A 55824-nucleotide genomic window follows, 5' to 3' on the forward strand; every position below is an offset into this window, starting at 1 on the left:
GGCCCAGCGCACCATACCATTGGTTGCGCGAACCTGCGATCCGCACCACCGGCGAATCGGCGGCATCGTCCAGCATGCGACGATAGCCGACGCCGCCCACCATCGAGAGGCCGTGGAGGAGATCGCCGGTCAGCGATACGTTGCCCAGCGCGCCCAACGTCCAATCCTTCCAGCCCTTGCGCGCGGTGAAGGCCGGCAGTCCGCTTGCCGCGCTGCCCGCCGGCGTGACGCCGAAATAGGTGCGCGCATAGCCGTCGCCCATGTAATTGGCCGAGAGGTTGAGTGCGACGAAAGCCTTGCGGCTGAGCGGGGTGCTATACGTAACCGACGGCGAGACCAGATAGCTTTTGTGCACGGTGCCGACATCGTTGGTGTAGGAAACGCCGACGCTCAGCTTGTCATAGTCGCTGGTAATCAGGCCCTGCTTGCCAATGCCGATGAAACCGCCCGCTTCGATCGCGGGATCGATCTTGCCGAGCTGGCGGACCTGCCGATCCTGAATGCGCGCCGTGCGGTTGAGGTTGAGATTGACCACCGGGCCCGCCTGAAAGTCCCATCCTGGCCCAGCGCCGTCGGCGATCAGATCGGCCCAGGCGCGACCGCCCAGCACCGAAAAGTTGATGCCGGAAATAGTGCCGCGCGCCGCTGGCGCGACCGTCACCACGGACTGATCGGAACCGTCATAGCTGGGGACGATGGCGAGGCCGGCCCCCACCGTTACGCTATCTCCGCTCAGATCAGGTGCGGGTTCGGACGATTGCTGGGCCAGGGCGGGCATCGCGATCGACAGGCAGAGCAGCGTGCAGGTGCTGTGGTACGCGGTACGAACAGAAAACATGAAAGGCTCCGGGGACGGATGTTGCACCAGCGCAACGCAGGTCGCTGATCGCAGTTCCTGTCGCGGTTATAGCAGATAGCGCATGCGCACTTCCTGGCGATCGCTGCCGCCGGTCAGCGGGAACTGCGCGGCGGTGAATCGGGGCGGGCCGAACCCGATGGCCGGATTGCGCGAAAAGCCGAAGCCCTCGCGCGGGATACCCATCATCGTATCCAGCTTGCCGTTGCCATTCGCGTCGTGGATCACCGCGACCGCATAGTCGCCAGGCGCCAGGCCCGTGACGCGCAGCTGACCCGCGCTCGCCGGAATCGAGCGCTTGATCGCGCCGCCGCCGTCACGGCAATCAGGAAACACGGAGGGCGCAGGCGCGATGCACACCTGCAGCAGCCCGCGACTCGAACGCAGTTTGACGAAATCAATCTCCAGCGTCGCCAGTGGCGATCCGCCGCCCAGTATCGGGAACAGAGCCAGCGCGGCGAGCGCGCGGCGTGCCCTGGAACTGCCCCAACCCCTGGTCCGTCCCGCACAGCCGGTCCCAGAACCGGAAATAAAGCCCATAGTTGCACCCATATCGTTCATGGTGGCGCTGATGATGGCTCGCGGTGATCACCCACGCCCCGACTGGCCCCCGCCACAACCACGCTGGGAAGATCTCCCAACCCATATGATTAGTCACCCCCATAACCGTCATGATCGTCAGCACCAAGCCGAGCGCGGCGACATGAATGGGAATCACGAAGACCAGCAGCGGTATCACGATTGCGCCCGACAGCGCCTCGCCCCAATGGAAACTCATCGCCGCCCAGGCGGTGGGCGGACGGCTGGCGTGGTGGACGGCATGGTAGCGACGAAAAAGCGCCGGCATGTGCATCGCCCGGTGCGTCCAGTAGAACCAGCTGTCGTGCAGGAACAGGTACAGGAACGCCGACACCGGCAGATACCAGAGCGGCCAGGCATGGACATCGTCATAGATGCGCGTCCAGCCCTGCGCCTTCCAGCCCCACGCGACGATGCCGGCGGGGATGCCGTAGATCGCGGTAGAGGCGAGGCTCCAGCCGATTTCTTTGCGAATCTGCCGATCCAGCCCGGCATAGAGGCCGGGATGCCGCAGCCGCGTGGCGAGCGCGAATCCAGCGGACGCCGCGAGATAGCGCACCCCGACGATCACCGTCATGACGACCGCGGAGGTCAGCAAGGCAAGGGCGATGTCCATGGCAGAGCCTGCTACGCCTTCGCGGCGCGGGCGGCAATGCGATTGACGCCGATCCAGCGCCACTTAGCGACGCGAAACACCGTCGGTTGCGCCCAGTGCGCGGCAGATGACACCGGTAAACCGTTGTGATGAAGCAACAGTCGTAGTTTTACGCAGAAGCGCACAACAAGATTGTAAACCTGATCAGGTGCACCCTCCCACCCCTTAAACAACAGCAAGTACGGGTCGGGAGTGGTCGTCGTGAAATTGCGGTATCTTTTGCTCGCGTTCTGCTCGAACGCCATAGTCGCCCCTGCGCTGGCGCAATCCGCCGGCGACAGCGAGAAGCCTTCGGAGACCGCGCAAGTCCCCGAGAAGGAAGTTTTTTCAACCGGCGTCGCCAAGGGACGCGACCGCCTGGACAGCGCAACGTCGACCAGCGCGTTCCGCGCCGCCGAGTTCGAAAAGCTGGGGCCGCGCCCGCTTGCCGATTTGTTGCGCACCATGCCGGGATTACGCGTCGCCAACAATATCGGTGAAGGCAACGCCAACTATACGGTACGCGGCCTGCCACTGGCGGCCGGCGGCTCCAAATACATGCAGTTCCAGGAAGACGGGCTGCCCGTCCTCGAGTTCGGCGACTTCTTCAACATCGCCGCAGACGTGTACATGCGGGCGGACTTCAATGTCGCCGCGATCGAATCCATCCGTGGTGGTTCCGGCTCGACCTTCTCGTCCAACGCCCCCGGCGGCGTGATCAACCTGATTTCGAAGACGGGCGAAGTCGCCGGCGGTGCGATTCGGCTGTCGACCGGCGTGGATTATGGCGAGAAGCGCGTCGACTTCGACTATGGTAGCCCGCTCGGCGGCGGCTGGCGCTTCCACATCGGCGGCTATTATCGCTCGGGCGAAGGGCCGCGCGACATCGGCTTCACCGGCTTCAAGGGCGGCCAGATCCGCGTCAACGTGACCAAGCAGTTCGCCAACGGCTATGTTCGCGTGCACGGCAAATGGCTGGACGATCGTTCGCCCACTTTCGCGCCTTATGCCGTCCGCATCACGGGGACGAACGACAATCCGGTGATCAGCGATGTGCCGGGCTTCGACATCCGCCGCGACTCGACACTGTCTCCCTATATCGGGCCGGTGATCACGCTCGACGGCGAGAACAAGCTGCAGCGATTCCCGGTCGCCAACGGGATGCATCCCACCTCCAAGTCGATCGGCCTGGAAGCGCAGTTCGACGTCGCCGGTTTCACCATTTCGAACCGCATGCGCTATTCGAAGAATGGCGGCGACTACAATCGCGCCTTCCCGTCGAGCATTACCACCGTGGCCGCGCTTGCGGCGTCTCAGGGAGGCGCCGGCGCCACGGCGCGCTATGCCACCGGCCCCAATGCCGGCCAGTTGATCTCCACGACGACGCCGGTCAACGGCAACGGCCTCTTGATGTTTTCCTACATCTCGCAGACCCGCGCCCGTTCGCTTGACAATTTCACCAATGATTTCCGCGCTACCCGCGTCTGGAAGATGGGCCGCGGCGATCTGACGGTGACCGGCGGGCTCTATAAGGCGAACCAGCAGCTCAACACCCAGTGGCTGCACACCGCGATCAACACCGATGTCGTCGGCAACGGCCAGACCGCAATGGTGGACATCTTCAACGCGCAGGGCGTGGCCCAGACGCAGGGCGGCTATTATGCGTTCAGCCGAAACGGCAGCAATTTCCGCCGCATCTTCGACGTATCCTACGACATTCTGGCCCCCTATGGTTCGGCCAACTACCATATCGGCAAGATCTCGATCGGCGGCAGCGTCCGCTATGATCGCGGGCGGGTGCGCGGCCAGCTGTTCGGAGCGGACCTGGGCGGGGGCCGGGTGGGCGTAACCCGATTCGACGTCAATGGCGACGGCATGATCTCGCCGGCCGAAACACGCGTCGCGACCCTGCCGCTCGATGCACCGGCGCCGGTGAACTACAATTACGGCTATTGGAGCTATTCGAGCGGCATCAACTACCGCGTCGCCGAGCCCTTCTCGCTCTTCGCCCGCTATAGCCGGGGCGCGCGCGCCAATGCCGACAAGATCCTGTTCACGCCAGCGGTGAGCGCGACCACAGGCGGCGTGGCCGATCCCAGCGACAAATATGACGAGGTCCGCCAGCTGGAGGGCGGCTTCAAGTTCCGCAAGTCCAACGCGACGCTGAACGTCACCGCCTTCCGCGCGACGGCGGACGACCACAACGTCCTCAACGGCGCCGCCACGCGCACGTTCCGCACCTATCGTGCGACCGGCGTCGAGATGGAAGGCAGCTACCGCTACGGCATTTTCAGCATTACCGCCGGGGCGACCTACACCAAAGCGAAGATCACTGAAGACAAGCTCGACGCCACGCTCACCGGCAAGGAGCCGCGCCACCAGCCGACCTGGACGCTGGAGGCGACGCCGCAGATCGAGCTGCGCTATGCTACGCTAGGTGCCAATGTAGTGACGATCACCAGCAGCTATGCGCAGGACAGCAATTTGCTGCGGATGCCCGGCTTCACCGTCGTCAACGCCTTCGCGGTGGTGCGGCCGGTGCCGAAGGTCGAGCTGATGCTCAATGCGACTAACCTGCTCGACCAGCGCGGCTTCTTCGAGATCAATCAGAGCACCGTGCCGGCGAACGGCATCGGCTGGGCCCGGTCGATCAACGGCCGGACGATCTCGGTCTCAGCAAAGTACAGCTTCTGAATCGGTAAAGGCAGGCTCCGGTGCGATCGGAGCCAGCCAGCCACTCAGCCGATCGAAGCGGCACAAGGTCACGGCTTCCTCCGCATCGATATGGACCAGCCGGCCGGAATAGGGTTCGGCACGACCGGAGGCGATGTTGCGATCGATCGTCCGGACCGCCTGTTCGATATCGGTGAAGTCCGCATCGTCGAGGGCACTCAGGCCGTAGTTCCACCATTGCAGTCGCATCAGCTCGGCAATGATGTCGGGTGGGAAACGCGTTTTGATGGGCTTGGCGGGTATGCCGCCGACGATCGTATAGGGCCGCACATCCTTCACCACCACCGCGCGAGACGCGATCACCGCGCCATCGCCGATCGTCACGCCGCGCCGAATGAAGGCGCCCTCGCCGATCCAGACATCGTTGCCGACGACGATCTTGTCAGCCCGGCCCTGCACCCGCGTGCCCGCAAGTGCCGCGGCCTTTGCGATCGCCGGCGCGTTTCGCGCGCGGAATTCGCTTAGCTGTGGCCAATCGAACTCACCTTCGAACAGCGGATGGGCCGAAAGATAATCGGTCGGGTGCTCAACCTGCCCCATGACGACGTTGTTGGCGATCGAACAGAAGCGGCCGATGCTCGCGACATGCCGGAAGATGGATGCGCCGCCGCCAAGATAGGTGAAGCCGCCGATGAAATCGGCGAGGTACCTGCCTGACTGCAAGTTGGCGGGCCCCTCGATCAGCGTTTCGCCTTTCGCCCCAGCTCAGCCGAAGCAAACGTCCTGAGCGATGCCGCCGCCGATCTTCCGGCAGATTTGCCGTGCCTCTTCAGCAAGCTGGTTCTCGTTCTTCGGCGACATGAAACCTCCTGCCTTCCTTATAGCAAGAGATCAGGTGCGGCAGTCGGCATGTACGCGCCCCGCTTCGGCGCGCGGGTCCTACGCGCGGGGTTCCCACACCCCCGGGGTTGAGCTAGGCGACGGACATGCCTTCAACCATCAGTTGCGACGTCGCCATTGTCGGCGGCGGCCTTGCGGGCGGGCTTATCGCGCTCGCAATCCGGAAGAAGAAACCACATTGCTCCGTCCGGCTCATCGAAGGCTCGGCGCGGATCGGCGGCAATCATCTCTGGTCGTTCTTCGCGGACGACGTGGCGCCCGAGCATCGCTGGCTCGCTGCGCCGCTGATCAGCCATGGCTGGTCGAACTATGATGTCGCATTCCCCGGTCACAGCCGGACGCTGCCGGCGCGCTACTATTCGGTGGAATCGGAGCATTTCGATCGCGTCGTGCGCGAGGCGCTGGGGCCCAAGGGCCTGCTGCTCGGCCGCGAGGCGGCGGACATCACGCCCAACGCCGTCGCGCTTGCCGATGGCGATCTGGTCGAAGCGGATGGCGTGATCGATTGTCGCGGCGTGGGCGACACCAGCGCGCTGCAGCTCGGCTGGCAAAAATTCCACGGAGCCGAGCTCGCGCTCGCCGCGCTCAACACGGTGCAACGGCCGCTGATCATGGACGCAACGGTGCCGCAGATCGACGGTTATCGCTTCGTCTACTGCCTGCCGTTCAGCCCGACGCGGATGTTCGTCGAAGATACCTATTACAGCGACACGCCATCGATCGACCTGCTTGCCACCGGCGCGCGGATCGAAGCCTATGCCGATGCGGCAGGCTGGCAGGTGGAGCGCGTGCTGCGCGAAGAAGTGGGCAGCCTTCCGGTGGCGATGGGCGGCGACCATGCCGCCTATTGGGCCGCCGGCGGTCGCGGCATCGCCAAGGCGGGCATGAAAGCCGGGCTGTTCCACCCGATGACCGGCTATTCCTTCCCCGACGCAGTGCGGACCGCCGCGCTGATCGCCGAGGAAAAGGATTATTCCGGCGAGGCGCTGCACCAAATGCTGTATGGCTATTCGCGCGGGCTATGGCGCAAGCGCGGCTTCTATCGCATGCTCGCCGCGATGCTGTTCAAGGCGGCCGAACCCGAGGAGCGCTATCGCGTGCTGGAACGTTTTTACCGTCTGGATGCAGGTCTGATCCAGCGCTTCTATGCCGGGCAGTCGACCTGGGGTGATCGCGTGCGCGTGCTTTCGGGCAAGCCGCCGGTGCCGATCGGCCGCGCCCTTTCTGCGATCTGGAACCGCTGATGCGCCGCGCAGCCGTGATCGGCGCCGGATTCGGCGGCCTCGCCCTTGCCATCCGACTGCAGTCCGCCGGCGTGGACACCACGCTGATCGAGGCGCGCGACAAGCCCGGCGGCCGCGCCTATTATTGGGACCGCGACGGCTTCATCTTCGACGGCGGCCCGACGGTGATCACCGATCCGGACGCGCTGAAGGAGCTGTGGCGCCTTTCGGGCCACGATATCTCGGAAGACGTTACGCTGAAGCCGGTCACGCCCTTCTATCGCCTGTCCTGGCCGGACGGCACGACCTTCGACTACACCAACGACGACGCCGTGCTCGCGGGCGAGATCGCGAAGCTCGATGCCAGCGACATCGCCGGCTATCGCAAGTTCCTGGAATATTCCGAACGGGTCTATCAGGAAGGCTATGTGAAGCTGGGCGCGAAGGCGTTCCTGGACTTCAAGTCGATGCTGAAGGCCGCACCCGCGTTGATGCAGAACCAGGCCTGGCGCTCGGTCTATTCGATCGTCTCCAGTTTCGTGAAGAACGAGAAACTGCGCGAGGCGCTGTCGTTCCACACCCTGCTCGTCGGCGGCAATCCGATGGCGACCAGCAGCATCTATGCACTGATCCACAAGCTGGAGCGCGACGGCGGCGTGTGGTGGGCCGAAGGCGGCACCAACCGGCTGGTCGCCGGCATGATCCGCCATTTCGAGCGGCTGGGCGGCGCGGTGCGGATCGGCGACCCGGTCGACGAGATCCTGACGCTGGGCGATCGGGTGACCGGCTTGCGCACCAAGAGCGGCTTCGAACTGGAAGTCGATGCGGTGGCGAGCAATGCGGACATCGTCCACAGCTATCGCGACCTGCTGCGCAATTCGCGGAGCGCGCGGCGAACGGCAGGGCGGCTCGTCAACAAGCGCTTTTCGCCGTCGCTGTTCGTGGTGCATTTCGGACTGCGCGGCACCTTCCCCGACATTCCGCACCATATGATCCTGTTCGGCCCGCGCTATAAGGGTCTGCTCGACGACATCTACACGCATGGCGTGATCAGCGAGGACTTCTCGCTGTATCTCCACCATCCGTCGGCTTCGGACGCCAGCATGGCGCCGGAGGGACATTCGACCTTTTACGTGCTCGCGCCGGTGCCGCATCTCGGCAAATTCCCGGCAGACTGGAGCGAAGTGGGTCCAATTCTAGAGCAGCGCATCCTTGCCGAGGTGCAGCGTCGGCTGATCCCGGATCTGGCGGATCGAATCGTCACCAAGTTCCACTATGCGCCCACCGACTTCCGCGACGATCTTGCCGCGCATCACGGATCGGGATTCAGCCTGGAGCCGATCCTGACGCAGAGCGCGTGGTTCCGCGTGCACAATCGCGATGACGCGATTTCGAACCTGTATTTCGTCGGCGCGGGAACGCATCCGGGCGCGGGTATTCCGGGCGTGGTGGGGAGCGCCAAGGCAACTGCCGAGCTGATGCTGGGCGAAATGGTCTGAAGCATCTCAAGCCCCTCCTCCTTGGAGGAGGGGTTGGGGTGAAGGGTTTCCGGAACGAAAGTAGGTCTCGGTGAGACACCGCGCCATCCCATTCCCCTGAAGGTGCGGCGCTAAGTACCCCCTCTTCCTCCCCGCGAAAACACGCTATCAGCCCCGCCACAGGAGCACATAATGAAGCGTATCGCCGTCTATTGCGGTTCGGCCAGCCCGGCCAATCCGGTCTATATCGAAGCCGCCCGCACCTTGGGCCGCACGCTTGCCGAGCGCGGCATCGGTGTCGTCTATGGCGGCGGTCGGCTCGGCCTGATGGGCGCGGTCGCCGATGCAGCGCTGGAGGCTGGCGGCGAGGTGATCGGGGTAATCCCCACCCTGCTCGTCAACGCCGAGGTCGCGCATCGCGGCCTCACCTCCCTCGAGGTGTGCGAGACGATGCACGAGCGCAAGGCGCGCTTCACCGAGCTGGCCGACGGCTTCGTCAACCTGCCCGGCGGCACCGGTACGATGGACGAACTTTGGGAAGCAATGAGCTGGGCGCAGCTCGGCTACCACGCCGATCCGATCGGTCTGCTCAACATCGCCGGCTATTACGACAAGCTCGTCGAGTTCTGGGAGCATATGGGAACGGTTGGGTTCGTGCGGTCGCAGCACCAGGGCCTGTTGCTGGTCGACAGCACGATCGACGGCCTGCTGGCCAAGATGGCCGATGCCCAGCCGATCGTGCCGATCGCCCAGTTGCGGCGCGACCAGCTGTAATGCGCTTTCCCGGCCGCGATGCGATCGTCGCCACCGCCGGCGAATCGATCGCCCGCGGCTCGCGCAGTTTTGCCGCGGCCAGCAAACTGTTCGATCCCAAGACGCGGGAGCGTGCCTGGCTGCTTTATGCCTGGTGCCGCCGCTGCGACGATATCGCCGACGGTCAGGATCACGGCCATGGCATGACCGTGGTCGAGGATCCCCAGGCCCGCTTGGCGGAAGTGCGCGAACGCACCGCTGCGGCACTGGCGGGCGAATGGGTCGGCGATGCAGCGTTCGACGCACTACGCATCGTAGCGCAAGAGACCGGCATGCCGCATCGCTTCGCCTGGGACCTGATCGACGGCTTTGCGCTCGATGCCGATGGCTGGCAGCCGACAAATGAGGACGATCTGCTGCGCTATTGCTACCATGTCGCCGGCGTGGTCGGCTGCATGATGGCGGTGGTGATGGGCGTGCAGCCTGAGGATGAGGCGGTTCTCGATCGCGCGTGCGACCTGGGCCTCGCCTTTCAGCTCGCCAATATCGCGCGCGACATTGGCGAGGATGCTGAAGCCGGCCGCTGCTACCTGCCCGCCGCCTGGCTCGCGGAGGTGGGGCTGACCGCCGACAACCCGCTCGCCGATCGCAGCGCGCTCGCCATCCTCGGCACGCGGCTCGCCGACCGGGCGGAAGCCTATGAGATCAGCGCGCGGGGCGGGGCGGCGGCGCTGTCGTTCCGCTCGGCCTGGGCGGTACTGGCCGCCGCCGACATCTATGGCGGCATCGCCCGCAAGGTTCGCGCGCGGGGCGCAGGCGCGTGGGAGAGCCGCACCACAACGTCGGGCGGCGAGAAGCTCGCCGCGATCGGCGGGGCCTGGATCGCGGCATGGAAGCGGGCGCCGACGCCACGGCCGGCAGGACTGTGGACGCGGCCGCGATAACTTTGGTTATTGGGCGTTCAGCGCGTTGATCGCGGCATGCACCCGCGCTTCAACTTCGCGTCGCGGAAGGCCAGGCGGAATCGGCTCGCCAAAGCGGAACACGATGTCGCCTTTGTGCATCAGCCCTTTGCGGGGCCAGACATGCCCGCTCTTCACCGCCACTGGAACCACCGGCAGATCGAGGGCACGGTACAGGCCGGCAAAGCCGGAACGGAGCGGGGGTGCCTCACCGGGCAGCACGCGGGTGCCTTCCGGAAAGATCAGCACCGATCGGCCGCTGGCCAGCGCGGTTTTCGCGTCTCGCATCAACGCCCGCAGGGCGCTGGCGTTTGCGGCCCGGTCCACCACGATTGTGCCATAACGCTGCGCCGCCCAGCCCCAGATCGGGATCTTGGCCAGTTCGCGCTTCATCACGGTTGCCGGGCTGTCGAGCATGCGCGTGAGTTCCAGCGCCTCGTAATAGCTTTCGTGCTTGCCGGCGAAGAGCAGCTGCCCGCTCGGTATCGTGCCTTCGACGCGCAGCCGCGCGCCCATGATCGCGCCGACCGACCATTGCATCAGCCATGCCCACAGATTCGAGTGCGCCCGCAGCGCTCGCCCGCCGAACAACGCGACGATCGGCACCAGCAACACCATCACGACGGAGATGCTGTAGAAGAACAGGCGAAAAGCCCAGGTTCGCAGCACGTCCATCAATCCACCCCCACGAGCAGCGCCCCCCGGCGCACCAGATATTTGTGGTATTCCTGCAGCAACATGCGCCAGCGGAGGCGGCTCGGCACGCCGTCTCCCACGATCGTCACACCGCCCAGCACATGGGCAAGCTCCAGTCGGGCGCGCGGCATGTGCCAGTCGGACGTGACCAGCCGCACGCTGCGATACTCGTGCTCGCGCACCCAGCGGACGGTCTCGTCGGCGTTGGAACGCGTGTCGACCGCCTCATGGCCCAAATCGACGCAGCAGCGGAACAGCGCGCGATCGGCCGGAAACTGCGCCGCCAGCTCGCGCGGGCGAACGTCCGGATTGACGCCGCTCACCAGCATGCGCCGTGCATCCTGCCGACGCAGCGCATCCAGCCCGCGCTGGATGCGCCCGGGCCCCCCGGTCAATACCACCACCGCATCGGTGGGATGCGCGCCCAGCGGCTTGCCCAGGCTCAGCAAGAAGACGCCAAAGCCGACGGCCCAGGAGAACGCGACCAGCAACAGCAGCAGGAACAGCCGCCGCATCAGAGCTGCCCCGCCAGCGCGCGCAGCACCGCGATTCGCGCCGCCCCCGTCGCGAGCAACGCAAACGCCACGGGCAGTAGGATCAGCAGCGCCCAGTCGACCGGAGCCAGCCCGGTGCCGCCCAGAATGCCGGAGCCGATCTGCACCAGCCGCGCCTGCAGCAGCACGATCAGCGCCAGGGCCAGAATCGCGCCCGCGGCTCCGCCCAGGAGCGTGTCGAAAGCAATCCGCCGCTGGAACAGGCGGGCAATCTGGTGATCGGTGGAGCCGAGCATATGCAGCACTTCGATGGTATCGCGGTGCGTGTCCAGCCCCGCGCGCGTCACCAGCAGCACAACGCCGGCCGCCGCCGCCGCAATCACCAGCACCAGCCCTGCGGCGACGGCGCCCAGCGTGGCGAGGAAGCGGCGCACCGGCGCCAGCCAGGCGGCGCTGCGATCGACCCGGATGCCCGCCGCCACCGATCGCGCCGCGGCGATCACCGCCTCCGCGCGCTCAGCCGGCACCTCGACATCGATCAGCACCGGCATCGGCAGGTCGGGATCGAGACCGGCATCGCCCAGCCACGGTCGGAGCAGCGCCGCCAGCCGATCGCGATCCGCTTCCACGACCCGGCGCACGCCCGGCATCGCCTTCAGCCGCCCCACCAAGGCCGCCGCGCGCCTGTCGCGCAGCCGGGCATCGGGTTCGACCAGTTGCACCACCAGCTTGCCGGCAAAGCCGCGATCGAGGTCGCCCACCGCGCGCGTGACGCCCAGCCCGAGCGCTGCGCTCAACACCGTCAGGAACAGCATGATGCCCATGATGCCGATCATGATCCGCGCGTGCTGGCCGCGATCGAGCAGTTGGCGATCGATCGTGCGATCCGGGGCCAGGCGCATCATGCCGCTCCCGGCGGATGCAGCAGCACGCCCGTCGGATCGACCAGCCGGCCCTTCTCCACCCGCATCCGGTGCGCATGGGGTATCCGGCCGATGAGGTGCAGGTCGTGCGTGGCCATCACCACCGTCGTGCCCAGCCGGTGCAGCGCTTCGAACAGGTGGAGCAGCCGATCGGCCATGTCGGGATCGACATTGCCGGTAGGCTCGTCGGCCACCAGCAATTCGGGGCGGGCGATAACGGCGCGGGCGATGGCGATGCGCTGCTGCTCGCCGCCGGAAAGCGTGGGCGGCCGTGCAGTGACGCGCGCGCTCAGCCCCACCCATTCGAGCATTTCCCGCACGGGCGCGTCGATATCGCTTTCCCGAACGCCCGCGAGGCGCAGCGGCAGCGCGACATTGTCATAGGCGGAAAGATGCGGGACGAGGCGGAAATCCTGAAACACGACGCCGATCCTGCGACGCAGCGCGGGCAGCCGCCGTCGCGGCAGCGCGCCGGCATCCTCGCCGAACAGCCGGATGACGCCGCGCGTCGGCCGCTGCGCCAGATAGAGCAGGCGCAGCAGCGATGTCTTGCCCGCGCCCGAGGCGCCGGTGAGGAAATAGAAGCCGCCCTTGGCGAGCGTGAAACTGACGTCCGACAGCGTTTCTACCCCGGTGCCGTAGCGCAGGCCGACCTTCTCGAAGTGCACGATGTTCGCCATGCGCCGTGCGGCCCATCCCATCCCTTGATCCGCTTGAGCGGCCGCCATCGCACAGCACCCGATGGCGCTCAACCCGCCGCCAAGCCGCTTGCTGCCCGGAATCGGCGCGGCTAGGCTTCGCGTCCGGCGCGTCTTCGGCCGGGGTAGAGGGGCGGACAGCATGATCTTGGAGTGTAGCCAGTGCGGATCGCGCTATGATGTGCCGAGTTCCGCGATCGGCCCGGACGGGCGGACCGTGCGGTGCGTCAACTGCAAGCACAGCTGGTTTCAATCGCCCGAGCCGCTAGAGCTGACGACACCCGCCGAAGAAAGAGCGGCGCCGCAGCTCGACGCCGTGGAAGAACCGGCGCTGCCTGTGCCCGCTGAGGCCGTCGAGGCAGTAGATGCCGAGCCGGAGGCCTATGATCCGTTCGCCGATCCGCCGCCGCCGCCCCGGCGGGGACGGCTGCGCTGGACGATCGCGGCGATCGTTGCCACCCTGTCGGTGCTGCTGGGCGGTGCCGCGCTGCTCCACTGGAAGGCGCCCGGCGTGGCCGCGAAGCTGGGGCTCAACTTCGGGGCAGGCGAAACGCCGCTGCTGTTCAGCGAGAAGAATGTCGAGCTGAAGACCCGCACCGACGGCAGCCGCCTGTTCATCGTTTCCGGCAAGGTGCTCAATCCCACCGGCAGCGCGCAGCACGTGCCCGATATCCGCATCCGGCTGATGGATGGCCAGGGCCGCGAAGTCTATGGCTGGCGGATCACGCCGGCGGCGCGGACGTTGGACGCGCAGGCGGCGATGGAATTCAACGGCGCCAAGGTCGACGTGCCGGCCGAAGCGAAGGTCGCCCGCCTCAGCTTTGCGAGCGAAATCGGCGAGTGACCTGGATCAGCCGCCCGCCGTTCAGCAGCGCGGCGGCCACCATGCCGAGCCCAGAGGCGAGCACCAGACCCTGCGCGCTATAGCCACCGTGCACCAGGAGCAGTCCCAGTCCGCCGGTGACGATGAAGAAGGCGACGATGCCGTTGACGCCCGCCGCCACCTGATCGCCGAGCGAGCGCAGCGCATAGACGAACACCACCTGGATCCCGTCGAACAGGATGAAGGGCGCCCACAGCATCAGCATCGACGCGGCAATGGCATGAACCTGGGCGCTGGCGGGGAACCCCTGCACCGCAAGCATCGGCGCAAGGATCAGGCCGATCGCTAGAAGCCCGGTGGCGATCGCCGCCAGCACCGCGGCGATCGCGGTGCGCTTCGCCGCCACCTGCGGCACCCCTTCCCCCACCGCATTGCCCACGCGTACGCCCGCGGCGGATCCCAGGCCAAGCGCCACCGCAAAGGTGACGTTGTGGATCGAAAACACGATCTGGAAGGCGTGCGCGGTCGATTCTCCCAACTGGGTGGAGAGCACGATCAGGATGGAGAAGCCGACCAGTTCCAGCCCGGACGCGATCGCCGGCACGACGCCGAACCGCGCCAGCGCCCAGGCCCCGGCCCAGTTGCCCGGCGCCGCCCAGGAACGCAGCGCACGCACGCCGCGCGCCTGTGCACGCGGCAAGGTCCATGCGGCGGCGACCATCCCCACTGCGCCCAGCGCGGAGGCAATAGCGGTAGCCGCCGCCGCGCCTGCCGCACCCCAGGCCGGCAATCCTCCGGCGCCGGTGGCGAGAAGCCAGGCGAGCAGACCGTTGACAGGCAGGATGGCCAGATTGACGGTGGTGACGCGGCCCGGCCGGCTCACCCCCTCCAGGAAGAAGCTCGCGGCGATCGTCACCAGTTGAAACGGGTAGGCCAGCGCCATCATCCGCACCACCGGCGCCGCCACCGGCACCAGATCGGGCGCAACCCCGACCATCGCCAGCAACGGTGCGGCGAATCCGAACAGCAGTGCGCCGCTCACCAGACCCAGCATCAGCGCGAGCAGAAGGCCGCGGTGCAGGACGCGGCCGGTGCCGGGCAGATCGCCGGCGCCGTCCGCCCGCGACACATGCACCAGCACGCCCGAAAGCGCGCCCAACCCCATCACGATGCCGGGAAAGGTGATCGTGCGGCTGGCGCCCAGCGCCGCCACCTGATGCGTGCCCGTCAGCCCGACCACGATCACATCTGTGACGTGCAGGATCGTCCAGTTCAGGCCCGTCAGAATGACCGGCCATGCCAGCGCAAGGATCCGGCGCGTCTCCGCAGCAAGGGGCGTTGTGGCAGCCATGCCCGGGGCATAGGCGCAAGCGGCGTCGCAAGAAAGCCGAACAAGGCGGGTTGCCAGCCCGGTTTCGCTTTGCTAGGGGCCGCTGCCTTACCAGCCGCCGGAACGAAAATGCCGGCGGAAATTCACGTGCGGTCGTGGCGGAACTGGTAGACGCGCAACGTTGAGGTCGTTGTGGCCGAAAGGCCGTGGAAGTTCGAGTCTTCTCGACCGCACCAGTGAACAAGACGATGGGGGCTCCGGCCCCCATTTTCGCATCTGCATCCTGCGCTGCGACATTTATCTTATATTTTGGCACAGTTTTGCGACATGTGCGTCGTACCCGGCGAATGAAGAAGGGCGGGCCTGCGGGCCCGCTTGTGATTCGGTAACAAAGGGACGGAACAACGATGAAGCGACTGGGGACCACCCTGGCAGGTCTGTTGGCAGGCGTATCGCCGCTGGTGGCGCAGGCACAAACTACGGCCCAGCCACAGCAGGGCAGCCGCCCTGCCCAGGCGCCCGCGCAGGAAGCCGATCCCTATACCGATGAAATCGTCGTCACCTCCTCCGCCCCACGCGGCGCGGTGCAGAGCGACATTCCCCCTGAAATTCAGCTCAATCAGGCGGACATCCGTGCCTATGCGGTGTCGTCTATTTCCGATCTGCTCAACGAGTTGGCGCCGCAGACGGGCAGCGGGCGCGGCAGCGGCAGGCCGGTGGTGCTGCTCAACGGCCGCCGCATCTCCAGCTTCGCCGAGATTCGCGACCTGCCGACCGAGGCAATCGAGCGCGTCGACATCCTGGCGGAGGAAGTGGCGCTGAAGTTCGGCTACTCGGCTGATCAGCGCGTCGTCAATTTCGTACTGCGCGAGCGTTTCCGCGCCCTCACCACCGAGCTGGAAGGCGGCGGCCCCACCGAGGGCGGCAACAGCAGCCAGGAAGTGCAAGCCGACATCCTCAAGATCAACCGCGATCGTCGCGTCAATCTGGACGTGAAATATGAGGGCAATTCGGCGCTGCTCGAAAGCGAGCGCAACGTGCTGCCGACGGTCACCGACAGCAGCGGCGTCAACCAGGCGCCCTATCGCACGCTGGTATCCCCGAGCCAGGATCTGACGATCAACAGCTCCTATGCGCGCGACCTTAATCCAAAGCTGGGCGCGACGATCAACGGCACGCTGGAAGTGCAGCAGAGCGAGGCGCTGCGCGGCCTTGCGCTTTCGCAGACGGCGGCCCCGATCGCGCTGCCCAGCGAGCCCAATCCGCTCACCGCCAGCAGCCGCACGATCACCGCGCATCTCGGCACCACGCTGAACGGCGATGGCCTGCCTTGGGGCAATGCGTGGAGCTGGTCGGTGATCGGCAATTACGATCGCGTGACCAGCAACACCATCACCGATCGCGGCTTCGATACCGCCGGGCTGGCGCGCCCCGCAGATCAGGGCCAATCCGTGTCGAATGTCGGCGCGGTCGATGCGCTGCTGCGCGGCCCGCTGTTCCGGCTGCCGGCAGGCGATGTTTCCACTTCGCTGCGTCTGGGCGGATCGTTGAGCAGCTTCGACAGCACCGCCGTGCGCAACGGCCTGCCGACCGATGCGTCGCTGTCGCGCAACATTGCCAGCAGCCAGCTGAACATCGACGTGCCGATCGCCAGCCGCCGCCGCGCCGTGCTGAGCGCGATCGGCGATCTGACGCTCAATGGCAATGTCGCCGTCCAGCACCTGTCGGACTTCGGCACGCTGACGACCACGGGCTATGGCGTGAACTGGTCGCCGCTCAAGCCGCTGCGGCTGATCGCCTCCTGGACCGATACCGAGGACGCGCCGACCACGGGCCAGCTCGGCAATCCGGTAATCGCCAGCCCCAATACCCGTGTGTTCGACTATCGTACCGGCCAGACGGTGACGATCACTACGATCACCGGCGGCAACCCGCTGCTCACCGCCGAGAACCGGCATGTGATGAAGCTGGGCCTGGAACTGCGCCCGTCGGAAAAGACCGATCTGTCGTTCCGCGCCGATTACGTGACCACGCGCATCCGCAACGACATCGCCACGCTTCCTTCCGTGACCGCGCCGATCGAAGCGGCGTTCCCCGATCGGTTCGTCCGCGATGCCGATGGCGATCTGGTGAGCATCGACAACCGTGCTGTCAATTTCGCCGAGAACAACACCCAGCAGCTCCGCTGGGGCTTCAACCTTTCGGTGCCGATCCGGTCGTCCGTCGAAAAGAAGATCGCTGCGATGCGCGCCCAGCGCGAAGCCGAACGCGCCGCGGCCGTTGCCGCCGGAAAGCCGCTGCCGGCGGAAGGGCAGGCGGGCATGTTCGGGCAGCAACAGGGGCAGAACGGCCAGCAGCCCCGTCCGCCCGGCGGCGGCAGCCTCTTCGGCCCGCCCCCTGGCGCGGGCCAGGGGGGGCCTGGCGGTCCCGGCGGCGGCTTCCGCGGTGGGCGTGGTGGCTTTGGCGGGCCGAACGGCGCGCTCGCCGGTCGCGCGCAGTTCAGCCTCTATCATACCTGGTATTTCAAGAATCAGATCAAGATACGCGATGGCGTGCCGATCCTCGACCTGCTGAACGGCGATGCCGCCGGCAACAATGGTGGCCAGCCGGCCCACCAGATCGAAGGACAGGCGGGCTTCACCAAGGACGGCGTGGGCATCCGGCTCGGCTATAAGTGGCAGAGCAGCACCACCGTCTTCACCGGCTTGAACAACACCGATCGGCTGAATTTTGGCGATCTCGGCACGTTCAACCTGCGGCTGTTCGCGGATCTGGGCCGACAGTTCAAGCTGGTGCGCGAGCATCGCTGGCTGCGCGGTACGCGTGTGAGCTTGGGCGTTTCCAACCTTCTCAACACCCGGCAGCGCGTGACCGACCAGACCGGCACGATTCCGGTCAACTATCAACCCGACCTGCTCGACCCGACGGGCCGGACGGTGACCCTGAGCGTCCGCAAGCTGTTCTTCTGATCCCGGCGGCGGCGCGGCGCGTGGTTGCGCGTCGCGCCCGCTTGGCCCATCACGCCCCCGCAACCGAACGGGGGAAGTGCGAATGAGGCGTGGGTATCTGCTGGCGGCATGGGCTGCAGTGAGCGTGCTGGCCGTGCCAGCGGCGGCGCAGCAGGCAGAGGTAAGCAGCACATGGGTGCGTGCGCACGAGACCTTCCTCGCCGGCGACGAGCTACGCGGGCGCGGCAGCGCGACACCCGATGAGGCGATCGCCGCCGCCTATGTCGCCGCGCAGTTCCAAGGCGCCGGTCTGCAACCTGCGCCTGGCATGAACGGCTATCTGCAAAAGGCCGAAATCGTCCGCCTCAAGCTTCAGGCGCCGATCACGCTGACGGTGGACGGCACGCCGGTCGCCGGGGCCGCGCTGCTGATCGGCGACGGCAAGGGCGTGGAAGGGGCATTGCGCGTTGTTCCCGCCAAGGCGCTGTCGCGCGCTGCGCCTGCCGACGCAATGATCGTTACCGGCGATCAACCGGCGATGCAGGTCTATCGCACTGCCAGCCAGCTGAAGAGCGCCCGCCTGGTGATTGTCCGCGAGAGCGCCGACACCAAGGCGTTGGCGGAGCGGCTGGGCGGCGAACCCCGCTTGCCCGGCTATTTGCGCGGCACCGTGCCGGAGGGCCGCCCCGCCCTTGTGGTGCTGCCGGCGGCAGCGTTCGACGCGCTGGCAAAGCAGGGCGGCGCACGCGCCGTGCTGACGGTGCCGGTGGCGGAAGCGGCCAGCGTCACCACCAACGCGGTGGGCTGGCTGCCCGGCACCGATCCCAAGGCGGGCGTTCTTTTGCTCAGCGCGCATCTCGATCATCTTGGGGTTCAGCCCGACGGCACGGTGATGCACGGCGCGAACGACGATGCCTCGGGCACCACGGCGGTGCTCGAACTCGCACGCACCCTCGCCTTGAAGGGCCGCACGAAGCGCGGCATCCTGTTCGTCGCCTATGGATCGGAAGAGATTGGCGGCTATGGCGCGCGTCATTTCATCGCCCATGCGCCGGTGCCGCTCGACCAGATCGTTGCCAACATCGAAGTCGAGATGATCGGCGCGCAGGATCCCAAGCTGCCCGCCGGCACGATGATGATGACCGGCTTCGAACGCTCGACGCTGGGCGAGACGCTGAAGGCGCACGGCGCGCTGGTGACGTCCGATCCCTATCCGGAACAGAACTTCTTCCAGCGATCGGACAATTACGCCCTCGCGCTGAAGGGAGTCGTCGCCCATACCATTTCTGGCTGGGCGGTGGTGCCGACCTACCACAGCAAGGAGGATACGGTCGCAAATATCGACATCGCCTTCATGACCCGCGCGATCCAGTCGCTGGTCGAACCGCTCCATGCCCTGGCGAACAGCGATGCCAAGCCGGAATGGAAGCCCGGCGGCAAACCCGAATGACGTTCCCCAAGCTGGCGCCCCGCGCCGGCTTGCTCTAGCGAGTATTCATGCACACGCCTCACATCGTCGCGCTGGGCGGCACCCTGCGCGCCCAATCCAGCACCGGCAAACTGCTTGCCGCCGCCCTTTCCCGGGCCGAGGCGCGCGGCGCGCGCACCACCCTGCTCACCGGACCGGACATCGTCTTCCCACATTACGAGCCCGAACATGGCGAGAGCGACGCCAAGGTGATCCGCTATGTCGAGGCGCTGCGTACGGCCGATGCGGTGATCATCGGATCGCCAGGCTATCACGGCACGCTTTCAGGGCTGGTGAAAACGGCGCTCGACTATGTCGAGCTGCTGAGCCGCGACAAGCGCGTCTATTTCGACGGACTCCCAATCGGCTTGATCGCGACGGCGGCCGGCTGGCAGGCCTCGGTCGCGACGCTGCAGGCGCTGCGCACCATCACCCACGCGCTGCGAGGATGGCCGACGCCGATGGGAATCGCGGTCAACACCGTGGAGACGCCGGACGTAGAGGCGCATTGCCAGGGCGCGCTCGACGTGATGGTCGGGCAGATCTTCGAGTTTCTGAACCGCTGACGTTCTTCCGCCCTCCCGGCCTGCGCCGGCGCGACCATCTCATTCGAACCAGTGCCGATAGACGAAATAGCCCGCGATCCCGCCGGACATCGTCACGCACACAGCCACCACGCCCCAGAATGCCCAGGGTTCGTGCGCGAAGGGGATGCCGTCGACATTCATGCCGAGCAAGCCGGTAAGAAAGGTCAGCGGCAGGAACACCATCGCGACGATGGCGATCACGAGCGAGCGCTGGTCGAGCAGTTCGCCGCGCAGATCGGTGAGCGTTTCATGCGTCAGCGCAGCGCGCTCGCGAATGCTCTCCACTTCCTCGGCCATGCGGGCCGCGCGATCGGCGGCGGCGGCGAGGTGGAGGCGATCGTCCTCGCGCAGCCATTCGCCGGGCAGGCCGGCCAGCTTTTCGATCGCGGCGCGCTGGGGATTGAGAAAGCGGCGATAGCCGATCGCCTGCACCCGGACGCGGTTGACCATCCGCCGCAACTCGAACGCGCGGTGCGCGGAAAGCTGCTCCTCGCAATCATCGAGCGAGTCGCCGAGCTCGGCGACGACCGGATCGAGCTCTTCGGTGATCTGCGAGGCGATCGCCGCGATCAGGTCGCCCGGATCGAGAATCTTGTGCGATTCCACTTCCTCGCGGACCGGCTGCAGCGCGTTGAGATGCTTGCGCGTCACCGAGAACACGCAGCCGCCCATCGCATAGATGCGGATTGAAGCCAGGGGATCGGAGGCGGTCGTCACTTCAGACGAGAGCCCACGCAGGTTGATCATCGCGCCTTCGCCCACCGCGTCGCAGCGCGGCCGCGTCTCGGTGGCGGTCAGCGAATCGATCACATATTGCGACAGCTTCGCCTCGCCGCCGAGCCAGAGCTGGGCCCGCTCGTCATTGGTGGTGAGGTGGATCCAGGTGAGCCCGCCACGCGCCTCGAGCGCCGCGCGCATCGTCGGCTGCTCGACCTTCCCGTCCTTCACGACATAGGCAAAGCCGCTCAACCCGCCATCTCCAGCCAAAGCGACAGGCCTTCGCCAGGATCGGCGGGGGGACGGGCAAGGATGCGCGCGGCGTCGGCGCGCGCGCGGTTGAGGATGGCGTCGGGCACGTCGCCTAGATGGAAAAGCCGGTCAGCCTGCGCAAGCAGCCGGGCGTGACGCAGCGTGAGGTCCTCGGGGTCCGGCGAGGTCAGCCGCAGCGATACGAGCTGCGCCTGCGGTGCGGCTCCCTGCGCCAACCAGCGATCGACATCGCCGTCGCCTGCCAGCAGGTCGAGCATCCCGCCCTCGCTCAGCGCATCGGCCAGGGCGCGGCGACGGGCCCCCGCATCGGGCCAGCGCGTCTTCATCGCAGCGCGGCTGCGGCCCAGTCCCTTGGCGAGCGTGCCAAGGCTTGCCGGCAGCAACGCCTCCAGCCGCTGGCGCAGTGCCGCCGCCAGCCCCGCCGAGACCCCGCCGGTGCCGATTGCGATCAGCACGGGATCGCGGTCGACAATCGCCGGCAGGGTGAAGTCGCACAGCTCGGGCCGGTCGACGCAATTGACCAGCACGCCCCGCGCCTTGAGCCGCGCGACCACGTCCTCGGGATCATCGAGTGCGACGATGGCGAGCGCGGCGGCATCGCCCTCGCCCACCACCTGCGCGCCGGCGCGGTCGAGCAGGCGGCGCTTGGCGTCCGCCGGCTCGCCCTCGCCGACCAGAATCACCGGCCGCCCCGCCAGCTTCACGAACAGGGGCAGCGCGGCGAGCGTCACTTCAGCCAGTCCGGCACCTGCTCGGCGGCCATGATCTCCTCGGCGGAGATGCGGCCGGCGACGATGGCGTAGCGGTCACCCGAGACCAGCACCTCGGGCACCAGCGGGCGGCTGTTGTACGTGCTGGCCATGGTCGCGCCGTACGCGCCGGCGGTCTCCAGCACGGCGAGGTCGCCGGCCTTCACCGCGTCGATCTCGCGCGCCTTCACGAACACGTCGGTGCTTTCGCACACCGGCCCGGCGACGTTCGCGACGAAGCGCTCGCCATTGGGCTTCACCGCCGCAAAGCCGTGATAGGCATCGTACAGCGCCACGCGGGCAAGGTCGTTCATCGCCGCGTCGACCACCACCCAGGGATGGACCTGCCCCGGCTTCACCCACAACACTTCCGTCACCAGCACGCCTGCGCTGCCGGCGATGGTGCGACCCGGCTCGAACATCAGTTCGACGTCCCAGTCCTTGGTCACCCGCGCGACCATCTCGGCATAGGCCTCCGGCGTCGGCGGCACCTCGCCGGGACGATAGGCGACGCCCAAGCCGCCGCCGAGATCGACATGGGTGATGGTGTGGCCATTGGCGCGCAGTTCGGCGAGCAGCCGGCCGACGCGCTCGAACGCGGCCTCCAGCGGCGCGAGGCCGAGCAGCTGGCTGCCGATATGGACCGCGATGCCGTGCAGATCGAGCCCAGGCAGCTTGCCGAGCCGATCGAAGATCTCCGGTGCCTCGCCGATCGGCAAGCCGAACTTGTTCTCCGCCTTGCCGGTCGAAATCTTCTCGTGCGTGCCGGCATCGACATCAGGGTTCACGCGCAGCGCCGCCCGCGCGGTCAGCCCGCGCTCCGCCGCGAGCGCCGCCAGCACTTCGCCTTCCTCGACCAGCTCGAGATTGAACTGGCCGATGCCGGCCTCCAGCCCCTTCACCAGCTCGCCCCTTGTCTTGCCGACGCCGGAGAAGACGATGTCCTTGGGCGCCACGCCCGCCGCCAGCGCCCGCGCCATCTCGCCGCCGGAGACGACATCGGCGCCGAAGCCCTCGTTCGCCAGCAGCTTGAGCACCGCGAGGTTGGGGTTGGCCTTGATCGCGAAGGCGAGGTGGATGCGTCCCAGCGGCTTCAGCGCGTCGCGAAAGGCGCGGGCATTGGCCTGGAAGCGTTCGGTGGAATAGACATAGATGGGCGTACCCACCTCGGCGGCGATGCGCGCGAGGGGCAGCGATTCGACGTGCAGTTCGCCGTCGATCATCGAGAAATCGGTCATGGGCCTCTGGGTGCGGCGCGAATGGCCGCCAAAATTAGTTGGGTGGCAGGTCGAACTCGTCGCTCCGCCGCGCTTCGGACGCCTGGATCAGGTCGTCGCTGCGCGCCGGGCGGGTCTGCGGCTCGGGTTTGAGAAGGTCGGGAGGCGTGGGCGTTGCGCGGGCGCCATAGGGCGCCACCGGCAGCGAAGCACCCGGCCGCGGGGCCAGGGGTTCGCGTGCACCGCAACCGCCGAGCGCGAGCACCAGGCTCGCGAGCAGCATTTGCCTCCTCATGCTTCCTCCTCGCGACCCTTGCGGGCCGCCGCTATCGCCGCACGAACCCGTGCGGGCGCCGTGCCGCCGAAGCTCGTCCGGCTGTTCACCGATGCATCGACGCTGAGAACGCCGTACACGCGTTCGTCGATCCGCGCATCGATTTCCTTGAGCGCGTCGATCGGCAACTGGTCGAGCCGGATGCCGCCCGCTTCCGCCTTCGCCACCGCGCGGCCGGTAATGTGGTGCGCCTCGCGAAACGGAATGCCGCCCTCGCGGACCAGCCAGTCGGCCAGGTCGGTCGCGGTCGAGAAGCCGGCCTCGGCTGCGGTGCGCATCCGCTCCAGCCGGAAGGTCGCGCTTTCGACCATGCCGGTCATCGCCGCGATGCTGAGGCCGAGCAGATCGTGCGCCTCGAACACCGGCGGCTTGTCGTCCTGCATGTCCTTCGAATAGGCGAGCGGCAGGCCCTTCATCGTCATCATCAGGCTGAACAGCGCGCCGCTGATCCGTCCCGAATGGCCGCGGACCAGCTCGGCCGCGTCGGGGTTGCGCTTCTGCGGCATGATCGAGCTGCCGGTCGACCATTGATCCGAAAGTGCCACGAAGCCGAAGGGCTGGCTCGCCCAAATCACGAATTCCTCGGCCAACCGACTGAGGTGGAGGCTGCACTGCGCGGCGGCCGTCAGGTAATCGAGCGCGAAGTCGCGGTCTGACACCGAATCGAGCGAGTTACGGGTCGGGCCGTCGAAGCCCAGCGCCTTGGCCGTCATCTCGCGGTCGAGGTTGAAGCCGGTACCGGCCAGCGCCGCCGAGCCCAGCGGGCACAAATTCATCCGCGCCCGCGCATCCTTCAACCGCGAGCGGTCGCGCGCGAACATCTCGAAATAGGCCATCAGATGGTGGCCCAGGGTCACCGGCTGCGCGACCTGGAGATGGGTGAAGCCCGGCATCACGCTGTCGGCGTGCTGCTCGGCGCGCGCCAGCAGCGCGTCCTGCAGCGCGCCCAGCGCCGCATCGGCCTGGTCGATCGCGTCGCGCACCCAGAGGCGGAAATCGGTCGCGACCTGGTCGTTGCGCGATCGCGCGGTGTGCAGGCGGCCCGCCACGGGGCCGATTTTCTCTGCCAGCCGGCTTTCGGAGAGCATATGGATGTCTTCGAGCGCGAGATCCTCGGGCACGCCGTGCGCGGCGAAGTCCTCGGCGACCTGATCCAGACCCGCGCCGATCGTCGCGGCATCCTCCGCACCCACGATCCCCTGCTGGCCCAGCATCGCGACATGCGCCTTGGAGCCGCGCAGATCCTGTTGCCACATCCGCTTGTCGAAGGGGATGGAGGCGTTTATCTCGCGCATCACCGCGGACGGGCCTTCGGCGAAGCGCCCTCCCCACATGGAATTGGAGCTGTCCTTGCGCTCGGTGATCGGTCTTCTCCTTCTGGGCGCCCTCGCAATCGCGGGGTGCGATACGCAAACGCAGCCGTCTCAGCAAGCGAACGAAACTTCGGCCCCGGCAAACGCCGCTGCACCCGCGCCCGTCAGCAAGGTCGATCGCAGCCACGCAGGCGAGACCGCGCCGAGCCTGCCGTTCACGGATGCGGCCGGCAAGAAGCTGTCGCTGGCCGATTTCCGCGGCAAGCCGGTGCTGCTCAACCTCTGGGCCACCTGGTGCATCCCGTGCATCAAGGAGATGCCGACGCTCGATGCGCTGGCCGGCCGCACGGGTGACGCGCTGGTGGTCCTGCCGCTCAGCCAGGATCTTAAGGGAATGGAGGTCGTAGGCCCCTTCTTCCAAAAGAACGGCTACCAGGCGCTGAAGCCCTATCTCGATACGGATACGGCATTCAGCGTGGAGCTCGGCGCCAATCTGCCGACCACGATCCTCTACGATGCCGCAGGGAAGGAAGTGTGGCGTGTTGCGGGCGAGTTCGACTGGTCCGGCGAGCAGGCCTCGGCGCTGATCGCCGAGGCCAAATAAGGTTAGACCGCCTTGCGCTTGGTATAGACGTAGAGCGCGAGCGTGATCGCCAGGAACGCCAGCGTGCCCCCGGCCAGCGCATAGGGAGCGAAGCCGGGACCCACCAGCGCGAGCGGCGATTCGCTACCGGTTTCGTACACGATGCCGGCGTAGAGCACCCCGAACAGGCTGTCGCCGACGATCATGCCGGTCGCCATCAGCACGCCCATGCGCTTGACGAGTTCGGGGTCGCGCGCGCGGTCTGCAGCGCGATCGTAGAACCAGCCGATCACGGCGCCGACCACCACCGTCAGCGTCACGCCCATCGGCAGGTAGATGCCCAGGCCGACGGCCAGCGGCGGCAGCCGCAACTTGCTGGTGCGGGCCAGCACCTCGTCGACCAGGATCACGCCCGCGCCGATCAATGCACCGATCCCGATCAGGTCCCAGCGCAGGTCGCCGCCCAGCACGCCCTTGGCCAGCGACGAGATCAGCGCCGCCTGCGGGGCGGGCAGCGCGTCGGCGCTGGCCCCCGGAACGCCGGCAAAGCCGAACGAGGCGTTGAGCACGCTCAGCACCGGCGGAATGACCAGGCTGCCGAAGATCACGCCGAAGATCAGCGCGACCTGCTGCTTCCAGGGCGTAGCCCCCACCAGCTGGCCCGTCTTCAGGTCCTGGAGATTGTCGTTGGAGATCGTCGCCACGCCGAACACGATGCCGGTGACGATCAGCGCATAGGCGATCAGCGCCTGGGTGGTGCCGGGATCGAGATCGCGGCCGAACAGCCCGACGAGCATCAGCGATGCCGCGACGACCGAAAGAATGCCGATGCCGGAAACCGGGCTGTTCGATGCGCCGATCAGGCCGGCCATGTACCCGCACACCGATGCGATCACCAAGCCGACGACCAGCACGAACGCCAGCGACCCCGCCACCAGCAGCCCGGCCGAGGCGGAAAGCGGGCCGACGGAGAGCACGCTCCACAACAACCAGCCGATCGGCAGCAGCATGAACAGCGTCACGCCGCCGACGATGCCGATCGGCAGGTCGCGCTCGCCCACCGCGACCACGGCGCCGCCGCGCGCGGCAGCGGAAGCGGCGAGCGAGGAGCGGATGCCGCCGATCACCGGGCCGATGATCTTCAGCAGCGTCCAGATCGCCGCCATGCCGATGGTGCCCGCGCCCAGGAAGCGCACATCGCTGCGGAACACGGCGCTGGCCACCTCCTCGGCGGCGCCCGGAATCCCGGCGCTCAGGATCGGTAGCGCGATCCACCAGCCGATCGCCACGCCGACCAGAATGGCGATTCCGACGGTGAGGCCGATCAGATGCCCCGCACCGATCAGCGCGAATTGCAGCCCGCCGATGATGCCGGTGGAGCCTGCCCCCGCCTTGAAGAAGACCGCGCCTTCCTCGGCGGCGAGCCGCATCCGGGTGATCAGCGCGAACCCGGCGGAAGCGAGCGCGTTGACGACGATCACCGCCAGCCCGCGCGAACTTTCCTCGGCGCCCTCGCGGCTGCCTGCGCCCACCTGCAGCACTTCGGCGGCGGCGCGGCCCTCGGGATAGGGCAGATCGGGCGAATCGACGACGAGCGCACGCCGCAGCGGCACGGAGAACATCACGCCCAATATGCCGCCGAACATCGTGATCGCGGCGGTTTCCAAATAGGGGAAACCGTTCCACCAGCCGATCATCACCAGCCCGGGCAGCACGAAGATGATCGCGGCCAGCGTGCCCGCCGCGCTCGCGACGGTCTGGACGATATTGTTCTCGAGGATCGTCGAATTCGAGAAGAAGCGCAGGATCGCCATCGAGATCACCGCTGCGGGGATCGAGGTAGCGAAGGTGAGGCCGATCTTCAGGCCAAGATAGACATTTGCCGCCGTGAACAGCAGCGTGATCACGCCGCCGAGCAGCACGCCTCGCAGCGTGAGTTCAAGCGGCGCACGGGCAGAGGCAGTGGCCATGCGCTAGAGGCTCCGAAAGAGGGAAGCGGCGGGGCGCACGAATCCATGCCACTGCTGCACGCAGTGGTCCGTCCGGATCAGCATAGGCACCCTCGCCGTCGCATTGCCGCCACCGTGGCACCGGCGCTCGCGAAAGAACAGGGCTTTCCCTCGGGTCAGCCGCGGAACAGCCCGCCCAGCACGCCGCGCACCACCTGGCCCAGCACACCCCCGCCGCTTTTGCTGCCGAACACCGCCTTGCTCACTTCGTTCGCCACCGCCCGGCCGGCGGCGGAGGACGCGGACCGCGATGCCGATCGGATCGCCCGGTTCAGCGGATGGTTCGCCGCCTCGCGCTCGGCGGCGATGCGGGCGCGCTCCGCCGCCTTGGCGCGACGGGCATCCTCCTTCGCCTGCGCGGCGGCGGCCTTCTCGGCGGTATCGCGCGCCTGAATCTCGGCGGCGGCAGCGCTGGCCTCGGCGCGCTTGGCGGCCAGCAGTTCCTCGGCGGATTCGCGATCGATCGTCACGTCGTATCTCGATCCGATCGCGTCGGTTTCGACGAGGATCTTGCGCTCATCCGGTGCCAGCGGGCCGGCGCGCGAGGCAGGGGGCCGGATCAATGTGCGCGAAACCGGCGCGGGGGCGCCATCGGCCTGGAGCAGCGAGACCAGCGCCTCGCCCACCGCCAGCTCGGTGATCGCAGTCGCCACGTCGAGGCCGTCGCGTGCCCGGAAGGTCTCGGCCGCCGCGCGGATCGCCTTCTGGTCGCGCGGCGTGAAGGCACGCAGCGCGTGCTGGACGCGGTTGCCGAGCTGGGCGGCCACATCTTCGGGTATGTCGATCGGGTTCTGGGTGACGAAATAGACGCCGACGCCCTTGGAGCGGATCAGCCGCACCACCTGCTCGATCTTCTCGAGCAGCGCCTTGGGCGCGTCGTCGAACAGCAGATGCGCTTCGTCGAAGAAGAAGACGAGCACCGGCTTGTCGGGATCGCCGATCTCGGGAAGCGTTTCGAACAGTTCGGAGAGCAGCCAGAGCAGGAAGCTGGCGTAGAGCCGCGGGCTCGCCATCAGCTTGTCGGCGGCGAGGATGTTGATCACGCCGCGCCCGCTGTCGTCCAGCGCCAGGAAATCCTGGATGCTGAGCGCAGGCTCGCCGAAGAAGTGCGCTCCGCCCTGGGTGCGCAGCTGAAGCAGCTGGCGCTGGATCGCGCCGACGCTCTGCTTCGAGACATTGCCATAGGTGGTGCCGAGTTCGTCGGCGCGTTCGGCGCAATGCGCCAGCATCGCCTGGAGGTCGTCGAGGTCGAGCAGCAGCAGCCCCTCGGCATCGGCGACATGGAAGGCGATGGTCAGCACGCCTTCCTGCACTTCGTTCAGGTTCATCAGCCGCGCGAGCAGCAGCGGGCCCATTTCGGACACGGTGGCGCGGATCGGATGGCCCTGCTCGCCGAAAAGGTCCCAGAGCTGCACCGGCATCGCGCGGTACTGCCAGTCGCCGTCCGCGATCGCCCGGGCGCGCTCGGCGAAGGTCGTGTGGGGCTTGGCGAGCGGCGATCCGGCCATGCCCAGGCCGGCGAGATCGCCCTTCACGTCCGCCACGAACACCGGCACGCCGGCGGCGGAGAAGCCTTCCGCCAGTCCCTGCAACGTCACCGTCTTTCCGGTGCCTGTCGCGCCCGCGATAAGCCCGTGACGATTGGCGCGCCGCAGGTTGAGGTTGATCCGCTCACTGCCTGCTGCGCCCACGAAAAGGCCCGCTTCCTGCGCCATGTTCTACTCCTTGTCCGGAGCAGGCATAGGCAAAAAGCGGGGCCTGGTCAGCCGCTTTGCGGCGAATCAGTTGCCGGTGATACCAAGCGGGAAGTAGTTGCCCTGGTTCCGGCGCTGAACGAAAACAACGATCTGCCTGCGCCCGGCGGCCTTCGCTGCCGCGACAATCCGGCTGAGGTCGGCAGCTGTCCGAACCGGCTGCTGGTTCGCCGTGACGATCACGTCGCCGCGCTGCAGACCCTTGCCCGCCGCGTCGCTGCTCGGATTGACGCCCAGGATCACCAGGCCGCCGATCGACGGATCGACGCCGACGGAGCGCGCAATTTGCGGGGTCAGCGGCGTCACGCCAATGCCGAGCGCGGCGCTGGGCGCCGTCGCCGAGCTGTCGTCGCCATCTTCGCCCTGCCCGCCGTCCTGGTCGTTGGGGTCGAACTGGGCAAGCTGCTCATCCGGCGGACGCGTGCCGACGGTGACGGTCACGGTCTGGCGCTTGCCGTCGCGAATGAGCTCCACCGGTACGCGCGTGCCCGGCGGCACATTGGTAACGATGTAGGACAGCGTCTGTTCGGGGGTCACGTCCTTGCCATTGACCTTGACGATAACGTCACCTTGCCTGATGCCCGCCTTCTCAGCCGGCTGGCCCGGCTCGACGCGCGCGACCAGGGTGCCGCGATCGGAGGGCAGGCCGAAGCCGGCCGCCAGATCCTTGGTCAGATCCTGCATCGCGATGCCGAGATAGCCGCGGGTGATCGACTGGCCCTTCATCAGCTTGTCGATGATCGGCTTGGCTTCCTCGGCCGGAATCGCGAAGCCGATGCCGACATTCCCGCCGGTGGGCGACAAAATCTGCGAGTTGATGCCGATCACGTTGCCGTTCAGATCGAACATGGGGCCGCCCGAATTGCCGCGGTTGATTGAGGCATCGGTCTGAATGAAGCGATCATAGGCCCCTGCGCCGGTGACGCGGTGCGTAGCCGAGATGATGCCCGAGGTGACGGTGCCGCCCAGCCCGAACGGGTTGCCGATCGCAACGATCCAGTCGCCCACGCGCGCGCGGCTCGAATCGCCGAACTTCACAAAGGGCAGCGCCGCACCGTCGATCTTGAGCACCGCGAGGTCGGACGCGGCATCGTGGCCGATCAACTTGGCCTTGAAGTCGCGGCCGTCCGCGAGCGTGACGGTGATTGATTCAACCACCGCTCCGCGCGCACCGGCGGAAATCACGTGGTTGTTGGTGACGACATAACCATCGGCGGAGATGATGAAGCCGGAACCGAGCGACTGCGCCTCGCGCGTCACCGGCTGGCCCTGGCCGCCGCCAAAGCCGAACATTTCGAGCGGCGTGCCCGCGAAGGGATTGGCATTCACCTGCACCCGCTGGGTAGTGGAGATATTAACCACCGCCGGCTGGAGGCGCGCCACCAGATCGGCGAAGCTCATCGGTGCACCGGCCTTGGGCGCGACCGCCTGGATGGTGCCCGGTTCGTTCTGCGCGGTCTGCGCGCCGGCCGGCTGGTTGAGCGAAAGCGCAGTGGCGGCGCCACCCAGGAGAACCGCAGTAGTCAAGGCGTAGGCGTAACGCACGGGATCATTTCCTCTCGAAAGGAACAGTCTTCGTCTCATCGCGCGCTTGTACGCAGCGCGGCTGAACCGGAATTGAATATGAACGGCCGGACAGGCTCATCGTTGCCCGGTGAACTCCTTCAGATACGCATTGTTCGGTGAAAGAATGATCTGCGACTCGCCCTTTGCGTCAGGGCTCAGGAAGGTCGTCCGGTACGACTGCATGGCGCGGTAAAAATCGTAGAACTTCGGATCCTTGTTGAACGCCGCCGCATAGATTTCCGCCGCCTGCGCCTGCGCGTTGGCGCGGATGATCTGCGCGTCCTTCAAGCCCTGCGCCTTGATCGTTTCCGCTTCCTGCCGACGGGCGCTGGCCATGCGGGTCAGCGCACTGTCGAGCGGGGAGCCCGAGGGCAGCTCGGTCTGCTTGATCCGGACATCGACGATCGCGACGCCGTATTGGCTGGCAAGGCGCTGCAGCGATGCCTGGATATTGTCCATCACCTGCCCGCGTTCGGGGCTGAGCAGCACTTCCGAACGGCGGCGGCCCAGCTCGTTGCGCAGCGACGAGCGCAGCAGCGGCTGCAACTGCTCGCGTAACCGCTCCTCATTGCCGACCGTAACCACCATCCGTAGCGGATCAGTGATGCGATAGCGGGCATAAGCATCGATCTCGAGCCGCAGCTGGTCTGTCGACAGCACCGGCTCGCCGGGAAGATCGACATCGAGCACGCGCTTGTCGACCCAGACTAGGCGATCAACGAACGGAATGCGGAACACCGGTCCGGCGCCCGTGCGGCCGAAATTCTCGCCCGTCTGATAGGCGTTGACGGTGCGATACGGCTTCTCCAGCCGCAGAACCACCGCCTGCTTGGTCTCCGGCACGATCGACACCGTGCTCATCAGCAGGACGAGCAGCAGGATCACCGCGACGACGAGCGAGATCGGGTTGCGAATCCAACCGGTCACTTGGCATCTCCCTTCGCGGCATCACCTTCGGCCTGCTGCCGGTTACGCAGCTGCGGCAGCGGCAGATAGCTGTTCACGCCGGGCGCCTCGATGATGGTCTTGTTGGTGCGAGCCAGCACGGACTCCATGGTTTCATAGTAGAGCCGGCGCCGGGTAACTTCGGGCGCAAGCCGATATTGTTCGTAGATCTTGTCGAACTCGGCCGCCTCGCCTTGCGCCGCTGCGATCACGCGCTGGGCATAGGCATTGGCGTTGTTGCGGTTCGATTCGGCTTCCTGGCTGGCGGCCGTCACTGCCTTGAAATCCTCATCGACCTGGCTGGGTGCCGCGGCCTTCTGCACCGCCACGCCCTGGATGCGGATGCCGGACTGATATTCGTCGAGGATGCGCTGCATTAACACCTGCGCCTCCGCCTCGATCTGCGATCGGCCTTCGCCGATCGCCTCGTTCAGCGAGGTATTGGCGATCACCGCGCGCATCGCGCTTTCCGCCGTCGCGCGCACCGTTTCGCGCGGATCGGCCAGCTGAAACACGTAAAGCGGCGCGCTGCGCACGTCCCAGCGTACCGAATAGGCCAGATCGACGATGTTCTGGCCGCCGGTGAGCACCAGATTTTCGCCGCTGGCCGGGAAGTTCTCGGTGCGGATGTTGCCCACATCGACGACTTCGACCAACTGGAACGGCGCCGGCAAAGTGAATTGGATGCCTGGATCGAGCGTGCCCGAATAGCGGCCCAGAAACGTCACCACGCCCTTTTCGCGTGGCCCGATCGGATGGATCGAGGTGAACAGCACCCAAATGCCGATCAGCGCTGCGAGTATCAGCAGCCACAGACGCGATCCGCTGGGTACGCCGGGGAAACCGCCGCCCCCGCCATTGCGGGCGCGGCGCCACAGTTCGTCGATCGCGCTGGGGCCGCTGCCGCCCGTTCGCCGGCCGCCGGGCGGCACGGACCAGGGATTGCGCGGCCCGCCGCCCTTGTCGCCGCTGCCATTGCCGCTGCCCCAGGGGCTTTTCGGCGCCTCATTGTGGAAGGTGCCGGACAAGATATCGCGGCCAGAACTATTCGCCATGCCAGCCTTTATAAGGATGGATCTGCGGATTTACAGTGGCAGCCGACGATTGTCTCCCTATGTGTCCGGCGCCATGACCATGCCAGACAGTCTTTCCGCCGCGCTCGCCTCCGTTTCCGCCGGCCGCGCCACAGCCCGCTTGGCCGGAAGCCGCGTCGATATCGTCCTCGACGTGACCGGCCTCGCGCCAGAGGTTCAGGCGGCGCTGGAGGAAGATGTGCGCGCCGCCGCCGCCGCCCTGCCGGAGGTGGCGGAGGTGCGCGTGCTGCGCACCAGCGAGCGGCGCACCCGACGCATCCTTGCCGTGGCCAGCGGCAAGGGCGGCGTGGGCAAATCGACCGTGGCCGCCAATCTCGCCATCGCACTGGCGCGCAGGGGCCTGAAGGTCGGGCTGGTCGACGCCGATATCTATGGGCCGTCCCAGCCAAAGCTGATGGGGGTTGAAGGCGTGCGACCGCAGGCGCGCGAAAAGACGCTGCTCCCTGTGGAGACTCCGCACGGCGTGCGGCTACTTTCGATGGGCGGCCTTGTGGCCGAAGGGCAGGCGATCGCATGGCGGGGGCCGATGGCGGGCGGCGCGCTGGGCCAGCTGGTCGATGCCGATTGGGGCGATACCGAGCTGCTGGTGCTCGATCTGCCGCCAGGCACCGGCGACGTGCAACTGACCATGATCCAGAAGCACAAGCCTGCCGGCGCGGTGATCGTTTCCACGCCGCAGGATCTGGCGCTGATCGACGCCACCCGCGCGATTGATCTGTTCAACAAGGCGGGCGTGCCGATCGTCGGGCTGGTCGAAAACATGGCCGGCTATTGCTGCCCACATTGCGGCGGCATTTCGGATCCATTCGGCAGCGGCGGAGCGGAGGCGGCGGCCGGCACGCTCGGCATCCCGTTCCTCGCGCGCATCCCGCTCACCATGGCGATCCGCGCCGCCTCCGATGCGGGCACGCCGCCCGCGGCCGGCGACGGCGATACGGCGGCGCCATTTGGCGCCTTGGCCGATTCCGTCTATGAATGGGTCAAGAGGTAACATGATGCCGCTGACTCGCGACGAAGACATACGGGCACTGCTCGAAGAAACGCGGACCATTGCGATGGTTGGCGCATCCGATCGACCGAATCGGCCGAGCAACGGCGTGATGCTGCTGCTCCAGCGCCACGGCTATCGCGTGATCCCGGTGAACCCGCAGATTACCGGTGAACATATCCACGGCGAGTTCGTCTTCCGCGATATCGGTCAGATCGGCGTCCCGATCGACATGGTCGATATCTTCCGTCGCTCGGAACAGGCAGGCGAAGCGGTGGATGCCGCCATCGCTGCCGGGGCCAAGTCGGTATGGATGCAGCTGGACGTAGTGGACGAAGCCGCGGCGGCCCGCGCGGAAGCCGCTGGCCTCAAGGTGGTGATGAACCGCTGCCCGGCAATCGAGATCCGTCGCCTGGGCCTCGCTCCCGTCGCCTAGTCAAAGCCGGGCAAGCGCGGCGCCAAGCCGCGCCACGTCACGGCTGTCCTGATACAGGCCCAGCCCGATGCGCAGCACGTCACCGCGTACGTCGGTTACGATCTCCTCCGCTGCCAGCGCCGCTTGCCAGGCGGCGGCATGGCGCGAACGCAACGCCACGAAGCGCGCCTGCGGTGCATCCGGCGCGGCAGGATTGATTTGTTCGGCGTCGAGGGGAAATTGATCCAACAGTTGCGCGCGCAGCGGTGCGACATGAGCGTTGATCGCGCCCGTCGTCAAACCTTCACGCGCCAGCATCTCGCGCACCGCAAGGAACCGGTATAGCCCGGACGGATCGAACGTCGCGCCCAAGAAGCGCCGGGCATCGGGCGCATAGCCGATTGTGCCTGGCGGCAGCGCCAAATCCTCGAATTCGGCATACCAGCCGGTGAGTTCCGGCCGGAGCCCGAACCCCGGCGGCGCATGGAGAAAGCCGACGCCTTCGCCCGCCATCGCATATTTATAGCCGCCGGCGACGTAGAACAGCCGATCGGCCACCACCGACAGATCGGTCTCGACCGCCATGAACCCGTGATAGCCGTCGATCAGTACCCAAGGCCCGTCGGGCCGGGCGAGCGCGGCAAGATCGGCGATGCCGTCAAAGATATGTCCGGTGCCGAACTGGACGTGGCTGGCCACGATCAGGTCGAAATCGCCCCCCGCTGCCGTCGCGACGATCTGCGCGATCGGCACGCGCGTCACCCTGGCCGTGCCCGCTTCCTCCCAGCGCAGCGACTGGCGGCGGAAGCTGTGGAACTCGCCGTCGGTTGCCAGGATGCGCAGCGGCCGGCGCGGCGCCATCGCCGAGACGACGCGCAGCAGCAATTCGTGCGTGTTGGCGGCAAACACCACGGTGGATGGATCAGGCAGGCGCAGTTCGGTAGCGACTTCGGCCTGAGCCGCCGGCCAGATCTCGTCCATCACGCGGCCCCATTTGCGATCGGCGAGGCGCGCAGCATCGTCCCATGCCGCCTGCTGCCCCAACCACGACGCATCGGGCCACAGATGGTGGCTGTGCGCGGCGAAATGCAGCCGATCGGGGGCAGCGGCGATGGCGCGCTGGAACAGATGCTTCCAGCCGCTCACAGGTCCGTCCTGAGCGACCAGAGTTCGGGAAAAGCGCGCTTGGCCAGCGTCGATTCCAGATAGGAAACACCGGCGGTGCCGCCGGTGCCGGGCTTGCCGCCGATCACCCGGCTCACCGTGAGCACATGCTTGTGCCGCCAGGTGGCCAGCGCATCGTCAATATCCACGAGCTTCTCGGCGAGCTGGTACAGATCCCAATGGCGAGTCGGGTCGCGATACACCTCGGCCCAGGCGGCACGCACCGCTTCGCTGGGTGCATAGGGCTGCGGCCAGTCCCGCGCCAGCGCCTCCGCCGGAAGCGGAAAGCCGGCAGCGGCCATCGCCGCATTCGCATCGTCCCACAGGCTGGGCTCGGCGGCGGCCGCGGTGGTCAGCGGCCCCGGCACCCCGCCACCGCGCAGACCGAGCATCGTCTCCACCGCGCGAAACTGATCGGATTGGAAGCCGGAACTGGGGCCCAGCACTTGGCGAAACCGGGTATAATCGCTGGGCGTCATCGTCGCCAGCACGTCCCAGCTGAGCGTCATCACCGCCTGGATGCGGCTGATGCGCGCCAGCCCCTTGTAGGCCTCGATCAGCTTGCCGTCACGCACCAGCGCCTTGGCGAGCCGCAGTTCCGCAAGTATCTGCTTGAGCCACAATTCCTTGGTCTGGTGGATGATGATGAACAACAGCTCGTCGTGCCGGTCCGAACGGGGATGCTGGGCGGCGAGCAGATCGTCGAGCGCCAGATAGCGCCCATAAGTCATCGCTTCGGTCATCCCGCAAGGCTAGCTTGCAATGCCGAATGGGTCGAGCCGGTTATCGGCCGGCCAGCACCGCCCGCAGCCATGCTTCGGTCTGCGCCGCGTGCGTCACCGGCAGCATGTGGCCGCCATCGATCAGCGTCAGCCGCGCGCCGACGATCTCCCGTGCCGTGCGCTCGCCGTGGCGCGCGGGATCGAGCACATTGTCGTTCCGGCCGAACAGGATCGATACCGGCAGCGTGATCTCGCCGTAGCGTGGGACGAGCGTCTGCATCGCGCGCGTCGCCATATTCACTTCGAAGCTGCCCATCTGATAGGCTTGTGGCCGCGCGGCCAGCGCGCCGCCGCCGGCCGTGGCGAAATCACGGGGGACCGGATCGGGGGCAAACACCTCTGCCGCATTCCGGCGTGCCCGCGCCAGCGCAGCCGGCACCGCGATCGTCCAGGACAGCAACTCGCGCAGCCCCGGCGGCGTCATCAGCCCGCGAAATGCCGGCGGCAGGCGCTCCGCCACCTGACTGAGCGGCGCGATGAGCGCGAGGGCGTGCGGCACCGCCGGGAAGTCGAGCGCCAGCGACAGCGCCACCGCGCCGCCCATCGAATGGCCGACGACCAGCGGCTTCACCAACCCTAGTCGATCGATCAGTTCCGCGATCATGCGCGCCTGCCCCGCCAGATCGGGACGGGGGCCGGCTAGGTGCGAATGGCCCCAGCCGGGGCGATCGACCAGAAGCACCCGATGGTCTTCCGCCAGCCGCCCGGCGAGCGAGTGGCTGAAGTTCCGGAGCTGGCCCATAAGGCCGTGAATCATCACGATCGCGGGGCCTTCGGCATGGGCTGGGCCAAGCTCGACGACATGCAGCCGCGCCCCGGCGATGTCGACGAAGCGGCCGTCCGGTGGCACCATCTCCTCCGCCTTGCGTGCTACCCATGCAGACCAGCCGGCCAAGCCCAATATGCCGATCCCGGCGGCTCCGAACGGTATCAGCATCCGCTTGTCTCCCAATCCGGCCAACGCACCCGGCACCGATCCGTGCCTAGCGGATATAGCCATTCTTGCGCAGAAGGGCCTTCAAGTCTGCCGGAAACGGCTTCCTGTCCCAGGTCGCGCTTCGATCGTAATGCGCGAGCATCAGCTTCCACGCCGTCGCGAACTGCCCGGTGCGCGCCGCATTGGCGACATAGCCCGCGCAGGCGCCGTTGCGCTCGCTGTCTTGCGACGCAGGCGCCGTGCAATAGGCACGCGCCTCGGCCATCTTCATCAGGAACAACGGCCGCATGCCCGGCGCTTTCGAAACGTCGACGGTGCGTCCGCCGCGGATGTTCAGCACCAGCGGCGGCGGCATGCTGCCGGCATAGCTGGAGAAGCGGTACAGGAACGCATCGTCCGTCAGCACGAAATCGGCAATCCCGTCACCGGACAGGTCGATGGGAAAGGCGTCGAGCACGGCATCGAACATGTCGCTTATCCGGCCGTCAACGCCACGATGGCGGAGGCGCACCGCGCGGTAGGCTTTGCCCATCGGCACCGCCACCTCGATCACGCTGCAGCAATGCGCGCCGCCGGTAAAGCTCTGCAGCAGCACCGCCGGTGCTTTCACCCGCGCATCCACCTGCCCGATGCCGAACTGCCAGGCGAGACCCGGCGCGCCGCGCAGCGTCACCGGCGCCATGCCGGTCCGCGTGATCGTGACGACCGGCACGCGATCCTCCGGCTGGCCCGCATCGCTGGGCGTGATCGTCAGGCGCAGCGCCCCGCTGGCATAGCTGACAACACCGTCCTTCGGCCGCCATTCCAGCAGGCTGCGCCACGGCATTGCCTGCGGTTCGGAAGCCTTCGGCCTCGCCGCGGCAGGAGATACGCTTACAACCACGGCGGCAAGCAAGGCGAGGACAAGGGCGCGCACGGATGAGGCTCCGATTCGGGAAACGCCGTCACGCTACTGCAGCCAATCCGCTCCGTCTATCGACAGAATCGCACGGCTTGCCGCGGCGTTAGTTAGCGACGGAGGTGTCGCCTTCCTCGCGTTCCTGTGCCTGCCTAGTCCACATTTCGGCATAGATACCGCCTCTGCGCAGCAAATCGGCATGGGTGCCCTGCTCGACGACGCGGCCAGCCTCTAGCACGACGATCCGGTCAGCATGAACCACGGTGGAGAGCCGATGGGCGATGACGATGGTTGTGCGGCCCTCTTCAATCGCTTCCAGCGTCGCCTGAATGTCTGCCTCGGTGCGGCTGTCGAGTGCGCTGGTTGCTTCGTCGAGGATCAGAATCGGCGGGTTCTTCACCAGCGTGCGGGCGATCGCCACGCGCTGCTTCTCGCCGCCCGAGAGCTTGAGCCCACGCTCGCCCACGCGCGTGTCGAGCCCGTCGGGCAGCGCCTGGATGAAGTTCGCGATCGAGGCGCCGCGCACCGCCTCGGCGATCTCCTCGGGGGTCGCGCCCTCGCGGCCATAGGCAATGTTGTAGCCGATCGTTTCGTTGAACAGCACGGTATCCTGCGGCACGATGCCGATCGCGGCGCGCAGGCTAGCCTGAGTTACCGCGCGGATATCCTGCCCGTCGATGGTGATGCGGCCGCCGGTCACGTCGTAGAAGCGGTACATCAGCCGGGCGAGCGTCGACTTGCCCGCGCCCGAGGGACCGACCACCGCGACGGTGGCGCCGGCCGGGATGTCGAGATCGATGCCCTTCAAGATCTGGCGATCGGCGTCATAGCCGAACTGCACGCCCTCAAACCGGACATGCCCCTGCCGAATCGCAAGGGGGCGGGCGTCAGCGGCGTCGGTCACTTCGGCATTGGTATCGAGCAGGTCGAACATTGCGCCCATGTCGATCACGCCCTGGCGGATCGTGCGATAGACCCAGCCGAGCATGTCGAGCGGACGGAACAACTGGCTGAGCAGCGTCGACACCAGCACCACGTCGCCCGGGGTGAAGCGCCCGCTCGCCCAGCCGAACACCACCAGGGCCATGCCTGCGGCGAGCATCAGATTGGTGATCACCGCCTGGCCGATGTTGAGCCACGCGAGCGAATTCTCGCTGGTGACGGCGGCGGTCATATAGGCCGACATCGCCTTGTCGTAGCGGGCGCTCTCGCGCGCTTCGGCGTTGAAATATTTGACAGTTTCGAAGTTGAGCAGCGAGTCGACGGCATGCGCGACCGCGCCGGTATCGAGGTCGTTCATCTTTTCGCGCAGCTTCGATCGCCAGTCGGTCACCCAGCGGGTGAAGGCGATGTAGATCACCACCATCGCCAGCGTACCGGCGACCAGCCACATGCCGAAGCGCGTGCCGAAAATGCCGAGTACCATGCCGAGCTCGAGAATAGTCGGCGCGATGTTGAACAGCAGGAAGTAGAGCATCGTGTCGATGCTTTTGGTGCCCCGCTCGACCACCTTGGTAACCGCGCCGGTGCGGCGGTTGAGGTGGAAGCGCAAGCTCAGCTGATGGAGATGGCGGAATACGTCCGAGGCGAGCCGGCGGGTCGCATCCTGCCCCACCCGCTCGAATACCGCGTTGCGCAGATTGTCGAACAGCACCGTGCCCAGCCGCGCGGCGGCATAGCCGGTGACGAGCGCGACGATCAGCCACACCGCGTCGCGCGGGCCCGAGGCCATCCGGTCGATCGCGCCCTGCAGCGCGAAAGGCGCGCCATAGACCTGCACTAGCTTCGAGCACAGCACGAGCAGCAGCGCGAGTACGATCCGCACCCGCAGCCCCGGCGCGTGACGCGGCCAGAGATAGGGCAGGAAGCGCTTCATAGTGCCGAGCATGGGCCGCTCGGGTGCGGAGGACAGTGTTTCGGGAGGCATTGCGCCTAACTTGGGACGCGAAGAGACGCGATGCAACGCCGGGAACAGGCCGGACGTCCGTCCGTTGATTGCGGTAGGAGGTCATTCGCCATGGACCAACTGCTCTACGTACTGGCCATCATGGGCTGCAGCGACGATTCGCAGGCATGCCGCCAGGTTCGCCTGGAACCCACCCGCTATACGTCGCAGGTCGCCTGCCAGGAAGCCATGGAAGGCGCGCTTCGTCGCGCCACCGATGTCGACTATCCTGTCGTGGAGGCGGCGTGTCAGCAACAGGGCGAACGGATGGTGGCGAGAGAGCCGCAGCGGCCGGTGACAGGAGGCTGACCTTTCCCAGCGCTTCGTCATCCCGCAAAGGGGATCTATGGGCGCTGAAGCAAAGGTTCGTTCCCGAGCGTCGCAGCAAATGAATTCCTGCCTTCGCGGGAATTACGATTGTATGGACGGACGCCGGTTCCCGCGGCGCCAACCCTATTCGTGCGAACGGCCGAAATCCGGCCGGGCATCGTCTTGTCCCTGGTCAATGATCGAGCGGCGGATTGCGCGGGTGCGGCTGAACAGGTCGAACAGTTCGTCGCCCTTGCCCCAGCGGATCGCGCGCTGGAGCGCGGTCAGGTCCTCGGTGAAGCGCTGAAGCATATCGAGCACCGCCTCGCGGTTGCTCAGGAACACGTCGCGCCACATCGTCGGATCGGATGCGGCGATCCGGGTGAAATCGCGAAAGCCGCCCGCGGAGTATTTGATCACCTCGGACTGGGTGACTTCCTCCAGGTCCGAAGCGGTGCCGACGATCGTATAGGCGATCAGGTGCGGCAGATGGCTGGTCACCGCCAGCACGCGATCGTGATGCGTCGGCTCCATCGTCTCGACCATCGCGCCCAGGCGCCGCCAGAACTCGCTTACGCGCTCCACCGCCAGCGGATCGCTGCCCTCCGGCGGCGTGACGATGCACCAGCGATGATGGAACAGCGAGGCGAAGCCGGCAGTAGGCCCACTATTCTCCGTGCCCGCCACCGGGTGCGCCGGGATGAAGGTTGCCAACGGCAACGCCGCCCGCACCGCCTCGATCACGCTTTCCTTAGACGAACCGACGTCGCTGACGATCGCGTCCGATGGCAGATCGGAGGCGAATTCCGCCGCCACCGCGCCCATCGCACCCACCGGCACGCACAGGATCACCAGATCGGCGTCGATCACCGCGGTGCCGGCGCTGTCCGCCACGTCGTCGCACAAATCGATCGCCATCGCCGTTTCGCGCACAGACGGATCGGCGTCATAGCCAGTCACGCGCACGCTGGGCATGTGCTGGCGGACCCCCCGGGCGATCGACGAGCCGATCAGCCCCAGCCCGATGATGGTGACACGTGCGAAGGGCAGCATCAGGCGCCGAGCAGCCGGCGCAGCGACGCCGCCACGCCCTGGATCTCGTCCTCGGTGCCGATGGTGATGCGCAGGCCGTGCGGCAGGCCCTGCCCCGGCAGCCAGCGGACGATATAGCCGTCCTCCATCAACTGCTTATAGGCTTGCTCGGCGTTCACCTCGCCCTCGAACAGGACGAGCTGGAAATTCGCCTTGGAAGGCACAGCGCGCACGCCCTTGTTGCCCATGCTCGCAATCTGGTCGGCGAACCAAGCACGCCACTTGGCGTTGTGCGCGCGGCTGTGCTCGACAAAATCCTTGTCGCCAAGTGCCGCGATCGCTGCGCGGCCTGCCCCGATGCTGAACGCGAAGGGCGCGCGGATGCGGTGCATCGCCGCGATGATGTCCGGGTGCGCATAGCCCCAGCCCACCCGCTCGGAAGCGAGCCCGAAGATCTTCGAGAAGGTGCGCGTCACCAGCACGTTGGGCTGGGTGCGGGCGAGATCGAGGCCGCCATCGTCATCCTCGGGCGCCAGATATTCGGTGTACGCCTGGTCGAGCACCAGCAGAACGCTCTTGGGCAGTGCCGCGTGCAGCCGGGCGATTTCCTCGCGCGCTGTGTAGGTGCCGGTCGGGTTGTTCGGATTCGCGAGGAAGACGACCCTGGTCTTTTCGGTCACGCAGGCGAGGATCGCGTCGACGTCGGTCGCATAGTCGCGATCGGGGGCCACCACCGGCGTCGCGCCGACGCGGCGGGCGGCGATATCGTACACCGCGAAGCCGTAGCGGACATAGATGATCTCGTCGCCCACGCCGGCAAAGGCGCCCGCTGCGAGGTGCAGCACCTCGTCCGAGCCGGTGCCGTAGACGATCCGCTCGGGCTCCACCCCGTAATGTGCGCCCAGCGCCTCGCGCAGCGCGACCGCGCCGGCATCGGGATAGCGCTCCAGCTCGGTCGCGGCGGCGGCATAGGCGTCGCGCGCGGCCTGGGGCGTGCCGAACGGATTCTCGTTCGACGAGAGCTTGGCGGCGGGCTTGCCCGAATCGGTGGTGGCGCGGCCCGGGACATAGGGGGCGATGGCCATCACCCAGGGCTTGGGGACGGGTGCGTTCATGCGGCGCGGATTGGCGGAATGGCGGCCGATTGGCAAGCCGTGCGGCGGGGAAGCTTGAACACCGGCCCTACCCGGCTTAACCGCCGGATATGTCCGATGATCCGCGTTTCGGCCTTCGCCGCTCGGTAACGCTGCCGGGGCCGTTGCGCCTCGATGGCGGCGTGCTGTTCTCGCCGGTAGACATCGCCTATGAGACCTATGGCACGCTGAACCCGCAAGCGAGCAACGCCATCCTCGTCTGCCACGCGCTGACCGGCGACCAGCACCTCGCCTCCGAGCATCCCGTCACCGGCAAACCCGGCTGGTGGAGCCGCATGGTAGGTCCCGGCAAGCCGATCGATACAAACCGCTGGTTCGTGGTCTGCTCGAACGTGCTGGGCAGCTGTCTCGGCTCGTCGGGCCCGGCGACGATCAACCCCGCGACCGGCCAGCCCTGGGGCATGCAGTTCCCGGTCATCACCATCCGCGACATGGTCCGCGCGCAAGCCATGCTGCTCGATCATCTCGGCATCGATCGCCTGTTCGCGGTGGTCGGCGGGTCGATGGGCGGCATGCAGGCGCTCAGCTGGGCGGCGACCTTCCCCGAGCGGGTGCGCGCCGCGGTGGTGATCGCATCCGCCGCACGGCATTCGGCGCAGAACATCGCCTTCCACGAAGTCGGTCGCCAGGCGATCATGGCGGACCCGAAGTGGCGCGGCGGCGCCTATTACGAGGCGCAGGATCCCCCCGCCGCCGGCCTCGCCGTCGCCCGGATGGCGGCGCACATCACCTATTTGTCCGAAGCCGGCCTCACCGCAAAGTTCGGCCGCAAGCTGCAAGGTCGCGAAACCAAGACCTTCGGCTTCGACGCCGACTTCCAGGTCGAGAGCTATCTGCGCCACCAGGGGCTGGCCTTCGTCGACCGCTTCGACGCCAACTCCTATCTCTATATCACGCGCGCCTTGGATTACTTCGACTTGGCCGAGGAGCATGGCGGCCTGCTCGCCAACGCCTTCCGCCAATCGCAGGCCCGATTCTGCGTGGTGAGCTTTGATACCGACTGGCTCTACCCCACCGCGGAATCGCGCAGCATCGCCCATGCGCTCAACGCCGCCGGGGCCCCCGCCAGCTTCGTCGAACTCAGCTCGCCCTTCGGCCACGACGCCTTCCTGCTGGAGAGCCCGGAGCTCGACCGCGTGATCGGCGGCTTCCTTGCCGCGGGAGAACGGCCATGACGCTCCGCCCCGACCTCGCGATCATCGCGTCCAATGTGGATCGCGGCGCACGCATCCTCGACGTCGGCTGCGGCGACGGGGCGCTGATGGCGGCGCTGCGCGACGACCGCGGCTGCGATGCGCGCGGCCTCGAGCTGGAGCCGACCAACGTCGCCGCAGCGGTGGGCCGCGGCCTATCGGTGATCCAGGGCGACGCCGATACCGACCTTGCCGACTATCCCGACGACAGCTTCGACTATGCCATCCTCAGCCAGACGCTGCAGACCACCAGGCGGCCCGACTGGGTGCTGGAGCAGCTGCTGCGGATCGGCCGCCATGCCTTCGTGTCGTTCCCCAATTTCGCCCATTGGCGGGTACGCGCCTCGCTGCTGTTCGGGGGGCGGATGCCGGTCACGCGGCTGCTGCCGATCGCCTGGTATGCGACGCCCAACATCCACCATGTCACCGTCGACGATTTCCGCGCGCTGGTGAAGGAACGGGGGATCGCGATCGAGGGCGCCTGGTTCCTCTCGGGTGATCAGCAGACCGGCTCCGGGCTCGCCAATCTGCTCGCCGAACACGCCGTTTTCCTGTTGAGGCACGATCGATGACCGACGTCACCCTGCTCGCCACCCATGCGGCGTACCGCGACGATATCGGCGACCTCGTCACCCGCCGCCCCGTGCCGGGGCCAGGGCTGGAGCGGATCGGCGCCTTCCTGTTCCTCAACCATCACGGGCCGCAGCGCTATCGGGCGAACAATCGCGGCCTCCCCTTCGGCCCGCACCCGCATCGCGGTTTCGAGACAGTGACCTTCATCCTCGAAGGCTCGCTCGCGCACACCGATTCGGCGGGGCATGAAAGCATCATCCGGGCCGGCGGCGTGCAGTGGATGACCGCCGGGCGCGGCATCGTCCACGCCGAGGTCTCGCCGGACGAGTTCAAACGCGACGGCGGGCCGATGGAGATCCTGCAGCTCTGGGTGAACTTGCCCAGCCAACTGAAAATGACCGCGCCGCGTTATGTGGGGCTGCAATCCGATGCTTTTCCCGCCGTGCAGGCCGGGCAGGGCACGACGGTGCACCTCGTCTCCGGGCGCTTCGACGGCCAGACCGGACCAATCGAGTCGCTGACCGGCTTGTTCCTCTGCTGGGCCGAACTGGCGCGGGGCGCCACCCTGAGCTTCGACGGCATCGGCGGGCGGGACCTGTTCCTCTACGCGGTGCGCGGCGGCGTGCGCGTGGGCGAGCGGAGCCTGCCGCAATGGCACCTCGCGAACCTTTCGGCGGGCGACACGCTCACGCTCACTGCCGACGATCCGGCGCTGGTCCTGTTCGGCCACGCCGCGCCGATTGCCGAACCGGTCGTCGCGCATGGCCCGTTCGTGATGAATTCGGTGGAGGAAATCCGCCAAGCCTATGCCGATTATCAGCGCGGCAGCTTTGGCGTAGCGGAGATCGTCGCCGGCTGAGCGACTTGGCTAGGTGCCCTGTCCCCAGTTGACCGTCACGCGGGTGCGGCCGTTCCGCGCGTCGACGACGATCATCAGGCTACGCTCCGCTTCGTCGCCGGCGGCATAGAGGGTTTCCGTCTCGCGACCGAAGCGCAAGCCGGAGGCATTGGCCTGGGCGCGCGACCAGCCGAGTACCTCCTTTGCGCTTGCCCCCGTCTCATAGACAATCGTGCCGCTCACATGACCCTTGGCGATCCCGTCCTCGCTGGCGATGCACTGCGTTATGAGCGCATCGGCATAGATCGGCACGAAATCCGGCCGATTGCTGCAATCCACCGCCGCGGCAACATTCGCCGGCGTGCCCTCCGCCGCAGCGGAGGCGACATTCTGCGCGACCGGATCGTCGGTCGTGCGCTCGCCTCGTCCGCAGGCCGCGAGCAGAAACAGGGCCAAGGCTGCGCCGATGTGGTTCCGCCAGGGATATGCCATGCGCGCCTGCCTTTCGCCCCTGCCGGGGAATGGGTGATGGCGGCAGAACGCACCTGCCGCCCTTTCGGCTCACCCCCGCTGCAACTGTCGCACCGCATGGTCGGCAGCGCGCACCGTCAGCGCCATGAAGGTCAGCGACGGATTCACGCACGAGATCGAGGCCATCTGCGCGCCATCGGTGACGTAGACATTGGGCGCATCGTGCGTGCGGCTAAAGCCGTCGAGCACCGAATTGCGCGGATCCGTGCCCATGCGCGCGCCGCCCATCTCGTGGATCGCATCGCCGGGAACGTGCTCGCCTTCGGAGCTGCGCACGTTGATCAGCCCCGCGGCCTTCAGCATTGCTTCGCCCTGCGCCCGCGCATCCGCCATCATCCGCAGTTCGTTTTCGCGGAAAGTGACGTCGAACCGCATCAGCGGCACCCCGAACCGATCCACCTTGCTCGGATGGAGCGACACGCGGTTATCCTTGTAGGGCAGGCATTCGCCGAATGCGCCCATCGAAAAGCGCCAAGGGCCATAGCGGCGCATGCCGTGCTTCATGGATTCGCCAAAGCCCACCGGTGCCGCCACGTCGCGCCGCGCGCTGCCCTGATAGCCATAGCCGCGCCGGAAGCCCACGCCTTCCTCGCCGCCGACATTGCGGAAGCGCGGAATATAGACGCCTCCGGGACGACGACCATATTCGATCAGATCAGTCATCCCCGGAATCTCGCCTTCCACACCCACGCGGAAGATGTGATCCATCACATAGCGGCCCAGCGTGCCGCTGCTGTCGAAATAGCTGCGGTCGCTGCCTGGCGCGCGGGAGTTCATCAGGATCTGCGTCGATGCCATTGCCGATGCGCAGACGAAGACAAGATCGGCCTGCACCACTTCCGCCTGGCCGCTCTTGGCGTCGACATAGCGGACGCCCGTCGCCCGCTTCTTCACGGGATCATATTCAATGTTGGTGACGACCGCGTCGGACTTCAGCGTCAGACGGCCCGTCGCCCGCGCCGCCGGCAGCGTTACCGCCTGGGTGGAGAAATAAGCGCCGAACGAGCAGCCATTGCCGCACTGGTTGCGCAGCTGGCATTTGGTGCGGCCCTGTTCGGGTTTGTCCTCGGTCAGGTTGGACAGGCGGGTATGGATCAGCTTGCGGCCCGGGAACTGCGCCTCCAGCCGCTGCTTCAGCCATTTCTCGGCGACGTTCATCGGCATTGGCGGCTGGAAGTTGCTGTCCGGCAGATGCGGCAGGTTCTCGCGGGACCCGGAAACGCCGATATAGTCTTCCACCCGCGCATACCATGGGGCGATGTCGTCATAGCCGATCGGCCACACGCCATCGACGCCCTCGCGCTTGTTCGCGTCGAAATCCTCCTGGCTCCAGCGGAAGCTCCAACGGCCCCAGATCAGCGATTTGCCGCCGACGGCGCCGGGACGGATCCAGTAAAATTTGCTCCCCTCGTCATAGGCATAGGGGTTCAGCCGGTCGTTATTGTAGAAGCCCATGCTGCTCGGCTGAACATAGCCGAAGCGCGCGATGAAATAGTCCTTTTCGACCAGCGGTCGGGGCATGGCGTTACGGGCGGGCACCTCGAAGGCAGGCTTGCCGTCATAAGGGTAGCCCTCGCCATGCTCGACCATGCGGCCGCGGTCGAGCATCAGCACGCGCAGCCCTTTTTCGGTCAGTTCCTTGGCGGCGAAACCGCCGCTTACGCCGGAGCCAATGACGATCGCATCGAACCTGTTGGTTGCAGCCATGGTGTTCCCCTCCAGGGATCTTGTTCTTAGAAGCGCAGTGCGCGGAGCGTTTTGAAGCTGGTGGTAATGTCGGGCAAATAGGGCGCGGGCGCCTGATCGTTCTCGACATAGAAGTGGCGCACGCCGGCCCCGGCCTTGCGCTTGAACAGCGCCGCGAAGTCGATCGTGCCGGCGCCTACTGCCGTCATGCTGCGGTCGGGGCGCATGTCCTTCACATGATAGGCATAGATCCGGCTGCCGAGCCGATCGATCAGCGCTGACAGATCCTGTCCGGCGAATTTCGCCCAGTAGAGATCGAGCTCGATCTTCACCAAGGTGGGATCCGTTTCCTTCAGGAACCGCTCGTACAGGCTCACGCCGCCGGGTTGGACGGTGAACTCGAAATCATGGTTGTGATACGCGAAGCCAAGGCCCGCCTTCTTCAGATCGGCGGCGAAGCGGTTGAAGTTGGGTAGCGCCTTCTGCCAGCCTTCTTCGGTACGATGCTCTGCGGTCATGTACGGCAGCACCACCGTATCGGCGCCCAGCGTCTTCGCCCGCGCTACCGACTGCTCGAACTGGCCGAGCAACGCATCATAGCCGACATGGATCGATGGGGAACGCAGGCCGACGCGGTCCATCGTCTGGCGCAGCATCGCGGCATCCATCGCCTCATAGCCACCGCCACCGAATTCGACCTCGCGATAGCCGATGCTTGCGATCGCTTCGAGCGTGGCGGCCGGATCCTTCTGGAAGAGATCGCGCACCGTGTAGAGCTGGATGCCGATCGCCTGGAGGCTGGCGGCGTGCGCCGGCGGCACGACCCGGTCGAGCAGGAGCACGGCCGCAGCGCCGCCGGCGCCTGCGAGCAGAGTACGACGGCTGATCATCATGCGCTGTACACCTTGTTGACCTGAGAATAGGGAAAGGCGCCGTTATATTCGCCGGGCACCGGCAGATATTCGCGCTCCTGCGTGATGCCGATCTCCGACGTGTAATATCCTGCGATCACCATCTGCCGGAATGCATCGAAGAAGGGCTTGCCACCCTGGATCTCGCCGTTCATCGCCAGTGTGAGCAGCGCATCGTGCTGCGCGGGAGTCGCCTTGGTCGCGGCAATCTTATAGTCCTGCTGGCACCGTGCCTCGATTGCGTCGAGGCCGGCCAGGATCGGGATGCGATCATCCGGCGCCGCCCAGTCGGCGAGCAGCTTCTCGATGAACGCAGGAACGCCCGCAGCGATCGCGCCGGGCGTGTCCGTGGTCGGGATCACGCGCTCGCTCAGCGCCGTCATCAACGTCCGCTGGGGAGGGTTGAACACCGCGACGCTGGGCGGGCCGTCGCTGATCAGCTCGGTGGCCGCCACCTGGGCCGCGCGCGCTAGGGGCGCGAACAAGCCCGCACCGAACATGGCGGCAACACCGGCCAGCGCCGTTCTGCGATCGATCATTTGCCTGCTCCCGGAAGGTCTTGCGCGATCGCTGCCTCGGGCAGCGGGCGGACCCAGATGTTGCGGAACGAAACCGGCGAGTCATGGTCCTGCAGCTGGATCGGCAGGGCATCGGCATGCGCCGTATATTCGGCGACGTGGCGCCAGTTGGTGGTGCCGAGCATCGCCTGATGGTTCTGCACCAGCACGCCGTTCAGAAAGGCCGTGATGTACGCCGGTCGCAGCAGCTTGCCATCGGCGGCAAAGCGGGGGCGCTCGAAGACGATATCGTAGCTCTGCCACTCGCCGGGCTTGCGCGACGGGTTCACCAGCGGCGGCTTCCAGCCGTAGACTCCGCCGACGGTGCCGTCGGCGTAGGTGGGGTTCTGATAGCCGTCGAGGATCTGGATCTCGTAGCGCTGCATGAACCAGATGCCGCTATTGCCCCGATCCTGCGAACTCTTAGTCGGCGGGTTGGGCGAACGGAACTCCAGATGGAGCTGGACGTCGCCGAAGCTCCGCTTGGTGATCAGCGCATTCTCGCCGCCGCTGCTGGCGCGCGTGGGAACAGTGAGTACGCCGTTGGCAACCGGCCAAAGCTTGCGCTGGGCCTGCCAGGCATCGAGAGAGCGGCCATCGAACAGCATGATCGCATCCGAAGGCGCGCCGCCGGGCTGGGCGGCGGGAGTCACGACGCTGGGGTACGGCCGATCGCTGTCATGGACGTGCCAGTTCCCGCCAGGCAGGATCGGGGTGTCCTTAAACCCCGGTTTCTCCTGCGCGACCGCCGGGGTGGCGGCAAGTGCCGCCAGTCCGGCAAGCAGCAGGGTGCTGCATCTCGACATCTTTTCTCTCCCCTCAGACGGCGTCGATCGTGCGATAGGCGGCGACCAGCCGCTCTTCGCCTGCGCGCCCCTTGATCGAATTGCCGTGTTCCATCCCGATCACGCCGGCATAGTTCCGCCCGCGCAGCCAGCGGACGATGGTTGCATAGTTGACTTCGCCGCTGCCCGGCTCGTTGCGACCGGGATTGTCGCCGAACTGGATATAGCCGATCTCGTCCCAGCACATGCCGAGCGTCGGGATCAGGTTCCCGGACTGGATCTGCTCATGATAGAGGTCGGCGAGGATCTTGGTGCCCGGGCTGTTCGCCCCGCGCGCCACGGCGTAGCCCTGCGCGATCGTCTGCATATACACGCCGGGATGGTTGGTGCGGGTGTTGAGCGGCTCCATCACCAACGCCATGTTGTGTGGGGCGACAATGTCGCCGGCCCGGCGCATCACGTCGATCACTCGCGCCGTCTGGATGTCGATCGGCACCTTTGGGTCCATGAACCCGGTCACCACCGTCATCCGCGTCGCGTTCAGCCGCTTGGCGACATCGATGGACTTGCGGATATCCGCGAGGAACGCCTCGCGCTCCGCGCCGTCGTTCGCACCGAGGATTGGCCGCGACTGCGACCATTTCGGCATGCTGGCGACGAACACGCCCATCTTCATGCCGCGGCTGGACAGCGCCTTGGCCATCTGGGTCTGCTCGTCGACCGTGCGGCCGGCGGCTTCATTGTCCTCCCAGGCGGTGAACCCCTGGTCCGCGGCGAAGGCGATCTGTTCGATTCGCCCGCCGCGGCTGGCGAAGCTGCCCTCGTGCGGAGCATAGTGCATCGAAAAACGCGCGGCGTTCGATTGGCCGCGCGCGGCGGAGGCGACCAGCGGGGCAGCGGCGGCCCCTACCAAAACGGTGCGGCGCGACACGCTCATTTGCCGCTTGCCGCCTTGAGATAGGCGATGATCTGCGCACGCTTTGCGGCATCGGCCATGCCGATCGGCATTCGCGTACCAGGAACCTTCTTCATCGGCGCGGCCAGGAACTGGTCCAGCGTCGCCGCATCCCATTGCAGCTTCGAATTCTTGAGCGCGGTGGAATAGTTGAAGCCGGGCAGCGAGGCGGCCGGACGGCCGACGACACCGTTGAGGTTGGGGCCGACACCGTTCCTACCGCCCTTTTCGACGGTGTGGCACGCCTTGCACGCCGCGAAGGCCGGGGGGGCTGCGGTCTGTGCCCAGGCGGCCGGGCTGGCCGTCAGCGCCGCAGTCGCGGCAAGCGCCATCCAGAACTTCATTCACGCTCTCCAGAAACGATTTCGGTCCATTTGTGGTCGGCATGCGCGTTGGCGATCATCGCCTCGACGAACGCCATGGTGCGCAGGCCATCCCGCACGCCTGGGCAGCCGCCGCCCTGCTCGCCGCGGATCGCCGCCGCGAAGCCGCGGTACAGATTGGCGAACGCCTCGACATAGCCTTCGGGGTGCCCGGCGGGGGTTCGCAGCAGCAGCTTGGTGCTCGGCCCCAGGCCTGGTCCACCCGCGCGCAGCGTTTCCGCCGGGCGATCGAGCCAGCGTAGGGTGAGCGTGTTCGGCTCCATCTGCGCCCATTCCAGCCCGCCGCGCTCGCCATGGATGCGCAGGCGCAGCCCGTTTTCCTCGCCAGCGGCGACCTGCGTCGCCTTGAGCGTCCCGCGTGCGCCACCGGCAAAGCGAAGCAGCGCACTGACATCGTCGTCGAGCCGGCGGCCCGGCACATGGATCGCGAGTTCGGCAGCCAGCGTTTCGACGCGCAAACCCGAAACATGCTCGGCAAGGTGAAAGGCGTGGGTGCCGATGTCGCCCAGGCAACCGCCCAACCCGGCGCGGGCCGGATCGGTGCGCCATTCGGCCTGCTTGTTGCCTTCAGTGTCTAACGGCGCGCTCAGCCAGCCCTGGATATATTCCACCTGCACGAGCCGGATCGCTCCGAAATCACCGCGAGCGACGCGGGCTCGCGCCTCTTCAACCAGCGGGTAGCCGCTATAGGTGAAGGCGAGACCGAACTGCTTGCCGCTCGCTGTCGCCGCGCCGGCAATGGCGCGGGCCTCGTCGCCGTTCATCGCCATCGGCTTTTCGCAGAAGACGTGAAAGCCGGCGTTCAGCGCAGCAATAGCGACGGGAGCGTGGAGATGGTTGGGGGTGACGATTGCCACCGCATCAATCCGCTCATTTTCCGGCAGCGCCGCTTCGCCCGCGAGCAGTTCGCCATAGGTGGCATAGACCCGCGCCGGATGAAGACCGAGCAGGTCGCCGGTACGCGCATTCTTGCCCGCATCGGTGCTGAACGCGCCCGCCGCCAGTCGCCAGTCACCGTCGAGCGCCGCCGCCATGCGGTGCACGGCGCCGATGAACGCGCCTTCGCCACCGCCGACCATGCCGAGCTTGAGCGGATGCCGGATCATGCCCGCCCACGCTCCAGCCCGAGCAGCGTGCGGATCGCGTCCTTGTCGACGCCACTCGAGGCGAAATCGTCGAACGCACGGCCGGTGACGCGGATGATATGGTCGCGAATGAATGGCGCGCCTTCACGGGCGCCGTCCTCGCTGTTCTTTAGCGCGCATTCCCATTCGATCACCGCCCAGCCGCGATAGCCATATTGGGCGAGCTTGCTGAAGACGCCGACGAAATCGACCTGCCCGTCGCCGGTCGAGCGGAAGCGCCCGGCGCGGTCCGCCCAGCTCTCATAGCCGCCATAGACGCCGCTGCGCCCGGTGGGATTGAACTCGGCATCCTTGACGTGGAAGCACGAGATGCGATCGTGATAGCGATCGATGAAGTCGAGATAGTCGAGCTGTTGCAGCACATAGTGCGACGGATCGAACAGGATACGCGCTCGAGGATGGTTGCCCACCGCCGCCAGGAAGCGCTCCCAGGTCGCGCCGTCGTGGATGTCCTCGCCCGGATGGATTTCGAACGCGCAATCGACGCCGGCATCTTCAAACACGTCGAGAATCGGCAGCCAGCGGCGGGCGAGTTCGGCGAATGCCTCTTCCACCAGCCCGGCCGGGCGCTGCGGCCACGGATAGACATAGGGCCAGGCGAGCGCGCCGGAGAAAGTGGCATGCGCCTTCAACCCCAGCCGGGCGCTGGCGCGCGCGGCGAGCTTAACCTGCTCGACGGCCCAAGCCTGGCGCTCGGCCGGCTTGCCGTGGAGCTCGGCAGGCGCGAAACCGTCGAACAACGTGTCATAGGCCGGGTGCACCGCCACCAGCTGCCCCTGCAGGTGCGTCGACAGCTCGGTCGGCTGGATGCCGAACTTGTCGAGCCGGGCGCGGAGATCGTCGCAATAGGCTTGGCTTTCGGCCGCTTGCTTCACATCGATCAGGCGCGGATCGCACGGGATCTGCACCCCGACATAACCGAGCCCTGCGGCCCATTCGGCCAGATGATCGAGCGTGTCGAACGGCGCCTGGTCGCCGAGGAACTGGGCGAGGAAGATGGCCGGGCCCTGCATCGCGGTCATGCGCGCGCCTCCTTGGCGGGATTTTTGAAGGTGATCTGGAAGAGCAGCGCGATGACCGCTGCCGCGACCGCCGGGTACCACCAGAGCTGGTGCCAGTCGGCCGGCATCGCATTAGCCGGCAGCTGCGCATAGAGCAGTCCGCCGATCTGCGAGCCGAGCAGCATGCCCACGCCATAGGTGAACAGCGTCAGCATCCCCTGCGCCTGAGCATTGACACCCTTCGGCGTTGCGATGGTGCCGGTGTAGATTGCGCCGGCGACGAAAAAGAAATCGTAGCAAACACCGTGAAGCGCAACGCCAAGATAGATCGCCCAGATCCCGCCGGCGCCGTCGCCGATCGCGAACAGGGCATAGCGCAGCGCCCAGGCGATCATGCCGACGAGCAGCAGCGGCTTCACGCCGAAGCGGCGATACAGCCACGGCATCGAGAACATGAAGACCAGTTCGGACATCTGCCCGATCGCCAGCGTGCCGCCGACATTCTCGATCCCCGCCGCACCGATAAAGGGCGAAGCATAGGCATAATACATCGCCAGTGGGATCGAGATCAGCGTGGCGCAGAGCATGAAGACGAGGAAGGAACGGTTGCGCATCAGGCCGAAGGCTTCGGTGCAGAACACCTCGGCAACAAGGCTCTGGCCCTGCGGGGCATCGGGCTGAACGTTCGGCAGAGTGACGCTGTACAGGCCGAGCGCAAGCGACACCACGCCGGCGACCTGGAAGATCTGCGGACTGGCAGAAAGCCCGGCCCAGCCGATGATCAGCCCCGCGACGATCCAGCCGAGCGTGCCGAAGGCGCGGACAAAGGGGAAGCGATCCACGCGTTCGCCGAAGCTCTTGAGCGCAATGGTGTTCGCCAAGCCCACGGTGGGCATGTAGAGGATCATATACCCAAGCAGCAGCCAGACGAAGCTGGCGCCATGTTCCGGCGTGAGCAGCGTCGGCAGCACGAACAGCAGAGCGCCCCCGACGAGGTGCAGCACCACCATCAGCATCTTGGGGCTGAGGAACCGTGCCGCCGCCATGCCGAGCAGGAAAGATCCGACGATCGAGGCAATCGGGCCGACGGAAAAGGCGTTGGCGATCAGGCTACCGACACCCATGGTCTGCATTACCAGGCCCAAGGTTACGTTCCACGCCCCCCAGACGAAGAATTGCATGAACATCAGCGCGCTGAGGCGCCCCGTTAGCAAACCCGATGCCGGGCCTGCGGTGCCCGCACTTGCCCCTTCTGCAGCGACCATGCGCTATCCTCTCCCCGAACGCGGCGTTCCCGCTGTCGAATCGCAGCCTAGGCACCACCGCCGATGATGTAAAGGATTACATCGTTTCCTATCGACACGCTTGTCGCCAAGCGACATGACGAGCGGATGACGACGATCATCGAAGTCGCGGCCGCCGCCGGCGTTTCGACGGCCACCGTGTCGCGCGTGCTCAGCCAGCCCGATCGGGTGGCAGCGGCAACGCGGGTGCGGGTGCTCGAAGTCGTTGATGCGCTTGGATATCGCCCCAATGTGGCGGCCCGTACGCTGCGCACGCTGCGCGCCGCGAAGATTCTGCTGACGGTGCCCGATATCTCCAACCCGTTCTTCGCCAGCGTGATTCGCGGCGCGGAGGAAGCGGCCCGCGACGCCGGCTATGCCATGGTGCTGGGCGATACGCGCCACGACGCGCAGGTCGAGGATCAATATGCCGAAATGCTGTCGCGCCGCGAAGTGGACGGGCTCGTCTTTCTCGGCCATCGCCTGCCGGCCAGCCTGGCGCCGCTGGTCGCCACCAGTGGCGGCATCGCGCCGATCGTCAATGGCTGCGAATATAGCCCCGATCTGGGCGTGCCCAGCGTGCATATCGACAATGCCGCCGCCAGCGCCGACGCAATCGAGCATCTCGTCGCGCTCGGCCACCATGCGATCGGCATCCTCACCGGCCCGCCGATCAGCCCGATCAGCCGCGATCGCCTGGCGGGCGCGATGCGCGCGGCCGAACGCCATGGGATTGCCGGGCAGATGCAGATCCGCGTCGGCGACTATTCGGCCGATTGCGCCTGCCGCGAGGCACGGTTCCTGCTCGCGGCTGGCGTGACGGCGATCTTCTGCTTCAATGACGAAATGGCCGTCGGGGCGATCAGCGCCATCGACGAGGCGGGTCTGCGCTGCCCTGTCGACGTGTCCGTCATGGGTTTCGACGATCTGCCGCTGTCGCGCTTCTTCCATCCGCCGCTGACCACCATCGCCCAGCCCAAGGCGCTGATCGGCCGCCACGCCGTTGAACTGCTGGTCGATATCCTGCGTGGCGGCGTGCCGCGCGAGCGACAAGTGACGCTCAAGCACGAACTGATCGTACGGCGCAGCACCGCTGCGCCGCCGCGCTGAATCAGTCACGCGCCGCCACGATCCGCGGCAGGCTGCGGATCGGTTCGATGGTGATGCGGCGGAACCAGGTTTCGGCGCCTTCCGACTGCAACTGAATCTGGCCATGGGTCAGCGGCGTGCGACTGCCGTCGGGCGCCACCACTACCAGATCGCGCACCTCGGCCACCGGCACGCCGTTCACCACATGCACCGCCCGGTTGCCGAGCACGTACAAGTCGAGCGTGTTCCATTCGCCGACCGGCTTTTCCGCGTCGACAGCGGCCTCTACGTTCCAGGTGGGCGTGCCGTTGATCATCTCGACGGTGCGACCATCAAGGCGGAACCGCAGATGCGGGGCAATCAGCGCTGGATCGACCACCGCATTCGTCTGCGCGCGTACCTGGCGGCCGACCATCACGATCATGCCCGTCGAGCCGCGCATGATCTCGAATTCGGCCGAGGGGCGCCAGGTGCCGAACACCTCTCCCGCCCGTCCATGCGTGTGATAGAGCAGGCCGTTATTCTGCGGCAGGCTTTTGCGCGGGGCGAAGGTATGCGTGCCCCATTTGAACTGCAGCCGCAGATGATAATCGCGCAGATCGCTACGGTGGACCAGGCTACCCCAGGTCTCGCCCTTGATCCAGATCGCCGGTTCGCCATCGACATTGCGTACGGCGAAATCGCCGCTGGT

54 protein-coding genes and 1 tRNA gene (2 of these 55 cut by a window edge) are annotated in these 55824 nt (G+C 66.7%); 18 read left to right on the forward strand and 37 right to left on the reverse strand.

Annotated elements, in window-relative coordinates; genetic code table 11:
* The 3 genes from B215_RS0117495 to B215_RS0117505 form a co-directional block, all read right to left on the reverse strand.
* On the reverse strand, positions 1 to 838 hold the 5' portion of the coding sequence (locus tag B215_RS0117495) for a MipA/OmpV family protein (RefSeq protein ID WP_019370938.1). Its footprint begins 17 nt before the window's first position; only the first 838 of its 855 coding nucleotides appear in the window; it begins with the start codon at positions 836 to 838; its stop codon lies off the left edge, out of view.
* A gap of 66 nt (positions 839 to 904) precedes the next feature.
* Positions 905 to 1309 carry a DUF2141 domain-containing protein gene (locus B215_RS0117500; protein ID WP_272942600.1) on the reverse strand — a complete coding sequence of 135 codons (405 nt, stop codon included), beginning with the start codon at positions 1307 to 1309 and terminating at the stop codon, positions 905 to 907.
* Positions 1254 to 2051, reverse strand: a complete 798-nt coding sequence (locus B215_RS0117505; RefSeq protein ID WP_019370940.1) for a sterol desaturase family protein — start codon at positions 2049 to 2051, stop codon at positions 1254 to 1256. Before B215_RS0117505 ends, B215_RS0117500 begins: the two co-directional genes overlap by 56 nt.
* 240 nt (positions 2052 to 2291) lie before the next feature.
* Here B215_RS0117505 and B215_RS0117510 point away from each other — a divergent pair, with 240 nt between their 5' ends.
* On the forward strand, positions 2292 to 4763 hold the full coding sequence (locus tag B215_RS0117510; RefSeq protein WP_026009372.1) for a TonB-dependent receptor domain-containing protein: 2472 nt from the start codon (positions 2292 to 2294) through the stop codon (positions 4761 to 4763).
* Here B215_RS0117510 and B215_RS22045 read toward each other — a convergent pair.
* On the reverse strand, positions 4743 to 5465 hold the full coding sequence (locus B215_RS22045; RefSeq protein ID WP_019370942.1) for a CatB-related O-acetyltransferase: 723 nt from the start codon (positions 5463 to 5465) through the stop codon (positions 4743 to 4745). The genes B215_RS0117510 and B215_RS22045 overlap by 21 nt on opposite strands.
* 263 nt (positions 5466 to 5728) lie before the next feature.
* Here B215_RS22045 and crtY point away from each other — a divergent pair, with 263 nt between their 5' ends.
* The 4 genes from crtY (at position 5729) to B215_RS0117540 (ending at position 10040) form a co-directional block, all read left to right on the forward strand.
* A complete protein-coding gene (crtY, locus tag B215_RS0117525; RefSeq protein WP_019370944.1) occupies positions 5729 to 6886 on the forward strand; it encodes a lycopene beta-cyclase CrtY in 1158 nt (385 codons plus the stop codon).
* Positions 6886 to 8364: a phytoene desaturase gene (locus B215_RS0117530; RefSeq protein WP_019370945.1), complete on the forward strand. Its 1479-nt coding sequence runs from the start codon at positions 6886 to 6888 to the stop codon at positions 8362 to 8364. Before crtY ends, B215_RS0117530 begins: the two co-directional genes overlap by 1 nt.
* A 171-nt stretch (positions 8365 to 8535) precedes the next feature.
* Positions 8536 to 9117, forward strand: a complete 582-nt coding sequence (locus tag B215_RS0117535; RefSeq protein ID WP_019370946.1) for a TIGR00730 family Rossman fold protein — start codon at positions 8536 to 8538, stop codon at positions 9115 to 9117.
* A complete protein-coding gene (locus B215_RS0117540; RefSeq protein WP_019370947.1) occupies positions 9117 to 10040 on the forward strand; it encodes a phytoene/squalene synthase family protein in 924 nt (307 codons plus the stop codon). Before B215_RS0117535 ends, B215_RS0117540 begins: the two co-directional genes overlap by 1 nt.
* A gap of 6 nt (positions 10041 to 10046) precedes the next feature.
* Here B215_RS0117540 and B215_RS0117545 read toward each other — a convergent pair whose 3' ends face one another.
* The 4 genes from B215_RS0117545 to ftsE are packed head-to-tail and all read right to left on the reverse strand — an operon-like array spanning position 10047 to position 12851.
* Positions 10047 to 10733 (reverse strand): lysophospholipid acyltransferase family protein, encoded by a 687-nt coding sequence (locus B215_RS0117545; RefSeq protein WP_019370948.1) that lies wholly within the window; start codon positions 10731 to 10733, stop codon positions 10047 to 10049.
* Complete coding sequence (locus B215_RS0117550; RefSeq protein ID WP_019370949.1) at positions 10733 to 11269, reverse strand: YdcF family protein; 537 nt, start codon at positions 11267 to 11269, stop codon at positions 10733 to 10735. The genes B215_RS0117545 and B215_RS0117550 overlap by 1 nt, the downstream gene beginning before the upstream one ends.
* A complete protein-coding gene (locus B215_RS0117555; RefSeq protein ID WP_019370950.1) occupies positions 11269 to 12153 on the reverse strand; it encodes a cell division protein FtsX in 885 nt (294 codons plus the stop codon). Before B215_RS0117555 ends, B215_RS0117550 begins: the two co-directional genes overlap by 1 nt.
* Positions 12150 to 12851, reverse strand: a complete 702-nt coding sequence (ftsE, locus tag B215_RS0117560; RefSeq protein ID WP_019370951.1) for a cell division ATP-binding protein FtsE — start codon at positions 12849 to 12851, stop codon at positions 12150 to 12152. Before ftsE ends, B215_RS0117555 begins: the two co-directional genes overlap by 4 nt.
* 160 nt (positions 12852 to 13011) lie before the next feature.
* On the opposite strand from ftsE, the gene B215_RS0117565 reads away from it, so the two are divergent.
* The gene (locus tag B215_RS0117565) at positions 13012 to 13713 is read left to right on the forward strand and encodes a zinc-ribbon domain-containing protein (protein ID WP_019370952.1); all 702 of its coding nucleotides are present in this window, start codon (positions 13012 to 13014) and stop codon (positions 13711 to 13713) included.
* Here B215_RS0117565 and B215_RS0117570 read toward each other — a convergent pair.
* Positions 13685 to 15043 carry an MATE family efflux transporter gene (locus B215_RS0117570; RefSeq protein WP_019370953.1) on the reverse strand — a complete coding sequence of 453 codons (1359 nt, stop codon included), beginning with the start codon at positions 15041 to 15043 and terminating at the stop codon, positions 13685 to 13687. The genes B215_RS0117565 and B215_RS0117570 overlap by 29 nt on opposite strands.
* A gap of 128 nt (positions 15044 to 15171) precedes the next feature.
* Here B215_RS0117570 and B215_RS0117575 point away from each other — a divergent pair.
* From B215_RS0117575 to B215_RS0117590, 4 genes are all read left to right on the forward strand, one after another.
* Positions 15172 to 15258: transfer RNA gene (locus tag B215_RS0117575), tRNA-Leu, on the forward strand.
* A 171-nt stretch (positions 15259 to 15429) separates the two neighbouring features.
* Complete coding sequence (locus tag B215_RS0117580; RefSeq protein WP_019370954.1) at positions 15430 to 17991, forward strand: hypothetical protein; 2562 nt, start codon at positions 15430 to 15432, stop codon at positions 17989 to 17991.
* Between the two features lie 82 nt (positions 17992 to 18073).
* Positions 18074 to 19420, forward strand: coding sequence for a M28 family metallopeptidase (locus tag B215_RS0117585; protein WP_026009373.1), 1347 nt, complete (start codon positions 18074 to 18076; stop codon positions 19418 to 19420).
* A 47-nt stretch (positions 19421 to 19467) separates the two neighbouring features.
* On the forward strand, positions 19468 to 20004 hold the full coding sequence (locus B215_RS0117590) for an NADPH-dependent FMN reductase (RefSeq protein WP_019370956.1): 537 nt from the start codon (positions 19468 to 19470) through the stop codon (positions 20002 to 20004).
* 39 nt (positions 20005 to 20043) lie between these two features.
* Here the strand turns inward: B215_RS0117590 and B215_RS0117595 are convergent, their stop codons facing one another.
* The 5 genes from B215_RS0117595 to argH are packed head-to-tail and all read right to left on the reverse strand — an operon-like array spanning position 20044 to position 24649.
* Positions 20044 to 20994, reverse strand: a complete 951-nt coding sequence (locus B215_RS0117595; protein ID WP_019370957.1) for a zinc transporter ZntB — start codon at positions 20992 to 20994, stop codon at positions 20044 to 20046.
* Positions 20991 to 21746, reverse strand: coding sequence for a precorrin-2 dehydrogenase/sirohydrochlorin ferrochelatase family protein (locus B215_RS0117600; protein ID WP_019370958.1), 756 nt, complete (start codon positions 21744 to 21746; stop codon positions 20991 to 20993). Before B215_RS0117600 ends, B215_RS0117595 begins: the two co-directional genes overlap by 4 nt.
* On the reverse strand, positions 21743 to 23002 hold the full coding sequence (gene lysA / locus B215_RS0117605; protein ID WP_019370959.1) for a diaminopimelate decarboxylase: 1260 nt from the start codon (positions 23000 to 23002) through the stop codon (positions 21743 to 21745). The genes B215_RS0117600 and lysA overlap by 4 nt, the downstream gene beginning before the upstream one ends.
* Positions 23003 to 23036: 34 nt before the next feature.
* A complete protein-coding gene (locus B215_RS0117610) occupies positions 23037 to 23276 on the reverse strand; it encodes a hypothetical protein (protein ID WP_026009374.1) in 240 nt (79 codons plus the stop codon).
* Positions 23273 to 24649: an argininosuccinate lyase gene (gene argH / locus B215_RS0117615; protein WP_019370961.1), complete on the reverse strand. Its 1377-nt coding sequence runs from the start codon at positions 24647 to 24649 to the stop codon at positions 23273 to 23275. The genes B215_RS0117610 and argH overlap by 4 nt, the downstream gene beginning before the upstream one ends.
* Before the next feature lie 25 nt (positions 24650 to 24674).
* On the opposite strand from argH, the gene B215_RS0117620 reads away from it, so the two are divergent.
* Positions 24675 to 25232 carry a TlpA family protein disulfide reductase gene (locus B215_RS0117620; protein ID WP_330218703.1) on the forward strand — a complete coding sequence of 186 codons (558 nt, stop codon included), beginning with the start codon at positions 24675 to 24677 and terminating at the stop codon, positions 25230 to 25232.
* A 2-nt stretch (positions 25233 to 25234) separates the two neighbouring features.
* Here the strand turns inward: B215_RS0117620 and B215_RS0117625 are convergent, their stop codons facing one another.
* The 5 genes from B215_RS0117625 to hflK all read right to left on the reverse strand — a co-directional run bounded on the left by B215_RS0117625 (position 25235) and on the right by hflK (position 32540).
* A complete protein-coding gene (locus B215_RS0117625) occupies positions 25235 to 27181 on the reverse strand; it encodes an OPT family oligopeptide transporter (RefSeq protein ID WP_019370963.1) in 1947 nt (648 codons plus the stop codon).
* A 155-nt stretch (positions 27182 to 27336) separates the two neighbouring features.
* Positions 27337 to 28935, reverse strand: a complete 1599-nt coding sequence (locus B215_RS0117630) for a helicase HerA-like domain-containing protein (protein WP_019370964.1) — start codon at positions 28933 to 28935, stop codon at positions 27337 to 27339.
* Between the two features lie 66 nt (positions 28936 to 29001).
* Positions 29002 to 30519, reverse strand: a complete 1518-nt coding sequence (locus B215_RS0117635) for a Do family serine endopeptidase (RefSeq protein ID WP_026009375.1) — start codon at positions 30517 to 30519, stop codon at positions 29002 to 29004.
* 96 nt (positions 30520 to 30615) lie between these two features.
* Complete coding sequence (hflC, locus tag B215_RS0117640; RefSeq protein ID WP_019370966.1) at positions 30616 to 31467, reverse strand: protease modulator HflC; 852 nt, start codon at positions 31465 to 31467, stop codon at positions 30616 to 30618.
* The gene (gene hflK / locus B215_RS0117645; RefSeq protein WP_019370967.1) at positions 31464 to 32540 is read right to left on the reverse strand and encodes a protease modulator HflK; all 1077 of its coding nucleotides are present in this window, start codon (positions 32538 to 32540) and stop codon (positions 31464 to 31466) included. The genes hflC and hflK overlap by 4 nt, the downstream gene beginning before the upstream one ends.
* Positions 32541 to 32613: 73 nt before the next feature.
* Between hflK and B215_RS0117650 the strand changes: the two genes are divergently transcribed.
* Together B215_RS0117650 and B215_RS0117655 are read left to right on the forward strand one after the other, a co-directional pair.
* The gene (locus tag B215_RS0117650; RefSeq protein ID WP_019370968.1) at positions 32614 to 33570 is read left to right on the forward strand and encodes a P-loop NTPase; all 957 of its coding nucleotides are present in this window, start codon (positions 32614 to 32616) and stop codon (positions 33568 to 33570) included.
* A gap of 4 nt (positions 33571 to 33574) precedes the next feature.
* A complete protein-coding gene (locus B215_RS0117655) occupies positions 33575 to 34003 on the forward strand; it encodes a CoA-binding protein (RefSeq protein ID WP_026009376.1) in 429 nt (142 codons plus the stop codon).
* Here B215_RS0117655 and B215_RS0117660 read toward each other — a convergent pair whose 3' ends face one another.
* From B215_RS0117660 to B215_RS0117680, 5 genes are all read right to left on the reverse strand, one after another.
* Positions 34004 to 35128, reverse strand: coding sequence for an aminotransferase class V-fold PLP-dependent enzyme (locus tag B215_RS0117660; protein WP_019370970.1), 1125 nt, complete (start codon positions 35126 to 35128; stop codon positions 34004 to 34006). It lies immediately after the preceding gene.
* Positions 35125 to 35889 carry a tryptophan 2,3-dioxygenase gene (locus B215_RS0117665; protein WP_019370971.1) on the reverse strand — a complete coding sequence of 255 codons (765 nt, stop codon included), beginning with the start codon at positions 35887 to 35889 and terminating at the stop codon, positions 35125 to 35127. The genes B215_RS0117660 and B215_RS0117665 overlap by 4 nt, the downstream gene beginning before the upstream one ends.
* A gap of 40 nt (positions 35890 to 35929) precedes the next feature.
* Positions 35930 to 36865: an alpha/beta fold hydrolase gene (locus tag B215_RS0117670; protein WP_019370972.1), complete on the reverse strand. Its 936-nt coding sequence runs from the start codon at positions 36863 to 36865 to the stop codon at positions 35930 to 35932.
* A 46-nt stretch (positions 36866 to 36911) separates the two neighbouring features.
* Positions 36912 to 37781: a hypothetical protein gene (locus B215_RS0117675; protein WP_152997720.1), complete on the reverse strand. Its 870-nt coding sequence runs from the start codon at positions 37779 to 37781 to the stop codon at positions 36912 to 36914.
* Positions 37782 to 37869: 88 nt separating this feature from the next.
* Positions 37870 to 39690, reverse strand: coding sequence for an ABCB family ABC transporter ATP-binding protein/permease (locus B215_RS0117680; RefSeq protein WP_026009377.1), 1821 nt, complete (start codon positions 39688 to 39690; stop codon positions 37870 to 37872).
* 90 nt (positions 39691 to 39780) lie between these two features.
* Between B215_RS0117680 and B215_RS0117685 the strand changes: the two genes are divergently transcribed.
* Positions 39781 to 40017 carry a hypothetical protein gene (locus B215_RS0117685; RefSeq protein ID WP_019370975.1) on the forward strand — a complete coding sequence of 79 codons (237 nt, stop codon included), beginning with the start codon at positions 39781 to 39783 and terminating at the stop codon, positions 40015 to 40017.
* A gap of 144 nt (positions 40018 to 40161) precedes the next feature.
* Here B215_RS0117685 and B215_RS0117690 read toward each other — a convergent pair whose 3' ends face one another.
* Complete coding sequence (locus B215_RS0117690) at positions 40162 to 41070, reverse strand: prephenate/arogenate dehydrogenase family protein (protein ID WP_019370976.1); 909 nt, start codon at positions 41068 to 41070, stop codon at positions 40162 to 40164.
* Complete coding sequence (gene hisC / locus B215_RS0117695) at positions 41070 to 42164, reverse strand: histidinol-phosphate transaminase (RefSeq protein WP_019370977.1); 1095 nt, start codon at positions 42162 to 42164, stop codon at positions 41070 to 41072. Before hisC ends, B215_RS0117690 begins: the two co-directional genes overlap by 1 nt.
* 89 nt (positions 42165 to 42253) lie before the next feature.
* Here hisC and metX point away from each other — a divergent pair, with 89 nt between their 5' ends.
* Genes metX through B215_RS0117710 form a run of 3 tightly spaced genes read left to right on the forward strand, consistent with a single transcriptional unit; the run spans position 42254 to position 44828 of the window.
* Positions 42254 to 43378, forward strand: a complete 1125-nt coding sequence (gene metX, locus B215_RS0117700) for a homoserine O-acetyltransferase MetX (protein WP_019370978.1) — start codon at positions 42254 to 42256, stop codon at positions 43376 to 43378.
* A complete protein-coding gene (gene metW / locus B215_RS0117705; protein WP_019370979.1) occupies positions 43375 to 43968 on the forward strand; it encodes a methionine biosynthesis protein MetW in 594 nt (197 codons plus the stop codon). Before metX ends, metW begins: the two co-directional genes overlap by 4 nt.
* Positions 43965 to 44828, forward strand: coding sequence for a pirin family protein (locus B215_RS0117710; RefSeq protein ID WP_019370980.1), 864 nt, complete (start codon positions 43965 to 43967; stop codon positions 44826 to 44828). The genes metW and B215_RS0117710 overlap by 4 nt, the downstream gene beginning before the upstream one ends.
* 9 nt (positions 44829 to 44837) lie before the next feature.
* On the opposite strand, the gene B215_RS0117715 is transcribed toward B215_RS0117710, so the two are convergent.
* The 10 genes from B215_RS0117715 to B215_RS0117760 all read right to left on the reverse strand — a co-directional run bounded on the left by B215_RS0117715 (position 44838) and on the right by B215_RS0117760 (position 54026).
* Positions 44838 to 45299 (reverse strand): hypothetical protein, encoded by a 462-nt coding sequence (locus tag B215_RS0117715; RefSeq protein WP_019370981.1) that lies wholly within the window; start codon positions 45297 to 45299, stop codon positions 44838 to 44840.
* 69 nt (positions 45300 to 45368) lie between these two features.
* Positions 45369 to 47045 carry a GMC family oxidoreductase gene (locus B215_RS0117720; protein WP_019370982.1) on the reverse strand — a complete coding sequence of 559 codons (1677 nt, stop codon included), beginning with the start codon at positions 47043 to 47045 and terminating at the stop codon, positions 45369 to 45371.
* 26 nt (positions 47046 to 47071) lie between these two features.
* On the reverse strand, positions 47072 to 47917 hold the full coding sequence (locus B215_RS0117725) for a sugar phosphate isomerase/epimerase family protein (RefSeq protein ID WP_019370983.1): 846 nt from the start codon (positions 47915 to 47917) through the stop codon (positions 47072 to 47074).
* Complete coding sequence (locus B215_RS0117730) at positions 47914 to 48474, reverse strand: gluconate 2-dehydrogenase subunit 3 family protein (protein WP_019370984.1); 561 nt, start codon at positions 48472 to 48474, stop codon at positions 47914 to 47916. Before B215_RS0117730 ends, B215_RS0117725 begins: the two co-directional genes overlap by 4 nt.
* Positions 48471 to 49298, reverse strand: coding sequence for a 3-keto-disaccharide hydrolase (locus B215_RS0117735; protein WP_019370985.1), 828 nt, complete (start codon positions 49296 to 49298; stop codon positions 48471 to 48473). Before B215_RS0117735 ends, B215_RS0117730 begins: the two co-directional genes overlap by 4 nt.
* Positions 49299 to 49311: 13 nt before the next feature.
* Positions 49312 to 50214 carry a hydroxypyruvate isomerase family protein gene (locus B215_RS0117740; protein ID WP_019370986.1) on the reverse strand — a complete coding sequence of 301 codons (903 nt, stop codon included), beginning with the start codon at positions 50212 to 50214 and terminating at the stop codon, positions 49312 to 49314.
* Positions 50211 to 50576 carry a c-type cytochrome gene (locus tag B215_RS0117745; protein ID WP_019370987.1) on the reverse strand — a complete coding sequence of 122 codons (366 nt, stop codon included), beginning with the start codon at positions 50574 to 50576 and terminating at the stop codon, positions 50211 to 50213. The genes B215_RS0117740 and B215_RS0117745 overlap by 4 nt, the downstream gene beginning before the upstream one ends.
* A complete protein-coding gene (locus tag B215_RS0117750) occupies positions 50573 to 51721 on the reverse strand; it encodes a Gfo/Idh/MocA family protein (protein WP_019370988.1) in 1149 nt (382 codons plus the stop codon). Before B215_RS0117750 ends, B215_RS0117745 begins: the two co-directional genes overlap by 4 nt.
* Positions 51718 to 52782: a sugar phosphate isomerase/epimerase family protein gene (locus tag B215_RS0117755; RefSeq protein WP_019370989.1), complete on the reverse strand. Its 1065-nt coding sequence runs from the start codon at positions 52780 to 52782 to the stop codon at positions 51718 to 51720. Before B215_RS0117755 ends, B215_RS0117750 begins: the two co-directional genes overlap by 4 nt.
* Positions 52779 to 54026 (reverse strand): MFS transporter, encoded by a 1248-nt coding sequence (locus tag B215_RS0117760; RefSeq protein ID WP_026009378.1) that lies wholly within the window; start codon positions 54024 to 54026, stop codon positions 52779 to 52781. The genes B215_RS0117755 and B215_RS0117760 overlap by 4 nt, the downstream gene beginning before the upstream one ends.
* A gap of 126 nt (positions 54027 to 54152) precedes the next feature.
* Here B215_RS0117760 and B215_RS0117765 point away from each other — a divergent pair, with 126 nt between their 5' ends.
* A complete protein-coding gene (locus tag B215_RS0117765) occupies positions 54153 to 55154 on the forward strand; it encodes a LacI family DNA-binding transcriptional regulator (RefSeq protein WP_019370991.1) in 1002 nt (333 codons plus the stop codon).
* A gap of 1 nt (position 55155) precedes the next feature.
* Here B215_RS0117765 and B215_RS0117770 read toward each other — a convergent pair whose 3' ends face one another.
* Positions 55156 to 55824: the 3' portion of a 3-keto-disaccharide hydrolase gene (locus tag B215_RS0117770; protein WP_037514132.1), read on the reverse strand. The gene runs 270 nt beyond the window's last position; only the last 669 of its 939 coding nucleotides appear in the window; its start codon lies off the right edge, out of view; the stop codon is at positions 55156 to 55158.

Source organism: Sphingomonas sp. ATCC 31555, assembly GCF_000282895.1.
Lineage (GTDB): Bacteria > Pseudomonadota > Alphaproteobacteria > Sphingomonadales > Sphingomonadaceae > Sphingomonas.

Excerpts from the sequence above, each read along its gene's own strand:
- B215_RS0117505 (WP_019370940.1), bottom strand. The coding sequence starts at position 2,051 with ATGGACATCGCCCTTGCCTTGCTGACCTCCGCGGTCGTCATGACGGTG.
- crtY (WP_019370944.1), top strand. The coding sequence starts at position 5,729 with ATGCCTTCAACCATCAGTTGCGACGTCGCCATTGTCGGCGGCGGCCTT.
- B215_RS0117530 (WP_019370945.1), top strand. The coding sequence starts at position 6,886 with ATGCGCCGCGCAGCCGTGATCGGCGCCGGATTCGGCGGCCTCGCCCTT.
- B215_RS0117535 (WP_019370946.1), top strand. The coding sequence starts at position 8,536 with ATGAAGCGTATCGCCGTCTATTGCGGTTCGGCCAGCCCGGCCAATCCG.
- B215_RS0117540 (WP_019370947.1), top strand. The coding sequence starts at position 9,117 with ATGCGCTTTCCCGGCCGCGATGCGATCGTCGCCACCGCCGGCGAATCG.
- B215_RS0117545 (WP_019370948.1), bottom strand. The coding sequence starts at position 10,733 with ATGGACGTGCTGCGAACCTGGGCTTTTCGCCTGTTCTTCTACAGCATC.
- B215_RS0117550 (WP_019370949.1), bottom strand. The coding sequence starts at position 11,269 with ATGCGGCGGCTGTTCCTGCTGCTGTTGCTGGTCGCGTTCTCCTGGGCC.
- B215_RS0117555 (WP_019370950.1), bottom strand. The coding sequence starts at position 12,153 with ATGATGCGCCTGGCCCCGGATCGCACGATCGATCGCCAACTGCTCGAT.
- ftsE (WP_019370951.1), bottom strand. The coding sequence starts at position 12,851 with ATGGCGAACATCGTGCACTTCGAGAAGGTCGGCCTGCGCTACGGCACC.
- B215_RS0117565 (WP_019370952.1), top strand. The coding sequence starts at position 13,012 with ATGATCTTGGAGTGTAGCCAGTGCGGATCGCGCTATGATGTGCCGAGT.
- B215_RS0117570 (WP_019370953.1), bottom strand. The coding sequence starts at position 15,043 with ATGGCTGCCACAACGCCCCTTGCTGCGGAGACGCGCCGGATCCTTGCG.
- B215_RS0117580 (WP_019370954.1), top strand. The coding sequence starts at position 15,430 with ATGAAGCGACTGGGGACCACCCTGGCAGGTCTGTTGGCAGGCGTATCG.
- B215_RS0117585 (WP_026009373.1), top strand. The coding sequence starts at position 18,074 with ATGAGGCGTGGGTATCTGCTGGCGGCATGGGCTGCAGTGAGCGTGCTG.
- B215_RS0117590 (WP_019370956.1), top strand. The coding sequence starts at position 19,468 with ATGCACACGCCTCACATCGTCGCGCTGGGCGGCACCCTGCGCGCCCAA.
- lysA (WP_019370959.1), bottom strand. The coding sequence starts at position 23,002 with ATGACCGATTTCTCGATGATCGACGGCGAACTGCACGTCGAATCGCTG.
- B215_RS0117610 (WP_026009374.1), bottom strand. The coding sequence starts at position 23,276 with ATGAGGAGGCAAATGCTGCTCGCGAGCCTGGTGCTCGCGCTCGGCGGT.
- argH (WP_019370961.1), bottom strand. The coding sequence starts at position 24,649 with ATGTGGGGAGGGCGCTTCGCCGAAGGCCCGTCCGCGGTGATGCGCGAG.
- B215_RS0117625 (WP_019370963.1), bottom strand. The coding sequence starts at position 27,181 with ATGGCCACTGCCTCTGCCCGTGCGCCGCTTGAACTCACGCTGCGAGGC.
- B215_RS0117630 (WP_019370964.1), bottom strand. The coding sequence starts at position 28,935 with ATGGCGCAGGAAGCGGGCCTTTTCGTGGGCGCAGCAGGCAGTGAGCGG.
- hflK (WP_019370967.1), bottom strand. The coding sequence starts at position 32,540 with ATGGCGAATAGTTCTGGCCGCGATATCTTGTCCGGCACCTTCCACAAT.
- B215_RS0117650 (WP_019370968.1), top strand. The coding sequence starts at position 32,614 with ATGACCATGCCAGACAGTCTTTCCGCCGCGCTCGCCTCCGTTTCCGCC.
- B215_RS0117655 (WP_026009376.1), top strand. The coding sequence starts at position 33,575 with ATGCCGCTGACTCGCGACGAAGACATACGGGCACTGCTCGAAGAAACG.
- B215_RS0117665 (WP_019370971.1), bottom strand. The coding sequence starts at position 35,889 with ATGACCGAAGCGATGACTTATGGGCGCTATCTGGCGCTCGACGATCTG.
- B215_RS0117670 (WP_019370972.1), bottom strand. The coding sequence starts at position 36,865 with ATGCTGATACCGTTCGGAGCCGCCGGGATCGGCATATTGGGCTTGGCC.
- B215_RS0117680 (WP_026009377.1), bottom strand. The coding sequence starts at position 39,690 with ATGCCTCCCGAAACACTGTCCTCCGCACCCGAGCGGCCCATGCTCGGC.
- B215_RS0117685 (WP_019370975.1), top strand. The coding sequence starts at position 39,781 with ATGGACCAACTGCTCTACGTACTGGCCATCATGGGCTGCAGCGACGAT.
- B215_RS0117690 (WP_019370976.1), bottom strand. The coding sequence starts at position 41,070 with ATGCTGCCCTTCGCACGTGTCACCATCATCGGGCTGGGGCTGATCGGC.
- hisC (WP_019370977.1), bottom strand. The coding sequence starts at position 42,164 with ATGAACGCACCCGTCCCCAAGCCCTGGGTGATGGCCATCGCCCCCTAT.
- metX (WP_019370978.1), top strand. The coding sequence starts at position 42,254 with ATGTCCGATGATCCGCGTTTCGGCCTTCGCCGCTCGGTAACGCTGCCG.
- metW (WP_019370979.1), top strand. The coding sequence starts at position 43,375 with ATGACGCTCCGCCCCGACCTCGCGATCATCGCGTCCAATGTGGATCGC.
- B215_RS0117710 (WP_019370980.1), top strand. The coding sequence starts at position 43,965 with ATGACCGACGTCACCCTGCTCGCCACCCATGCGGCGTACCGCGACGAT.
- B215_RS0117715 (WP_019370981.1), bottom strand. The coding sequence starts at position 45,299 with ATGGCATATCCCTGGCGGAACCACATCGGCGCAGCCTTGGCCCTGTTT.
- B215_RS0117720 (WP_019370982.1), bottom strand. The coding sequence starts at position 47,045 with ATGGCTGCAACCAACAGGTTCGATGCGATCGTCATTGGCTCCGGCGTA.
- B215_RS0117725 (WP_019370983.1), bottom strand. The coding sequence starts at position 47,917 with ATGATGATCAGCCGTCGTACTCTGCTCGCAGGCGCCGGCGGCGCTGCG.
- B215_RS0117730 (WP_019370984.1), bottom strand. The coding sequence starts at position 48,474 with ATGATCGATCGCAGAACGGCGCTGGCCGGTGTTGCCGCCATGTTCGGT.
- B215_RS0117735 (WP_019370985.1), bottom strand. The coding sequence starts at position 49,298 with ATGTCGAGATGCAGCACCCTGCTGCTTGCCGGACTGGCGGCACTTGCC.
- B215_RS0117740 (WP_019370986.1), bottom strand. The coding sequence starts at position 50,214 with ATGAGCGTGTCGCGCCGCACCGTTTTGGTAGGGGCCGCCGCTGCCCCG.
- B215_RS0117745 (WP_019370987.1), bottom strand. The coding sequence starts at position 50,576 with ATGAAGTTCTGGATGGCGCTTGCCGCGACTGCGGCGCTGACGGCCAGC.
- B215_RS0117750 (WP_019370988.1), bottom strand. The coding sequence starts at position 51,721 with ATGATCCGGCATCCGCTCAAGCTCGGCATGGTCGGCGGTGGCGAAGGC.
- B215_RS0117755 (WP_019370989.1), bottom strand. The coding sequence starts at position 52,782 with ATGACCGCGATGCAGGGCCCGGCCATCTTCCTCGCCCAGTTCCTCGGC.
- B215_RS0117760 (WP_026009378.1), bottom strand. The coding sequence starts at position 54,026 with ATGGTCGCTGCAGAAGGGGCAAGTGCGGGCACCGCAGGCCCGGCATCG.
- B215_RS0117765 (WP_019370991.1), top strand. The coding sequence starts at position 54,153 with ATGACGACGATCATCGAAGTCGCGGCCGCCGCCGGCGTTTCGACGGCC.